The following is a 55,965-nucleotide window of genomic DNA, read 5'->3' on the forward strand; positions in this document are numbered from 1 at the left end:
ATTCGCCGCTCAATGCCGACACCGACCGCGCTTTGCGCCACGCCTTTGCCGGCGTTGCCGAGACCGCCGACGAAGATCCGATAGTCGATATCGAAGCGCGTAAAATAAAGGCCTTGCGCCGCGCCGGCGGGGTGATCTGGTTCGATTTCAGCACCTTGTGCGGCGGCCCGCGTTCGCAAAACGACTATCTCGAAATTGCCAGCCGCTTCCATACGGTGATATTGTCCGGTATCCCGCAGATGTCGGCGGCGATGTCGTCCGAAGCACGCCGGTTTACCTGGCTGATCGATGTGTTCTATGATCACAAGATCAAGCTGATCATGTCGGCCGCGGTGGCGCCGGACCAGTTGTACACGCAGGGCATGCTGGCCAACGAGTTTCACCGCACCGTGTCGCGTATCATGGAGATGCAGTCGCGCGAGTATATGGATAGCGAGCGGCGTTCCGAGGCCGACTCTATTGTGTAAGTACCGCTGTAAAGAAAATAACGTATAGAAATGGATAGGTTTACGTGGAATTTGCCTCTTTGATCCTGGCCCCTTTGTCACCATCGCCAGCAGCAGCGCTGCGGCGCCCGCTCTTGCTGGGCACGGCCGCGCTGCTGCTGGCGCTGTCCGCCGGCGTGCAAGCCGCGGACGCCGCACTGAAGCCGGTTGACCAGCCGGCCGCCGAACTGAGCGCGCGCTACCCGCTGGAAACCCTGACTTCGGTGGAAACCGCGAACAAGGCGCTGACCGATGTCGCCGACGCCAAGGCTGAGGTCGAAGCGCGCGACCTGGAACAGCGGCGCGCCTGCTACCAGAAATTCTTCGTCAACCATTGCCTGGACATCGCCAAGGAACAGCGGCGCCAGGCCATGAAGACCATCCGTCCGGTAGATATCACCGCTAACGCTTTCTTGCGCAAGGACCGCGCCGATGAGCGCGACAAGGCGCTGGAAGTGCACGATGCCGCACAGCCGGCGGAAGCGGCGCAGAAAGCCCAGGACCAGCAGGCGAAAGAGCTGAGCAACGCCGAAAAGGTCAAGCAGGGTACGGCAAAAGAGAAGGAAGTCGCCGCCAATACCCGCAAGCACATGGGCGAGGCCGACAAGCGGGTGGCCGACCACAACGCCAAGTTGCAAAAAGCGCAGCAGGATGAGGCGGCCAAGGCCTCGGAGCGGGCAGCGAATGTGGCCGCTTTCGAAAGAAAAGCCAAGGAATCCGCAGCACGCCAGAAGGAAGTCGCCGACAACAAGGCAGCCAAGGCCAAGGATCTGGCTGCCAAGAAGGCTGCCGCCGCACCTGCGGCGCCGGCAGCGCCAGCAGCATCGACACCGCCGCCGGCTTCCGCGCCGTAAAGGCGGTCAGCCGCGCGGCTTATTACACCGCGCGGCGCATTTTCTTGACGGTATAGTTCTGCGCTTCCTTGGGCAGCGCCACCAGCTTGACGATCGCAAAAGTGCAATTGTCGGCTGCGTGGCCTTCAGCCCGTTTGCGGGTCTTGGTGATCAGCATTTCAGCGGCATCGCGCGGCTTGTTCATGGCGATGGCGGCGCCCAGCTCGTCTTCCGTGAAGTAGTGCCACAGCCCGTCCGAGCACAGCAGGAAAGCGTCGCCGGCCTTGAGGCCGGTATGGCGGCTGATGCTGACCTGGGGCGTATCGGTGCTTGAGCCCAGCGCGTTGAGCAGGATGTTGGAGAGATTGTGCGATTTCGCTTCGCTGCGCGACAGCTTGCCTTCGCTCACCAGTTTCTCGACATAGGAATGATCGATGGTGTGCTCGGCGAAATTGGGGCCGTCGAAGCGGTACAGGCGCGAATCGCCGACATGGCCCCAGGTGGCCGTGCCATCCGGCGACAGCACCAGGATCACCATGGTGGTGTGCGGATCCTTGTCGTTGGAAAAGCCGCTCAGCTTGATGACGGTGTGGGTCTCCAGCGCGATGTTATGCAGCATGGTCTCGACATTGTCGATCAGGGGCGAGAAACCTTCGAATATCTGCTTGGCGGTGCAGATCACCTGCTCGGCAGCCAGCGCGCCGCCGCTGCGGCCGCCCATGCCGTCGGCGAGTACTGCCATCATGTAACCCGGTGCTTTGGGGGCGGTGAATAATGCGGTCCGGTCCTGTTGTTCCTGGCGGTCGCCGATGTGTTGGCCGGTGCCGGCTTCGATCTTGTATTGGCTCATTCGTCTGGGTAGATTAAACTGCATCCTGTTCTAGGTAATTCTGGATCCGGCATTAAATCGCCACTCACTCGCAGCAATGCAGCAAGAAGTTGATGGGAAATATTATACGCAGGAATGATTTTCAACGTGTTTCCGTATGTTAACATTTTCCAACGCAAGAATATGACCATGATCGATCGAGAAGAAATCCTGCGCCGCATTATAGAACTTGAAGTCGAACATCGCGACCTGGATGCCGCCATTCATACCATGACGAATCAGGTCTTGCACGAAGAATTGCAATTGCGCCGCCTGAAAAAGCGCAAATTGCAGCTGAAAGACCAGATCACGCTGTTAAGAATGCAACTAATTCCCGACATCCCTGCCTGATAGCCCACCCCAAGGCTGGTAGGATGGTTATCCAGCCTCTGCTCAGTGTTAACCTCAGTTTTAATTTTAAGTAAGTTACCTTGACCGAAGATACATCCCCCCTTGCTGCCGAAGCTGCCGTTGTTCCCGCTGCAGCCGCCAGTACGCCCGCCGGCGAGCACGACGCCGACATTGATCGCCTGTTTGCCAGCACCGGCCCGCTTGGACAGGCGGTCGGCGGCTTTCGTCCGCGCCAGGCGCAGACCGAGATGGCGAAAGCCATCGCCGACGCCATCGCCCAGCAGCGCACGCTGATTGCCGAAGCCGGCACCGGCACCGGCAAGACTTTCGCTTACCTGGTGCCGGCCCTGTTATGGGGTGGCAAGGTGATCGTTTCGACCGGCACCAAGAACCTGCAGGACCAGTTGTTCCTGCGCGACATCCCTACCGTGCGCAAGGCGCTCAGCGCGCCGGTCTCGGTGGCGCTGCTGAAGGGGCGCGCCAATTACGTTTGCCATTTCCATCTGGAGCGTACGCTGCAGAACGGCCGCATGACTTCGCGCGAGGACGTCGGCTACCTGCGCGAAATTTCCCGTTTCATGAAAACCACCTCGTCCGGCGACAAGGCGGAGCTGTCCAAGGTGCCGGAAACCGCGCCGATCTGGAACCTGGTGACCTCGACCCGAGATACCTGCATGGGGGCCGAGTGCCAGTACTACCAGGATTGCTTCGTGATGAAGGCGCGCAAGGAAGCGCAGCAGGCCGACGTGGTGGTGGTCAACCACCATCTGTTCTTTGCCGACGTCGCCTTGAAGGACACCGGCGTCGCCGAGCTGCTGCCTTCGGCCAACACCATCATCTTCGATGAAGCGCACCAGTTGCCGGAGGTTGCCACTTTATTTTTTGGCAATACGGTCTCCACCTCGCAGATCCTGGAGCTGTGCCGTGATGTACTGGCAGAAGGCCTGTCGCATGCGCGCGACGGCGCCGACTGGGCGCAGGTAGTGCTGCCGGTGGAAAAGGCGGCACGCGACCTGCGCCTGGCTTTTCCGCAGGACGTGGTGCGGCTGGCGGTCAACCAGATCGCGGCGTCGAGCATATTTTTCCCGGCGCTGGAAACCATGCGCGCGCAGCTGCACGGCATGATCGCGGTCCTGGAAAAGCAGGCGGAGCGGGCCGAAACCATCGAGCAGTGCCGGACCCGCGCGGTCGAACTGGGTTACAAGCTGGACGGCTGGAACAGCGCCCCGGCGGCGGCCGGCAAGGCCCCGAAAAAAGCCAAGGCCGCCGCGGTAGCCGACGCGGAGGACGACGAAGGCAGCGTGCTGTGGGTGGAAGCTTTCTCCTCTTCCTTGCAGCTGCACCAGACACCGCTGTCGATCGCGCCGATTTTCAACAAGCAGCGTGAAGGCGTGGCGCGTTCCTGGATCTTCACCTCGGCCACGCTGGCAGTGAAGAACGACTTCCAGCACTACGCCTCGCAAATGGGCCTGTGGGACGAGCCGGCGCAATCCTGGCCCAGCCCCTTCGACTATGGCGAACAAGGCCTGCTATACGTGCCGCAGAACCTGCCGCAACCGAATTCTCCAGACTATACCGACGCCGTCATCGACGCCGCGCTGCCGGTGATCGAAGCCTCGGGCGGCCGCGCATTCCTGCTGTGCACCACAATCCGCGCAGTGAACCGCGCGGCCGAGCGGCTGCGCGCCGAATTCGAAGCGCGCCACCTGGATTTTCCCCTGATGGTGCAGGGCGAAGCCGGGCGCACCGAACTGCTGGACCGTTTCCGCGCCGCCGGCAACGCCGTGCTGGTCGGCAGCCAGAGCTTCTGGGAAGGCGTCGACGTGCGCGGCGAGGCGCTGTCGCTGGTGATCATCGACAAGCTGCCGTTTTCGCCGCCCGACGATCCGGTGCTGGCGGCGCGAATAGACGCGCTGGAATCCAAGGGCATGAACGGTTTCATGCATCACCAGCTGCCGGCGGCTATCATCAATCTGAAGCAGGGCGCCGGCCGCCTGATCCGCGACGAAACCGACCGCGGCGTGCTGATGATCTGCGATCCGCGCCTGATTTCCAAGGGTTACGGCCGCCGTATCTGGCAGAGCCTGCCGCCGTTCAAGCGGACCAGGGAACTGAGCGCGGTGCAGGCATTCTGGAGCGGTGCGGCGGTCGACAGCTAATCGTCTGCACCTGGTCCGCACTTGTGGGAGGATGTGGTCTTCGGCGCGGCGATTTTGGCCTGGCGCGATCAGTTGCGATCGGCTAAGCTGCCCCTGACTGCTTGTCATCAGCATGTAACAATCCGGCTCTATTGTCGCAGTTCGTATTCTCAACCGGCCTGGCCGGTTTTTCTCGAACGCTCGTTTGGATAAAGGTAAGCAATGTTTGCAGCAGTGGATTTGGGGTCTAACAGTTTCCGTTTGCATATAGGCAAATACAATGGCGACGCGATCCGCGTCATCAAGAGTGCGCGCGACCCGATCCGACTGGCTGCCGGCCTTGACGCCAAAGGTTACCTGACCGAACAGGCGATGCAGGTCGCGCTCGACTCGCTGTCGCGCTTCCGCAGCATCCTCGCCGACTACCAGCTGGAAGCAGTGCGGGTGGTGGCTACCAATACCTTGCGCGTGGCCAAGAACGCGGCGGAATTCCTGCCCATCGCCGAACAAGTCATCGGCTATCCGATCGAGATCATTTCGGGCGAAGAAGAAGGCCGCCTGATCTACATGGGCGTCGCCAGCATGCTGCGCCTGCCGAACGAAAAGCGGCTGGTGCTGGACATCGGCGGCGGCTCCACCGAACTGATCCTGGGACGCGGCCAGCAGATCGAACGGGTGGAGTCGTTCGGCATCGGCACCGTCAACCAGAGCCTGGCTTTTTTTGCCGACGGCCAGATCACCGCCGAAGCCTATGACGCCGCGGTACTGTCCGCCCGCAGCCATTTCGAAGACGCGGCGCCGCCGTACCGGCCGCAAAACTGGAGCCATGCTTACGGTTCTTCCGGCACCATCCGCGCCATCGCCGAGACCATCGAGAAAAACAGCCTGGGCGACCATCGCCTCTCATACACTAGCCTGGAAGCCTTGCGCACGCGTTTCGTCGAGTTTGGCCACGTCAGCCGCATCGACCTGCTGGGCATGAAGCCGGAGCGCGCCGCGGTCATGGTCGGCGGCCTGGCGGTATTGATCGGCCTGATGCAGGAACTTGGCATCGAAGTGATCCAGCCGATCGAAGCCGGCCTGCGCATGGGCGTGATGTGGGACCTGCAGCTACGCGGCACGCGCCTGGACCGGCGCGACCAGTCGGTGCACGATTTTTCCCAGCGCTTCCACGTCGACCAGCTGCGCGCCAGCCGGGTGGCCGAAACCGCGACGTCGCTGTTCGAAATGCTCAAACCCAGCAGCGACGGCCTCAGCCAGTATCTGCACTGGAGCGCCTTGCTGCATGAAGTGGGGCTGGTAGTGTCGCAGAGCGGTTATCACAAGCATGCGGCTTACCTGATCGAGAACGCCGACCTGTCGGGCTTTACCACCCGCGAACAGCGCGCCATGAGCATGCTGATCCTGGGCCAGAAGGGTAACCTGCGCAAGATCAGCGATGCGCTGCTGGATCCGGATTTTTCCAAGGCTGTGCTGGCCTTGCGCCTGGCGGTCATGTTCCTGCACTCGCGCATAGAAATCGACCTCGACGAGTTGCGCCTGAAGATGAAGAGCAAGATCGAACTCGACATCAAGCGCGACTGGATTGAAGACCATCCCACCGCGACTTACTGGATGACCAAGGAGCAGGACTGGTGGCGCGAGATCGGCGTCGATTTCGCCATCCGCAGGACCTGATCGTCCGCCCTGGCCTTAGTAGGTCAGCCCGTTGCCCTTGTTGAACAGCGCCATGTCGACATAGCTGGACAAGTGGTTGCTGTCGGCGACGTCGCCCACCGTATAACCGCCGATGTCAAAACCGCCGCCGGGAATGGCGTATTCTGCCTGGCCCGCGGTGCGTTTGCCGGCCGGCAGCAGGCGCAGCCACGATTTTGCCGCAGTAAACCCTTCCAGGGTCAGTGCCGATACCGGCTCATCGCGGTATTTCCGCATCATGTTCAAATGTTCGAGTTGTATCGAAGAGCTGCCGACGTTGGGGTTCGGGACGACCTGCGAAAATACCGTCCATTCCACGGCTTTGCCGCCTGCCAGCTGGCGCAGCGTGGTCAGGTTGGTGAGGGAGGAGCCGGCGACAAAGGTTTGCGGCGCGAGTTTGCGGAATTCCTTCAGGAACACGCCGGCATTCACGGTGTCGGCAATCATGATCACGAAACCCGGCTTGGCGCTAGCCAGCTGCGCCGTCTCGCTGCGCAACTTGGCCAGGTCGCTGCCGAGGTGGACCGTGCCGCTTAGCCTGATGCCGCTTTCCTTCATCTGGTCGGCCAGGCGGCGGTAGGCATCGGCGGTGGCGGCCGATTCCTGGTACACCACGCCGACATCCTTGATGCCCAGTTTGTCGAAATGGGAGAAGATATGGCGGATTTCCTGCTGGTAGCTGGGCCGCCAGAACAGGATTTTGGCGTCTTTCCGGTAATCGGCGCCAGCCAGCGGCGCGTATAGCGTCAGGCCGCTGCGCTTGAATTCGGCTGAATCCAGCACGGCTCGCGTGACGTCGTCGCCGACGCCGCCGAACAGGTAGGAAACACGGGCCTGGGTGATCAGCTCGGCAACCGCCTTGACCGCCAGGTCGGCCTGGCCGCGATCGTCGCGCACCAGATACTGGATGCGGCGGCCGTTGATGCCGCCCTTGGCATTGAGCACATCGAAATAGGTCTTGATGCCAGCCACATAGTCGCGCCCCAGGTCGGCGTTCGGACCCGACAGATCGATGGCCTGGCCGACCACGACAGCATCGGCCGCCGCATGCGCCAGCAGCGGCAGGCACATGGCGAGAGCGGCCAGACACTTGCACAAAAAGCGTTTCAAGTTTAAGTTCATCGGAAAGTCGAAATATGGCGTGGGAGGAGTCGCGATTCTGGTTGCAAATTGTGACGGCTTGATGAATTTGTTGTCTTTGTTGAAGCGATACTTGCTGATTATGGAATAATTGTATATATTATTTATACGATTTAATTTTGGAGAGTTTAATGGTTACCAGTAAAATTGTGAAACCTGTCGTCAAGAAGCCGATTGCAGTGAAAAAAACCGTTGCCAAGGCCAAGCCGGCAGCGCGTCCTGCTGTTAAGCCGGCGGCCAAGCTGGCAGCGAAACCAGCTGCCAAGCCAGCAGCAAAAGCAGCCGCAAAGCCTTTGCCCAAGCCGCTGCCGAAGCCTTTGCTGGTCGCCAAGCCGGCGGCCGCCAAACCGGCGCCAAGCATCAAGTCGCTGCCCGACTTGAAGGCCAAGGTAAAGAAAGCCAAGCTGGTGCGCGACAGTTTCACCATGCCGGCCGACGAATACCAGGTCCTGGGCGACGTCAAGAAGACCTTCTTGAAAGCCGGCCTGGAAGTGAAGAAGAGCGAGCTGCTGCGAGTCGGCGTTGCCTTGATCCGCGAACTGGACCTGGCCAACCTGAAACTGGCCGTGGCCAGCCTGCCGCCGGTGAAAGCGGGCCGTCCGAAGAAAGAGAAATAAGACAGACAGCTTGTACTGCGCAGTGCGCTGAACAGGGTCCGGATCTGTGGGTTGGCGAAAGCCGCCGCACAGATCCGGGCCCTGTTTTTTTGTGCAGGCAGGGGCTCCGGATTATCGGGAAACCGCAGGATTCAGGTTCCTGGAATTATATTTTTGACACTGTTGCTATGTCACAAAACCGAAATAAACTTGTCATTTTCTTGAAGTAATCGGTAGTTAGGCTTGTCATCGTCACAATCAGAAAGGACGATGAATGCAACTGCTAACGAATCCTGGCGAAGCAAGTACTAGTGTTTCCAAGTTGACGGTTAGTCTTGCCAGTACGCCGGAAGAGGTACGTGAAGTGCAGCGTTTGCGCTACAAGGTGTTTATCGAGACGATGGGTCTTTCCGCGCTGGCCAATGCGGACGGCCTGGACAGCGATGAATTCGATTCCTATTGCGATCACCTGATCGTCCGCGACACCAATACCTTGCGCGTGGTCGGCACTTATCGGGTCATGAGCCCGCACGCGGCAAGAAGCATGGGCCGTTATTATTCGGAACAGGAATTCGACCTCGGGCGCCTCGATAACCTGCGCAGCAGCATCGCCGAAGCAGGGCGCGCCTGCATCGATCCCGAATACCGCAGCGGCAGCGTCATCATGCTGCTGTGGGCCGGCCTGGCAGCCTTCATGCGGCGCGAACGCTGCGACTACCTGATGGGCTGCGCCAGCGTCAGCCTGGCCGATGGCGGCCATAACGCCGCGGCCTTGTACCACGGCTTGGACCAGAATAACTTTGCGCCGGCCGAATACCGCGTCACGCCGCATGTGCCGTTTCCGGTGCATGAGCGCGAAACCGGCCATGTGGCGCAGATGCCGCCGCTGCTGAAAGGCTACCTGCGCAGCGGCGCCTGGGTCTGTGGCGATCCGGCCTGGGATCCCGATTTCCACTCCGCCGATTTTTTCCTGCTGCTGCCTCTATCCAAGCTGGACCAGCGCTATGCGCGTCACTATCTTAAAGAAACGAGGACGACATGAAACCAGGCGAACAGTTTCTGGAAGCTGCGTTGTTTGGCGCCAATGCCGGTAACGGCGTCGGCGCCGGGACGAAGCGCGATCCGATCCGCTTCCGCACCATCTGGATTTCCGATGTGCACCTGGGAACCACCGGCTGCCAGGCTGCTCGCCTGCTTGAGTTCTTGCGCGCGACCGAATCGGATACCTTGTACCTGGTCGGCGACATCATCGACGGCTGGCAGCTCAAGCGCCGCTGGTACTGGGACCAGGTCCACAACAATGTAGTGCAAACGGTGCTGAAAAAGGCGCGCAAGGGAACCGAGGTGATTTTTGTGCCCGGCAACCATGACGAGGCTGTGCGCCAATTCATCGATCTGGACTTTGGCGGTATCCGGATCCGCGATGAATTGGTGCATACCACCGCGCAGGGAAAACGCATGCTGGTGCTGCACGGCGACCGTTTCGACGGCGTCATCGCCTGCGCAAAATGGCTGGCGTATGTAGGCGACAGCCTGTACACCGTGATCCTGAAATTCAACCAGTGGTTCAACGGCTGGCGCGCGCGCGCCGGCTTGCCTTACTGGTCGCTCTCGCAGTACCTGAAGCTGAAAGTGAAAAACGCCGTCAACTACATCTCTTCGTTTGAAGATGCGCTGGCGGCGGAAGCGCAGAAAAAGGGCCTGGACGGCGTCATTTGCGGCCATATCCACAAGCCGGAAATCCGCGACATCAACGGCATCAAGTATTGCAACGACGGCGACTGGGTAGAAAGCCTGTCGGCGCTGGTGGAAGAGGCCAGCGGCGAATTGCGCCTGGTGACCTGGCAGGAAATCATGCAGCAAAAGAATGCCGTGTCCGGCAAGAAGGTTGGCGAGTTATGCGCATTGCCATCGTAACTGACGCCGGGCAAACGCTGATCAACGGAGTAGTCAATACCTTGCGCGCCACCAGCGCTTGCCTGCGCCATAACGGCCACGAAGTATTGCTGCTCAGTCCCGACGATTTCCCGACTTTCGCCTGTCCCACTTATCCCGAAATCCGCCTGGCCCACAAGCCTTACGCCAGGATCGCGGCCAGCCTGAAGGCGTTTGCGCCAGACTGCATCCATATCTCGACCGAAGGTCCGATGGGCCTGGCCGCCAGGCGTTTCTGCCTGCGCCAGGGCATAGGTTTCACCAGCGCCTACCACACGCGTTTTCCGGAATACCTGAGCGCACGTTCGATCTTGCCCAAGGCGCTGACTTACCGCTGGCTACGCTGGTTCCACGGCCCCTCGAAAGCGGTGATGGTGCCGACGCCGCACGTGCTCAAGGAGCTGGAGCAGCGCGGCTTCCGCCACCTGGTGTTATGGGGCCGGGGGGTCGATACCGAGCGTTTCAAGCCGGTGGACGAGGATCGTGCTTGCATCGCTCGTCCCTTGTATCTGTATGTCGGCAGGGTGGCGGTGGAAAAGAATATCGAATCCTTCCTGCAGGTCGACCTGCCGGGCAGCAAGTGGGTGATAGGCGACGGCCCGTTGCGGGAAGAGCTGCAGCAGCGTTATCCGGATGTGCAATTCCTGGGCGCCAAACCGCACCATGAGCTCACTTCCTATTACAATTGCGCCGATGTGATGGTGTTCCCCAGCCATACCGATACGTTCGGGCTGGTCATGGTCGAAGCCATGGCTTGCGGGGTGCCGGTCGCCGCTTATCCGGTCGCCGGCCCGCTCGATGTAGTGGCGCAGGGACGCTCAGGGATACTCGACGAGGACCTGTCTTTGGCCTGCCTGCGAGCCCTGGCGCTGGACCGGCGCGAGGTGCGGGCGCATGCGCTGGAATATTCCTGGGAACTGGCTACCCAGCAGTTCCAGCAGCATCTGTTCCCGATCCAGGGCGTGAAAAAACGCCCCGCGAACCTGCTGGCCGGCCGGTCGCGGCCGGCTTCGGGCCTGTAACAGGCCATGACAGGCTATCCGAATCAGAAAGAGTGTTAGTCACCGCACATACATGCCCCGGCTTCGGGGGCATGATTGTTCCACTCATGCTGTTTGCATGAAGACTGCCAGCCGGCAGGCGGCTCGCTGATCAGATTTGCCATGCACTTGCATGCCTCTGCTGGCGGAAGTGTCCCATCCCTTTGATCCAGTCGCCGCTCCCGCATCCATACAGGAGATCACAGTGACTGAGCCACGCAAAGGGCAAGCGCCAGCGGTACTGAAAAGAGATGAATTCCACCTCGAATTCCGACGCTCTTTTATCGACCCCACGTTTGCCGCGGTCGAAGCCGATATCGCCAGGGTGGAGCAGGTCGCCTGGGAAAACTACATCAACGGCAACAAGTCTCCCGTCACGGCAAAAGCCGGGCCGGAGTTCCAGGACCCCGATTACGATCTGTCGACCGAATGGAAAGCTACCCGCGACAGCTTGCTTGCGGCGGAAACGGTCCAGAAAAATCCCGCCACCAAGTCCAGGGTCTTGCTGATCTGCGGCTCCGCCCGCAATGACGGCAGCTGTCCCGGCGAAATGTCCAAGACTTACCGCATGGTCAAGTTTGCTGCGGCAACGCTGGCGGCCAGCGATGTGGAAGTCGATTTGCTGGACCTGAGCCTGCTTACCTCAGGCTACGACCAGCACATCTATCCCTGCAAGGGCTGTGTCTCCACCGCGATGCCGTTATGCCACTGGCCGTGCAGTTGCTACCCCAACCACGGCCAGCGCCAGACCAACGACTGGATGGCGGAAATTTACGAGAAATGGGTGGCCGCCCACGCTGTCATCATCATGACGCCGGTCTACTGGTACCAGACGCCCGGAGTGTTGAAACTGATGATAGATCGGCTGGTGTGCGCCGATGGCGGCAATCCCGATCCGACCAGCACCCATGGCAAGGATGCGGAAAAAGCCAAGCAGCTGGAGTTGCAAGGATGGCCCTATCCCAAGCACCTGGCCGGCCGCGCCTACGGCCTGGTGGTGCATGGCGATGTCGCCGGCGTCGAAGGGGTGCGCAGGGGGCTGTCGGACTGGCTCGACTGGATGGGGCTGGTCGATGCCGGCGCCTTGTCGCGGCTGGACCGCTTCGTCGGTTATTACGAATCGTATGCGGAGAGCCATCTCGCGCTGGACCAGGACCTGGCGCTGCAGCAGGAAGTGCGCAATGTCGCCAGCGCCGTGGTCAATGCCGTGGCCGAGATCCGCGCCGGGAATTTTGCGCCGCCGGATGCCGAGCTGCATCGGCCGCGGCCTAAATAGGCCGTGCGCCGAAATCCCGCCCAACCCTATCGCCAGGAGGAAAACCCATGCTTGAATTTTCAGGGAAAGTGGCCATCGTGACCGGCGCCGGTTCCGGCCTGGGCGAGGCCATCGCCACCATTCTTTACCAGGGCGGCGCCAGCGTCGTCCTCGCCGATATCGACCAGCAGCGCTGCATCGATGTAGCCGGCCGGCTGGACCCCGAAGGCGCGCATACCTTGCCGCTGCAGACCGATGTTTCCGATCATCGCGCGGTGGAAGCGATGGTGGCGGCGACCATGGCGCGCTTCGACGGCCTGCATCTGGCGGTCAACAACGCCGGCATTACCGGACCGCGCGAGACGCCCACGGCCGAATATGACATCGAGACCTGGCAACGGGTGATTGCGACCGATCTCGGCGGCGTGTTTTTTTGCATGAAATACCAGATCCCGGCGCTGCTGGCGAGCGGCGGCGGCGCCATTGTCAACATGTCGTCGGCGGCCGGGATTGTCGCGGTGGCCGGCGAGGCGCCGTATGTGGCGGCCAAACACGGCATCATCGGATTAAGCAAAAGCGTGGCGCTGGAATATGCCGGCCGCAATATCAGGGTTAACGCGGTCGGCCCTGGCTTCATCGACACGCCCGAGATCAGGAAGCTGCCGCAGGAGGAACATGATGCGCTGGCGGCGCTGCATCCGATGGGCCGCCTGGGGCAGGCCGAGGAAGTCGGGCAGCTGGTCGCTTATCTGCTGTCCGAACAGGCTTCCTTCATTACCGGCAGCTTCCATTCGATAGACGGCGGTTACACCGCGCGCTGAAAGCGTTGCCTGAAAATAAAATGCCCCGTATGAAACGGGGCATTATCAGTCAGTGCGGCTTGTCTGTTACCAGAATTTCCACCAAGGCGCTTTGACGACCTTGTTGCTGTCGGTGCCGGTGCCGCCGACATACTTGCTGTTCGGGTAGGTCTTTTTCAGCACGCGCTCAGCGTCGTCGCGCAATTGCGTGAGGCCCAGGGCTTCATACGACTGCACCATGATATGCAGCGCCTCTTCCACCGCAGGCGCATCGCGATATTGCTGGATGGCGCTTTGCGCACGGTCGGCTGCGGCTACATATGCGCCGCGGCGGTAGTAGTAGCTGGCGACGTGGACGTCATACTGCGCCAGCGCATTCACCAGGTATTTCATGCGCGCCAGCGAATCCGGGGCGTAGGTGCTGTCCGGGAAGCGGACTACCACTTGCTTGAAGGCGTCGAATGCATCGCGCGCCGCTTTCGGGTCGCGCTCGGTAGCGTCTTCGCTCGACAGGAAATCGAAAATGCTGATCTTGTCGTTGAAGTTGACCAGGCCGCGCAGGTAGTACATGTAGTCTACGTTAGGGTGGTTCGGATGCAGCTTGATGAAGCGGTCGATCGCCGCCAGCGCCTCGGGCTGCTCGCCTTGCCGGTAATGGGCATAGGCGATATCCATCTGCGCCTGTTGCGCGTAAGTGCCGAACGGATAACGCGATTCCAGCTTTTCAAAGTACTTAATTGCCTTATCGTAGCCGCCGCTGTTCATTTCATCCTTGGCCTCCGAGTATAATCGGGGGGCGGACCAGTTTGCGGTTTCATCGACTTTGTCTGGCAATAAGCCACACGCAGATAAGGATAGAGCGAATGCGACAGCAGCTAGTTTTAAGAGTCTTTTTTGCATAGTGGTTTGCAAGATTGCGCGTGTTTGCGTGTGGTTTGCGTGTATTAACAACGATTGATTATAGCTGATGGGACTTCAAGTGATGTCATTTAACAAGCCAAATTTGGCTGAAAGTCTGCCTGACGCTGATTTAGAGGCCGATATCGACTACGTCGATGACGGCGTCGACGATGGCGACGCGGCTACTGCCAGCGCGCCGATAGTACTGCAATTGACTCCAGATGTCTGCGGTACGCGTCTGGATAAAGTAGTTTCGACCCTGGTGCCGCAATATTCGCGCAGCCGGATCCAGCAGTGGATAGAAGCCGGCCATGTCACCGTCGACGGCAAGCCGGGCACTACCAAAATGACCACCTACGGCGATGAAACCGTGGTGGTGCTGCCGCAGGCAGCGCCCGACGAAAAGGCGTTCACGCCGGAAGACATGGCGCTGGACGTGGTCTACGAAGATGCGGCAATCATTGTCATCAACAAGCCGGCCGGGCTGGTGGTGCATCCCGCCGCCGGCAACTGGTCCGGGACCCTGCTCAACGGCCTGCTGTTCCGCTGGCCGGCATTGGCAGGGGTGCCGCGCGCCGGCATCGTGCATCGCCTGGACAAGGATACCAGCGGCCTGATGGTGGTCGCCAAGACGCTGGAAGCGCAGACCGACCTGGTGCGCCAGCTGCAGGCCCGTACCGTCAAGCGCCAGTACCTGGCGCTGGTGTGGGGCACGCCGCAGCTGAACGGCACCGTCGACAGCCCGATGGCGCGCCATCCGCGCGACCGCATCAAGATGGCGGTATCTGAAAGCCTGATCGCCAAGCCGGCCATCACCCACTACCAGCGGCTGGCGACCGGCTTGCTGGACCGGCGTCCGGTCAGTCTCATGGGTTGCCGCCTGGAAACTGGGCGCACCCACCAGATCCGTGTCCACATGCAGTCGCTCGGCTTTTCGCTGGTGGGCGACGCCTTGTACGGCAAGCAACATCTGATGCCTGCTTTCTCGCGCCAGGCCCTGCAGGCATCGCGCCTGGGCCTGATCCATCCGAGCAGCGGCAAGGCTTGCGAATGGTATGCGCCGCTGCCGGAGGATTTTGCCGCGCTGCTGCTGCGCGCCGGCATGAGTCTGCCGGAATAGGTGTGGCCGACGAGGTGCGGCCGGCTAGGTCCGGCCGGCGTAATCGGGCGGTTTTGTGAGTTAAATGAAAAGAAGGGAAGATTCGGCGCATGCAATTGATTATTCCAGACTGGCCTGGATTGCCGCCCAATATCGGCGCTTTTGCCACCCTGCGCAGCGGCGGCGCCAGCCAGGGGCCGTATGACGATGGCAACGGCGGCGGCGGCCTGAATCTCGGCAGCCACGTCGGCGACCAGTTGGCAGCAGTCGAATCCAACCGTGCGCGGCTGGATATCCTGTTGCCGGCGTCGCCGCTGTGGCTGTCGCAAGTCCATGGCCATCGTGTGGTTGACGCCGGCGCCTCGGTCGTCGGTGTCGAAGCGGATGCCGCCATCGCCACCCGGGCTGGAGTAGTGTGCGCGATCCAGACCGCCGATTGCCTGCCGATCTTGTTTGCCGATGTGAACGGCGCCGTGGTTGGCGCCGCGCATGCCGGCTGGCGCGGCCTGCAGGGCGGAGTGCTGCAAAATACCGTGGCCCGCATGCACGCTGCCGGCGCCGGGCCGATTTCAGCCTGGCTGGGCGCCGCCATCGGCCCCGAAAAATTCGAGGTCGGCGCTGATGTGCTGGCAGCATTCGCCGAGACTGCGGAAGCAGGCCAGCCGAGGCTGGAAACGGCGGCCTGCTTTACGCCGATCGCACAACGGCCCGGTAAGTATCTGGCGGACATTTATCAGCTGGCGCGGCTTGCGCTGCGCCAGGCGGATGTGCAGAATATCCATGGCGGCGGATTATGTACGGTCAGCGACAGGAATTTTTATTCCTATCGCCGCGATCACGTGACTGGCCGCATGGCTTCGCTGATCTGGTTGAAGTAAGCTGGCTGCAATGAGCGATGCTGCTTATTGTTTCTTTGCTTCCGTATTTTCTTGGGAGACGATTGCAGGGACGTCCGAAGCGGCTTTTTGCAGTGCTGCCAGCCTGTCAGAATTTTCAGCACGCTGACGATTTCTCTTGCGCTTCGGCGTGCCCATCAGGTATAAAACAATTGTCAAAGGAAAAACACCGTACAGCAAAAACGTCATCACACCGGCAACTGGAGTAACTTCTGTAATTGCCATCATGAAGACGACGTAAATCCAGGCGATGGCGACGATGTACATTTTGGTTCCTGCTTTAGAGTCAATCCGATAAAAGATACACGAAAATAAGCCAAAACAACGGTCACAGCATGAATTCGCCTAATATCACGCCTAATTTTTCCGTCTTCGATCCTGCCGCATTGTCGCAACTCTCGCAGCAGTTCAGCCAAGCATTCAATCCGCAATTCTTCCAGCAGCTCAGCCATATCGCCGATCCCGGCATGTTCCTGGGTTTCAATCCATCGGCACCAAACCAGAACGGCGCGGCAGGTTTCGGCGAGCTCGGCATTTCGCTGGACCCGGCGGCGCTGGAAAAGCTGCAGGCGGAATACACGCAGCAGTTGTCTGCGCTATGGAAGGACATGCTGGCGGCGCGCATTCCCGCCATCGCCGACCGCCGTTTCAGCGCTGCGGCCTGGCATGGCAATCCGGTGTATGCCTTCAATGCAGCGGCGTATCTGCTGAACGCCCATTTCCTGACGGCGATGGTCGAAGCGCTGGATGCGCCGCCCAAGATCAAGCGCAAGATCGGCTTTACCGTGCAGCAGATGATAGACGCCATGGCGCCGTCCAATTTCCTGGCGACCAATCCGGCGGCGCAGCAGAAAATTGTCGAAACCAATGGCGAAAGCCTGACCAAAGGCATTGCCCAGATGATCGCGGACATGCACAAGGGCCGGGTGTCGCAGACTGACGAGTCGGCGTTCGAGGTCGGCAAGGATGTGGCGACCACCGAAGGCGCCGTGGTGTTCGAGAACGATTTGTTCCAGCTGATCCAGTACGCGCCGCTGACGGCCAAGGTGTACCAGCGGCCGTTGCTGATCGTGCCGCCGTGCATCAACAAATTTTACATCCTTGACCTGCAGCCGCAAAACTCGCTGGTGCGCTACGCAGTGGAGCAGGGACACAGCGTGTTCCTGGTTTCCTGGCGCAACGCCGACGAGTCGATGGCGCAGACTACCTGGGACCAGTACATCGTCGACGGCGCCATCCGGGCGATCCAGGCGGTGCAGGACATATCCGGCCAGGACAAGATCAATACACTGGGTTTCTGCGTCGGCGGCACGATCTTGTCGACCGCCCTGGCGAAGCTGGCGGCGGAAAAGAACAACCCGATCGCCAGCCTGACCCTGCTCACCGCCTTCCTCGATTTCAGCGATACCGGCATCCTCGACGTCTATATCGACGACATGCAGATCCGCATGCGGGAACAAGCCATAGGCCAGGGCGGCCTGATGCCGGGACGTGAATTCGGCTCCGCGTTTTCCAGCTTGCGTCCGAATGACCTGCTGTGGAATTATGTCGAATCGAATTACCTCAAGGGCGAGCAGCCGACGCCTTTCGATCTGTTGTACTGGAATGCCGACAGCACCAACCTGCCGGGCCCGATGTTCTGTTATTACCTGCGCCACATGTACCTGGACAATTCGCTGAAAGAGGCTGGCAAGCTGACGGTAGGCGGGCAAAAAATCGACCTCGGCAAGATCGATGCGCCGACTTTCATTTATGCCTCGCGCGAAGACCACATCGTGCCCTGGGCCTCGGCCTATGCCTCGGTTTCACTGCTGAATCCTGAGAAGCCGAAGCAGAACCGTTTTGTGCTCGGCGCTTCCGGCCACATCGCCGGCGTGATCAATCCGCCGGCAAAGAAGAAACGAAGTTATTGGACGAACAAGACAGCTGCCGCCGATGCCGAAGCCTGGCTGGCGGCGGCGGTTGAGCATCCCGGCAGCTGGTGGACCGAATGGGCGGAATTTTTATCCGGACATGCAGGAAAACAGGTGGCCGCGCCGCGCAAATTAGGAAATACTAAGTACGGCATCATCGAACCGGCGCCGGGCCGGTATGTCAAAGTCAGGGCAGAATAAAACGCAGCGGGAAGACTGTCGGGGAAGCGGTAGCCAGGAAGCAGATGGATTTTTTGAATTGTTTTTTTGAAGGAGACAAGAGATGGCAAAGCGAATCGTTTATGTGACAGGGGGAATGGGCGGCATCGGTACCCCAATTTGTACTCGTCTTTGCACAGATGGCTACACCGTGGTTGCCGGCTGCGGGCCGAATTCCACACGCAAGGATAAATGGCTGGCCGACATGCGCGCCAAGGGTTTCGATATCCACGCTTCGGAAGGCAATGTCTCCAACTGGGAATCGACCAAGGCGGCGTTCGAAAAGGTCAAGGCGGAAGTCGGCGAAGTCGACATCCTGATCAACAACGCCGGCATTACCCGCGACGGCCAGTTCCGCAAGATGTCCAAGGCCGACTGGGATGCTGTCATCGACACCAACCTGAATTCGCTGTTCAACGTCACCAAGCAGGTCATCGACGGCATGGCGGACCGCGGCTGGGGACGGATTGTCAATATTTCATCGGTCAACGGCCAGAAGGGCCAGTTCGGCCAGACCAACTACTCGACGGCAAAAGCGGGGATTCACGGCTTCACGATGGCGCTGGCGCAGGAAGTGGCGACCAAGGGCGTTACCGTCAATACCGTGTCGCCAGGTTATGTCGGCACCGACATGGTGCGTTCGATCCGGCCTGACGTGCTGGAAAAGATCGTCGCCGGGATCCCGGTGAAACGCCTGGGCGAACCGGAAGAAATCGCATCCATCATCTCCTGGATCGTATCGGAAGAGGGCGGCTACGCCACCGGTTCCGACTTCTCGCTGAACGGCGGCCTGCACATGGGCTGATGTCCCTGTTGGTGTCAGCTCCCGCGTGGATTGTCTTGCAATTCACGCGGTTTATTGCGTATGCTTGCTTGTATTGCAATGCAATAAAACTCCCTGCACTGTCTTGGCACGTGCATATAATGGAGATGTACTGTAGCAAATGTCGATTGCTAAAGTAACAAATATAAAATGCGTTATGGGCGCAGCAACCTGGGACTGAAATGACTACACCAAAAAAAATGTCTGAACGTTTGATCAAGAAGTATCCGAATCGTCGCCTGTACGATACGCAAACCAGTTCATACATTACCCTGACCGACGTCAAGCAGCTGGTGCTGGACAACGAAGAGTTCGTTGTGCTGGACGCCAAGACCGAGGACGATCTGACGCGCAGCATCCTGTTGCAGATCATCCTGGAAGAAGAGTCGAATGGCACACCCATGTTTTCCAGCGCGGCGCTGTCGCAAATCATCCGCTACTACGGCCACGCCATGCAGGGGATGATGGGTTCTTACCTGGAAAAGAACATCCAGGCCTTTATCGATATCCAGAACAAGCTCACCGAAAATTCCAAGGGTTTCTACGAGGGCAAGCCCTTCAGCCCGGAAATGTGGGCGCAGTTCATGAATGTCCAGGGGCCGATGATGCAGGGCATGATGAGCAACTACATCGAGCAGAGCAAGGGCTTGTTCATCCAGATGCAGGAGCAGATGCAAAACCAGACCAAGAACATGTTCGGCACTTTCCCGTTTGCCCCGCCGCCGCCGGACAAGACAAAAAAATAATCATCCGCTCACGCCTTGCACGGTTTTTAGAAGACGTACAGGGTAACCATGGCAGTGGAAGGGGTACAATAGCGACTTTGCTTTGACCCCACCTCCCGCCATGTCCAACGTCATTTCCGCAGCGCCTGCCGTACCTGTTGCCGCCCCTAAGGTCGGTTTCGTCTCCCTTGGTTGCCCAAAGGCACTAGTCGACTCCGAACAAATCCTGACCCAGCTGCGCGCGGAAGGTTATGAAACTGCCAAGTCGTACCAGGGCGCGGACCTGGTGATCGTCAATACCTGCGGTTTTATCGACGCTGCGGTGCAAGAGTCGCTGGACGCCATCGGCGAAGCCCTGAGCGAAAACGGCAAGGTCATCGTGACCGGCTGCCTGGGCGCCAAGAAAGACGCCGACGGCGACGATATCATCCAGAAAATCCACCCGAAAGTGCTGGAAGTGACCGGCCCGCATGCGGTCGGCGAAGTCATGTTTGCCGTGCACAAGCACCTGCCCAAGCCGCACGCGCCGTTCTTTGACCTGCTGCCGCCGCAGGGCGTCAAGCTGACGCCCAAGCATTTCGCTTACCTGAAAATTTCGGAAGGCTGTAACCACCGCTGCAGTTTTTGCATCATCCCGTCGATGCGCGGCGACCTGGTGTCGCGCCCGATCGCCGATGTCATGCTGGAAGCCGAAAACCTGTTCAAGGCCGGTGTCAAAGAGTTGCTGGTGATTTCGCAAGACACCAGCGCCTACGGTGTCGACGTCAAATTCCGCATGGGCTTCTGGAACGGCAAGCCGGTCAAGACCCACATGACGCAACTGGTTACGGCGCTGGGCGAACTGGCCGCGCAATACGGCGCCTGGGTGCGCCTGCATTACGTTTATCCGTACCCGCACGTCGACCAGATCATCCCGCTGATGGCTGAAGGCAAGATACTGCCTTACCTCGACGTGCCGCTGCAGCATGCCCATCCCGATGTGCTGAAGCGCATGAAGCGCCCGGCCAGCGGTGAAAAGAATATCGAGCGAATCCAGGCCTGGCGCGCGATGTGCCCGGACCTCACCATCCGCTCCACTTTCATCGCCGGCTTCCCGGGCGAAACCGAGGCCGAATTCGAATACCTGCTGGACTTCCTGAAAGAGGCTGAAATCGACCGCCTCGGCTGCTTCGCCTATTCGCCGGTGGAGGGTGCGACCGCCAACGCCCTGGATAATCCGGTGCCGGAAGAGTTGCGCGAAGAGCGCCGCGGCCGCGTCATGCAGCTGCAGGAAGAAATTTCCAAGAAACGCCTGCAAGCCAAGGTCGGCAAGACCATGCGAGTGCTGATTGACTCCGTCGACCGTAACGGCGGCGTCGGCCGTTCCAGCGCCGATGCGCCGGAAATCGACGGCGTGGTGTACGTCAAGCCGCCATATGAACCGCACAAGAAGCTGGTGGTCGGCGAATTTGTCGACGTCGCCATCACCGCCTCCGATGCACATGACCTGTGGGCTGCTGCATGATGGCAGGGAAGTTTGTCGTGGTACTGACGCTGTTGACCGCTTTTGCCGCTGCACCAGTGTTTGCCGATAATGGGAGTGCCGCGGTTGCGCCTGCAGCGACAGCGGGCGCGCAAGATCTGTTCGCCAGGCCGCTGACCTTGCGCGGCACGCTGGGCGATGCGCAGATCGAAATGCACCTGCAGCTGAAGCCGGATCCGACCGAAGGCATCCAGGGTACTTACGTGATTGTCGGCCAATCCGCCAAAATCCTGCTGGCAGGCGAATCGGACAATGCCGATGTCATCATGGAAGAATCCATCAACGGCAAGGATGTCTCGGGCGAGTGGGCCGGCAAGCTGGTCGGCGATACGTTCAGCGGCACCTGGTCCACTACCGACGATGCGGTGACGAAACCTTTCGCCTTGACTGTCCAGGCCGCCAGATCCGCTCAGTAAAATCCTCTAAAACCATCATTGAACATGGCAAAAAAGAATTCTCAAACCGCATTGATGCACAGCGATTACACCGCGCCGGCAGGTTTTGACGCGTTCCCGGTGGCGATTCACCATGCTTCTACCGTGCTGTTCAAGAATGTGGCGGCAATGCGCGCGCGCGAGTGGCAGGAAAAGAACAGTTATACCTACGGCCTGCACGGCACGCCAACCTCATTCACGCTGGAAGCGCGCCTGGCGGAAATCGAAGGCGGCCAGCACTGCCTGCTGGCGCCCAGCGGCCTGGCCGCGATCACCATGGTTGACCTGGCCCTGCTGAAAAGCGGCGACGACGTGCTGCTGCCGGACAATGTGTACAACCCCAACCGCGAGCTCGGCAACTGGCTGTCCAAGGACTTCGGCATTACCGCGCGCTATTACGATCCTATGGTCGGCGCCGGCATCGCCAGCCTGATCCAGCCGAACACCCGCCTGGTGTGGACCGAGGCGCCGGGTTCGGTATCGATGGAAGTGCCGGACCTGCCGGCCATCTGCGCCGCCGCGCACGCCAAGGGCGTGCTGGTGGCGATAGACAATACCTGGTCGGCCGGCCTGGCTTTGCGCGCTTTCGATCTTGGCGTCGACATCGTGATGCAAGCGTTGACCAAATACCAGTCGGGCGGATCGGACGTGCTGATGGGTGCGGTAATCACCAGGGATCCGGCCCTGAACCAGAAGCTGCAGATGGCGCACATGCGGCTCGGTTTCGGCGTCGGCATGGACGATGCCTACCTGGTGCTGCGCAGCCTGCCGACCATGAAACTGCGCTTCGACGCGCACGATGCCGGCGCTCGCACGGTCGCCGCCTGGCTGCAGCAACAGCCGCAGATCAGCCGGATGCTGCATCCGGCGTTTGCGGATTGCCCCGGACATGAAAACTGGAAGCGTGATTTCACCGGCGCGGGCGGCTTGTTTTCGGTGCTGTTCGATGCGCGCCATAGCGAAGAACAGACCGACCGTTTCGTCGACAGCCTGCAACTGTTCAAGATCGGCTACAGCTGGGGTGGCGCCAACAGCCTCTGCGTACCTTACCGGATCCAGGGCATGCGCAAGAACTGGCAGGACCAGGGCACGCTGGTGCGCTTCAATATCGGGCTGGAAGATCCGCAGGACCTGATTGCCGATATCGAACAGGCTTTTGCCTCCATGTAGAAGGGTAGTTCCGCTTGCAGCCGGTAATGGCCATGGACGAAGTAAAAATGCCGACCCAAGCAGGTCGGCATTTTTGTTTGCATGTCAGCGAGATAGTAAGATTTTTTCTAAAAGATAATAGCCAAATCCCAGCGTTGATCTGCCCGACGCCTGATAGTTGTCATACCAGAGCTGCGCCCGCTCGCCAAAGGCCGCAGCGTCCGGATCTGCCGGATAGGCAGTCACATGGCGCATCATTGTCTGGTAGTACAAACCTTCGTATTGATCCCACTCGTCGTCGCTGCTAATCGTAGATGTCAGCAGCTTGTAGCCGTGCGCCAGCGCACGTTGAGCATTCTGCGAATGGCTGGTGAGTTCGTCCCGCGTTGCGCCGAGAATGGCAAGATACTGGTCCGCAGGCGGCTGTTTCCAATATCCTTCGCCGACCAGCAGCAAGCCTCCCGGCTTGAGCCATTGCATGCAAGTAGAGAGGCAGGGCTCAAAACCGCCGAAGACATGGCTTGAGCCGATGCAGATGATGGCGTCGTAGCCGTCGGTTGGAAGCGGATGAGGTTCAACCTGGCTTTCGACAAGAGTCAGGCGAGGATCGCCTGGATTGCTGGCCGTCCAAGCACTTGCAGCTTCAGCCAGGAACCGCGCATTGATGTCGACGCCGACGCCGCGCGCCGGCATCGACTGCACCAGTTCACGCAGCAGTGCGGCTTTGCCGCATCCGGCATCCAGCACCAAGGCATTTGGAGGCAGATCGAGTGCGGCTATTAATTCGCGGGCCTTGGCTGGCGAAAGGGGGCAGCAGTAGCGATGCTCGCTATGCGAGATAGTGGTGTATTTGAATTGATCTTGGGAAGAAGCGGTCATGCTCATGTATTCCTTTAAAGTGTTTGGTTTTCATTTCACTCATTAAAGAAATACAAGCTTTCATACCCGCCTCCCAATCGTTGTGTGGTTCGAAGTTCATCATAAATCGTCACGCCAGCCGTTGCAACATGTAGACGGCGTCGGCCAGGCCGGCGGGCTGCTGGTAACTGGCCAGGTTTTCCCTGGCTGGAGAATGCAATACTTCCACCGGCGCATAACCCAGCGCGCTCCAGAATGGCTGCGATTGCTGTACCGATACCAGTGCACTCCAGCGCAACCCGTTGGTCCGCGCGTGTTCCAGCGCGGTTGCTACCAGAGTATTGGCTGCGCGCCGGCCGCGCGCAGCCGGCGCAACCGCCAGGTCATGCAGGTACAGGCAGTCAGGGGCCGCCGGGATCTTGAAAGGATGGTCGAGCGCGGTGATGGCATCCTTGCTGGAAGGGTAGCTGAACAGGTAGGCGCCGGCGTCTTCCCCGTGCCCTGACCAGATCCAGCAGGTGGCCGGGGTCAGGGCCAGGCGGGCGCGGAATACGGCTTCCGATTCCAGCATAAGCGGCGGATAGCATTCCGCCTGGATTTGCATGACGGCAGGGATGTCCTTGACGGACATGACCCTGACCGAGTTGCCGTTTGCCGCAGAGGTTTTTTCGATAACCTGGATCAAGCAGGCATTGCCTTATTGTCATTCAAATCCACTATGCCCTTGATCAGGCGATAGCCCTTCCACAGCCAGGCAATGCCCCACACCGCGAAGGCCAGCGGGATGCCGAGCACGGTCAGGAACAGGGCGCCGCCGACGACCATCCACAGCAGATACCACCAGAATGAGCGGATTTGCCAGTTATGGTGGCTGTATACGAAGGTGTCCGCCGCATCCGAGCGTTTGACATAATTGATGATCAGGGGGATCCAGGAGAGCGCCCCCAGGGAAAACAGCAGGCTGGCTGCATGAAACAGGTAGAGCCACCAGGCAAGGTTTTTTTCGGAATGCAGCTTGCTATCGAAGACTAGTTCTTGTGCCATGACTGTCCTTTATATGAAAAGAGGCGCTGGATTCTTCAGGAATTACGCCAATACAGGCAAGATGCCATCCAAACCGACAAAATTCAAGGCCACGCTGGCTTGCGCCCTTACCACCGGCTTGGCGCGGAAGGCTACCGACAGGCCGGCGATCCGCATCATGGCGAGGTCGTTGGCGCCGTCGCCCATGACGATCGCCTGGCTGGGAGCGATATTCAGTCCGGCGCAGACGCGTTCGACCGTCAGCTTTTTCTCCTCGGCATTGACGATACCACCCAGCACTTTGCCGGTCAGCTTGCCGTTGACGATTTCCAGCACGTTGGAATGAGCGTAATCGAGTCCGAGTGTGGCTTTCATGTGGTCGGTAAAAAAAGTGAAGCCGCCCGACACCAGCAAGGTCTTGAGGCCGGCTGCCTTGACCGCCGCCAGCATGTTTTCCGCTCCCGGCGACAATTGCAGCCGTTCGTCCAGCACCCGCTGCAGCGCCGTCGCTTCCAGGCCCTTGAGCAAGGCCACGCGTCGGGTCAGGCTTTCATTGAACTCCAGCTCGCCGCGCATCGCCGCTTCGGTAATTGCCGAGACTTGCGGCTTCAAACCCTGCATGTCGGCAATTTCATCGATGCATTCGATCGTGATCAGGGTCGAGTCCATGTCCATGGCCAGCAATTTGAAATCACCGAGTTTCGGCGCCGCCGGCAGCCAGGCGCAATCGATCCGGGCACCGTAGCAGGCGGCGTCGATCAGCGTTTTCAGGCTTTCCGAATAGTCGACGCCTTCGCAACGCCAGGCATGGCGGCCGCCACTGCTGATGTCGGCAGCGGCGACGCCGGCCAAGTTGGCGATGCGGTCAATGGTGTTGCGTTCCGCGCTCAGGCTTTGCAAGATCAGTTTCATGTGTCTGTGTGGCTCTACAAAAATTCAAATAATTGGAACATCATCCCGCTAAGGCCTTGATGGTCGCCTTGACCTGGGTCAGGCGCGCCGCCAGGTCGGGCATGTTGACGGTGATGCGCAATTTGTCCTGGCCGTTCAGCTTGATATGGCGGTTTTTCTGGATCAGTTCGATGATGCGCATGGCGTCGATCGGCGGATTCGGCACGAATTGCAGCAGGGCGGAATCGGTATGCGCATCGATCTTGACGATGCCTATCGACTTGGCGGCAATTCGCAGGCGATGCGTTTCAATCAAAGCTTTGGCCGGGTCCGGCAGCTTGCCGAAGCGGTCGATCAATTCTTCCTGCAGGTCGTCGATCTTGTCAGAGGCGTTGCAATTGGCCAGGCGCTTGTAGATCGACAGCCTTTCGTGCACATCGCCGCAATAGTCGTTGGGCAGCAGGGCCGGCACGTGCAGGTTGATCTCGGTAGTGGTCGACAGTGGCGCCGCCAGGTCCGGCTCCTTGCCGTTCTTCAGGGAGCGCACGGCTTCGTTGAGCATGTCGGAATACAGCTGGAAACCGATTTCGTGCATTTCGCCCGACTGGTTATCGCCCAGTACTTCGCCGGCGCCGCGGATTTCCAGGTCGTGCATGGCCAGGTAGAAACCGCTGCCGAGTTCTTCCATCTGCTGGATCGCATCCAGCCGGCGCTGCGCCAGCTTGGTCAGGCCCTGGACGTCGTGCACCAGCAGGTAAGCGTAAGCCTGGTGATGGGAACGGCCGACGCGGCCGCGCAGCTGGTGCAACTGCGCCAGGCCGAACTTGTCGGCGCGGTGCATGATGATGGTGTTGGCGGTCGGTACGTCGATGCCGGTTTCGATGATGGTGGTGCACAGCAGGATGTTGAAGCGCTGGGCGACAAAATCGCGCATGACTTTTTCCAGGTCGCGCTCGTGCATCTGGCCATGGGCAATGGCGATGCGCGCTTCCGGCAACAGCGCTTCCAGCATCGCCTTGCGGTTCTGGATGGTTTCCACTTCATTGTGCAGGAAATAGACCTGGCCGCCGCGCTTCAGTTCGCGCAGGCAGGCTTCGCGGATGGTCGATTCGCCTTCGCTGCGCACGAAGGTCTTGATCGCCAGGCGCTTTTGCGGCGCAGTAGCGATGATGGAGAATTCGCGCAGGCCTTCCAGCGCCATGCCCAGGGTACGCGGGATAGGCGTTGCGGTCAGCGTCAGGACGTCGACCTCGGCCCGCAGCGCCTTGAGCGTTTCTTTCTGGCGCACGCCGAAACGGTGTTCTTCGTCGATGATCACCAGTCCCAGTCGCGAGAACTTGATATCGTCGGACAGCAGCTTATGGGTGCCGATCACGATGTCCAGCGTGCCGTCGGCCATGCCCTTGATGGCTTGCGTGACTTCCTTGCCGCTGCGGAAACGCGACAGTTCCGCAATCTTTACCGGCCAGTCGGCGAAGCGGTCGGCAAAGGTTTGCGCGTGCTGTTCCGCCAGCAGCGTGGTCGGCGCCAGGATCGCGACCTGTTTGCCGCCGAGCACGGCGACAAAGGCGGCGCGCAGCGCCACCTCGGTCTTGCCGAAACCGACGTCGCCGCAGATCAGGCGGTCCATCGGCTTGCCGCTGGTCATGTCCTTGATCACGGCATTGATGGCGGCGGCCTGGTCGGCGGTTTCTTCAAAGCCGAAACTCTCGGAGAAAGCTTCGTAATCGTGCGCCGAATATTCGAAAGCGTGGCCCTGGCGCAGGGCGCGCCGGGCATACAGGTTCAGCAGTTCCGCGGCGGTATCGCGCACCTGCTGCGCAGCTTTGCGCTTGGCCTTTTCCCACTGGCCCGAGCCGAGTGCATGCAGCGGCGCATCTTCCGGCGAAGCGCCGGAGTAGCGCGAAATCACATGCAGCTGCGATACCGGTACGTAAAGTTTGGTGTCCTTGGCGTATTCCAGGTGCAGGAATTCGGTTTCGCCTTCGCCCAGGTCCATGCTGAGCAAGCCCATGTAGCGGCCGATGCCGTGGTTGATGTGCACCACCGGATCGCCGATCTTGAGCTCGGACAGGTCGCGCACCATGGATTCGACCTGGGTGACGCCTTCCTGTTTTTTCTTGCCGATGCGGCGGCCCGAGCCTGCATACAGTTCGGTTTCCGTGATGAAAGCGAATTGCGGCAGTTCAAAGCCGGCATGCAAGGGCGCCACGCCCAGCATCAGTTTTTTGTCCGACGTGGTGAAGTCGGCATAACCGTCGCACAGCGCCAGCGGCAAATCGTATTCGTTGAAATACTGCTGCAAGGTTTCGCGGCGGCCGTTCGATTCGGCGCAAATCATCACGCGGCGGTCGCTTTGCAGCAGATAGGCGCGCAGGTTGGTCAGCGGGTCGTCGATGCGGCGGTTGACGGCGATATTCGGGATCGGCGCCGACAGCTCGGAAGCGGCGTCGCCATGCTGGATCACCCAGCGGCCGAACGGCTTGGCCAGGCTGAAGAAATTCTCGCCGGTCAGGAACAGGGCTTCCGGCGCCAGCAACGGGCGCTCGCGGTCCGATTTTAGGAATCTGTAGCGTGACTGGGTATCGTTCCAGAAGCGCTGGATGGCGCTATCGATATCGCCGACCAGGGCAAACATCGCGCTGGCAGGCAGGTATTCGAACAAGGTCGCCGTCTCTTCAAAAAACAGCGGCAGGTAATATTCGATGCCGGCCGAGGCGATGCCGTTGCCGATATCCTTGTAGATCGCCGAGCGCGACGGGTCGCCTTCGAACACTTCGCGCCAGCGGCTGCGGAAGGCCGAGCGCGCCGCTTCGTCCATCGGGAATTCGCGGCCCGGCAGCAGCCGGACTTCTTTCACCGGATACATCGAGCGCTGGGTGTCGGCGTCGAACGTGCGTATGGTTTCGATGGCGTCGCCGAACAGGTCAAGCCGGTACGGCAGCACCGAACCCATCGGGAAAATGTCGATCAGGCCGCCGCGCACCGAATACTCGCCGGGCGACATGACCTGGTTGACATGGCTGTAGCCGGCCAGCGTCAGCTGCGATTTCAGGCGCGCTTCATCCAGCGTCTCGCCCTGTTTGAAAAAGAAAGTGTAGCCGGCCAGGAAGGACGGCGGCGCCATCTTGACCAGGGCAGTGGTGGCAGGCACCAGCAGTACGTCGCATTGGCCGTTCTGCACCTCGTACAAGGTCGCCAGCCGCTCCGAGACCAGGTCCTGGTGCGGCGAGAAGGCGTCGTAGGGCAGGGTTTCCCAGTCCGGCAGCAAATGGCAGCGCAGGCCGTTGGTCTGCTCGGCGCCGGCCTGGAACCAGGGGATTTCGGTGCGCAGCCGCTGGCCGTCGGTGGCGTCGGCCACGATCACCACCAGCATCCTTTGCTGCGGCTTGAGCGCCAGCGCGGCTTGCGCCAATGCAAACGCATCGGCCGAACCATGCAGCGCCGGCAGGACAAAACGGGATGCCGGCTTGGGCAGCAATTTTTCTAGATCAAAGGACATCGGGGCCTATTTTGCAATATCACGCAAGCCTGCAAGGGCGTCAATAGCGGCCAAAAAAAGCCACAATACGCCTGATTTGACAGTTAAAATTCAGAGCCGCATTATAAACCACTCGATTCCCTTGAGATTGTGCATGAATCCATCCCGCTATTTTGCCCTGATTCCCGCTGCCGGCATCGGTGCCCGCGTAGGCGCGGATATCCCCAAGCAATATATGCAGCTGGCCGGCCAGCCGATGCTGATGCATGTCCTCGACACCTTTGCCGCGTCCGGCGCCATCAGCCACGTGTATGTCGTGGTCGGCGCCGATGACGGTTATATCGCCGACCTGATGGCGTCCGCGCCGCATCTGCAGGGACGGGTGACGGTGTTGTTCGATGGCGGTCCCAGCCGCCGGGATTCCGTGCTGAACGGCCTGCAAGCGATTCGCGGGCAGGCTGGCGATGACGACTGGGTGCTGGTGCATGACGCCGCCCGGCCGGGTCTGACAGGCGCCCTGATCGAGCGCCTGATTGACACCCTGCGCAACGATCCGGTCGGCGGCCTGCTGGCATTGCCGGTGGTTGATACCCTCAAGCGCAGTGACAAAAATGCCCAGGATGCGCGCGTAGTGCAAACCGTGGCGCGCACCGAACTGTGGGCCGCGCAGACCCCGCAGATGTTCCGCTATGGCTTGCTGGTGCGCGCACTGACCCTGGCAGCAGCGGTCACCGACGAAGCCAGCGCGGTCGAGCAGCTGGGCCTGCAGCCGCGCCTGGTCGAAGGCAGCCCGCGCAATTTCAAGGTAACCTTGCCGCACGATGTGGCGTTGGCAGAGCTGTTTCTAAAGGAAGAATTTTGAAGTCACTGTATTTAAGGGAGCAAGCATGAGCCAGCAGTTCCGCATCGGCCAGGGTTACGATTGCCACGCCTTGCAGGCTGGCCGGCCGCTGATTATCGGCGGCGTGACGATTCCGCATAAAACCGGCCTGCTGGGCCACTCGGACGCGGATGTGCTGCTGCACGCAATTATCGATGCCTTGTTTGGCGCCGCGGCCCTGGGCGATATCGGCCGTCATTTCTCCGATACCGACGCGCAGTTTGCCGGCGCCGATTCCCGCAAGCTGCTGCGCGAGGCGGTAAGGCTGATCGGCGCTGCCGGCTACACTGTCGGCAATATCGACTCGACCATCATCGCCCAGGCGCCGAAAATGGCGCCGCATATCCCGCAGATGGTGGCGCACATCGCCGCCGATTGCGGGATTGCCGTCAACCAGGTCAACGTCAAGGCCAAGACCAACGAAAAGCTGGGTTATCTGGGCCGGGAGGAAGGGATTGCAGCAGAGGCGGTTGCTCTGCTGCTGGCGCGCTAGGTTTTCAGCTGCAGTTCGATCTGGGTAGCCAGGCCGCCGCCTTCGCGGTTGCTGACGCGCAGCTTGCCGCCGTGCTGCTTGACGATGCGGCTGACGATCGCCAGGCCGAGGCCTGAACCGTTGGCTTGTCCGCGCGCGACATCGAGCCGGGTGAACGGCCGCAGTAAACGGTCTATCTCGTTGTCCGGCACGCCGGCGCCGTGGTCGGCGATGTTCAGGATGACCTTGTCCTGGCGCACTTGGCAGCTGATATCGACTTCGACGCATTCATCGCCTTCTTTCTTGCCGTAGCGGCGCGAATTTTCTATCAGGTTGTTGAATACGCGCGTGAGTTCGGTTTCATTGCCGGAAACGTGGACATTCGGCGTGATGATGGTCTGGATCCGGATGTCGGCATGGCGCGCGGCGGTCTGCACCACACTGTCGATCAGTTCGCTGAGGTTGATTCTCTCGAAGCTGCTGGTGTCCGTCGGTTTTGCGTAATGCAGGAACTGGCCGATGATGCCGTCCATCTGCGCCAGGTCGGATTGCATGCCGGTGCGGGCGTCGTCGGACAAGTTAGCCATTTCCACTTCCAGCAGCATGCGCGCCAGCGGCGTGCGCAAATCGTGGGAAATGCCGGCCAGGATGATGGCCCGGTCCGATTCGATGCGCTGCAGGTCGCTGACCATCTGGTTAAAGCTGCGGTTGGCTTCCTCGATTTCAGTCGGGCCGGTTTCAGGCAGCGGTTCAGGCTGCAAGCCCTTGGCTACCGCGCGGGTGGCGGCGGTCAGGCGCGACAGCGGCTGGTTGATCAGGGTCGAAATGAACATCGCCCCCAGCAGCGACAATACCAGCGCGACGCTGCCCCACTGCAGCCATTGCACGCCGGAGCTGCGCTCGACCCGCTCGCTGTCGAGCATCAGCCAGTATTCGTCGCTGTCGATCTTGAAGCTGATCCAGAAACCGCCGATATCGTTGACCTTGGATGAAAACCGGGTCTGGTTGCCGAGCCTGGCGCGTACTTCGCGTTCCAGGTCGGGCATCAGGGCATTGTCGGGCGGCGGCTCGATCTGGTCGGTATCTTCCAGCGGATAAATCCGGATGCCTTCATTGCTGGCCAGGTCGAACAGCAGTTCGCTGCGCAGGTCCGGCGCCGAATGGGTGAGGGCAGCGCGGGTAATCGTGACGATGGAGATGATCTGCGCGGCGACCTGCTGCGCGCGCGGGCCGCGCTCGACGATCTTGAAGCTGGCGACCCAGGTCACCATGCTGACCGTGATCAGGAACGCGATCATGAAAAAGGTCCGCCACATCAGACCGCTTTTCAGCCAGGCCAGCCGGTGCGGAGTTACCATCTGGCCGGGCGCTGGCGAGGGAAGGACGATGCCGCGCAGGGCATCAGCGCGGCTGGCCTTCGGGAATGAAGACATAACCGAGTCCCCATACAGTCTGGATGTAGAGCGGGCTGGCCGGATCCGGTTCGATCAGCTTGCGCAGGCGCGAAATCTGGACGTCCAGGCTGCGGTCGAATACTTCGTATTCGCGGCCGCGCGCCAGTTCCATCAGCTTTTCGCGCGACAGCGGCTGCCGCGCGTGCCGCGCAAACACCTTGAGCACGGAGAATTCACCGGTGGTGAGCGGGATCGACTCGCCGTTCTTTTTCAGAGTACGGGTGCCGAGGTCGAGGATGAATTCGCCGAACTCGAAAGACTGCGGCGTTTCCGACGGCGCTCCCGGCAGTTCGTCCGGCCCCTTGCGGCGCAGCACGGCGCCGATGCGCGCCACCAGCTCGCGCGGGTTGAACGGTTTGGGCAGGTAATCGTCGGCGCCCATTTCCAGCCCGACGATGCGGTCCACGTCTTCGCCTTTGGCGGTCAGCATGATGATCGGCGTCTGGTCGCCTGCGCCGCGCAGGCGGCGGCAGATCGCCAGGCCGTCTTCGCCCGGCAGCATCAGGTCCAGCACCAGCAGGTCGTAGCGCTCGCGTATCCAGAGCTTGTTCATGGCCTGGGCGTTCTCGGCCGTGACTACCTGGAAGCCTTGTTCCGTCAGGTATCGTCGCAGCAGGTCACGCAAGCGGACGTCGTCGTCGACCACCAGGATTTTATGTTGGTGGGCATTGCTTGTTTGGTTTTGGGTGTTGATCGTATTCATGGTCGTATGGTAACGTCAGAGTGCGCTTCAGAAATACAGTAAAAGCCCATGGATTACAAAGTGTTACACACTTTACCAAAAACATCTTATGCTCATTTATGGGGAAGCTTACACTTAATTTGTGACGATTAAATCTTAACCGTTATCCTGAATTCACAGAAGAAGTCCATATGATGAAGATGTTTCGGAAAATCAGTGTCTGTTTATTGTTGCTGTCGGCAATGATGAGCGCCTCTGCACGTTCCGACCGCATGGCCGACGACCGCGGCGGCGACCGTCGCGCGCCGCCGCCCTCGCAGTACGAACCACGGCGCGGCCAGGCGCCGGATGAGCAATGGCAGAACCGCGGCCGCGGCTCTGACCCTAACGAGGGACGCGGCCGGATGTCGCCGGATGAGCGGCGCGCCTTGCGCCAGCAGATCGACAGGGCTGGTCGGGATATTTATCCGCCGCGGCGCTGATATCGTCAAATAGAACATGCCAGCTGGATGGCGCAGGGAACCGGTGATGAAGATCGCCGGTTTTTTATTGTGCGTTGAATTTTAAAGAAAACGGGCAGGGACAGACATAGCCGTCTTATTCCTGGCGCGCCTTATATGTTTTCTTAAAAAGTCGGAACGAAGCGTTTTAAGCGGTATCCGCTTATGCGGCTCCGCCGTCAGGCAAGCCGGCTTCATGCTATCACCAGCAACTGGCAATTCAGATTAAGCCGCTCCACAAATGCGGGCTGTTGACGTGGGGCGGCTTTTTGCCTTTTGAGGCTATGCCGGTGATATCGGGATGCCACAATCGTTTGCAATTTCATTTGGGCTCGGCATGTAGAATGGTATGTTGATGCAATATGGAAATATTGTTAAATTAATACAAGTCATGATCGCTTCGCTTAAATGTGAAGTCATATTGTTTGTGTGATAACAATGTCTTGTGGCAAAATAAGTCATACCAAACTAGAAATTTCAGGGAGCATGAATGGAAACTGCACAAGCAACGCTTGCTGCAATACAGGCGGGCGTGAGCCAGCAAAACCGCCTGCTCAAACTCGATACGCCGCTCGGCGCCGACGTTCTCCTTCCGCATCGCGTGGTTGCCCATGATCGTTTGGGCCGCGGTTATACCTACACCCTGGATGTGTTGTCCCTGCAGGACAACATCGAACTCAAGCAGCTGATCGCCCAGCCGGTGACGCTATGGATCCAACAGGCGGACAAGCGCAGCTATCTGCCGGTGCATGGCTATGTGCATCAGGTGGGCATGCTCGGCCACGATGGCCAGTTCACGGTCTATCAATTGGCGTTTTCTTCCTGGCTGCATTTCCTGCAATTTCGGCAGGATGCGCGCATCTGGCAAGACAAGACCACCGACGACATCATCAGCGACGTATTCAACCAGCATACTCAGGCACGCGGCCATTTCCGCTTTGACCTGACGCAGGCTGCTCCGTCACGCTCCTATTGCACGCAATACGAGAGCGACTGGAATTTCGTGATGCGCCTGATGGAAGAAGAGGGCTGGTACAGCTATCACGAACAAAAGGAAGACGGCTCCGACCACACGCTGGTGATTACCGATTCCGTCCATCAGTTAAAGCCGCTGGCGCCGGAGGAAGTCCGCTTCCACCGTGCCGGCAGCAACGATGAAGTCGACAAGATCACCCAATGGGGCGGCCAGCGCAAACTGCTGAGCAAGCAGCTGTCGACCGTCACCTACGATTACAAATCGCCTGGCAACAACAAGGCTACCAATACCTATACCCTGGACGGTCATGGCACGGTGCCGAACCAGCTGGAAATCTACGAATACACCGGGCCTTATACCTACCTGGAGCGGGATCGCGGCGACAAGCTGGCCAAGATCAAGATCGAGGCCTGGGAGTCGCAGGCCAAGCGCTATTTCGCCTGGTCGAGTGTGTCCCGGTTGGCCGTTGGGGTCGGCCGCTGGTTCAGCCTGGCGGATCATACAGACCACGATCGCGACAGCGCCGAAGACCGCCAGTTCTTCATCATTGGTCTGCACTGGTATATCGAGAACAACTTGCCGCTATCGACGACTGTCAATCATTTTCCGGGCAGCCTCGAGCAGCAGATTGCTGACGCCAAGAACCAGACCGCCGCCAGCGCCACGTTGACGAACGAACAGAGCGGCTATTGCGTCAACAGCATCGAAGTGCAGCGCCGCGCTGTGGAGTACCGCAGTCCGTTTGAACATCGCAAGCCAGAGATGCATACGCAGATCGCCACTGTGGTGGGACCTGCCAGCGAAGAAATCTATACGGATACATTGAATCGGGTCAAGGTCCTGTTTCCCTGGAACCGCTTGAATCCAGGCGATGAAAAGGCTTCATGCTGGGTGCGGGTCAGTTACCCGAATGCAGGACAAAACTACGGTGCGCTGGCCGTGCCGCGCGTCAAGCAGGAAGTGGTCATTACTTTCCTCGGCGGCGATCCGGATCGCCCGCTGGTTACCGGCCGCGTTTACAACGGTGAGCAGACGCCGGATTGGCACACCGACGGCAAGCTGTCCGGCTATAAATCCAAGGAATACAAGGGCGCCGGTTTTACCCAGCTGGTGATGGACGACAATACGAACCAGAACCGGGTCCAGCTTTATAGCAGCAATACCAATGCGCAGCTGAACCTGGGCTACCTGGTCGGGCAGCAGGGCAATACGCGCCAGGCGTTCTACGGTTCCGGTTTTTCCTTGAATTCAGACGCCTACGGCGCTATTACTACCAACAAGGGACTGTATATCAGCACCTTTGGTCGTCCCGGCGCGCAGGGATCGCAACTCGATGTGCGGGAAGCGCATCAGCAGCTGGAGGCTGGGCAAAATCTCACTAAATCCCTGTCGGATACCAGCAGCAAAGCTAATGCCGAAGCCCTGGATGGCCAGGAATCGCTGAAGAAATTCACGGAAGCGTCGCAAGACAAATATGAGGGTGAAGGCCAGGGACAAGCGAATCGCTTCAAGGAACCTATCCTGTTGGCCGCTTCGCCGGCCGGCATTGGCCTGACCACGCCGAAGAGCACGCACATCCACAGCGGCGAAAACGTCACCTTGTCGTCCGGGACAGACACCAACCTGGCGGTCGGCAAGAGCCTGGTCGCCAGCGTAAAGGAAAAAATCAGCCTATTTGCCTATAACGCCGGCATCAAGCTGTTTGCCGCCAAGGGCAAGGTTGAGATCCAGGCGCAAAGCGATGCCATGGACATCATTGCCGAAAAAGTGTTGCGCCTGATTTCCACCACCGACAACATCGAGATCTGGGCCAAGAACGAAATCACCATCGGCGCCGGCGGGTCAGCGATCAAGATCAATGCATCCGGCATTACCGACCTCACCAACGGCCAGCGGATTATCCACCAAGGCGACTTCAACCTGACCGGACCGAAGACCGTGCCTTTCGCCATGCCGACGCTTCCCAAGGGCATATGCGTGGAATGCCTGATGAAGCGCGCGATGGGCCGTTCTGCCTTTGTGAATAAGGGAACACAGTGATGCCAATGAAAGATTTTTTGCAGCAATGGCAAGCGCTTCCTCAGGCGCCGGAGCTCTATTTCTATGCCATAGTCGATTCAGCACAGGATGCTCGTCTGCTCCCCGCGCTTCGCACCATGGTGCCCGGCATGCAAAGCCAGTGCTTGCTGGTGGACGCTAATGGACCGGAACTGAGCAAGGCCGCACCGCACTTGATGGAGTTGCCGCCGTTCGCGGAAGATTCTGATGCATGGCTATCAGTCTTTCGTAGCGCCGCATCCAATCCCGCCTGCACTACCATCATTGCCAGCCATCGGGAATTTGCCGCGCTGTTCGCGCATTTAGTGTCGTTCACGGACATCGTTCTGCCGGACGGAGATGAAATGATTTTTGCGTTCTGGGATCCGGCTATCCTGGGTACGCTGATGGGGCAGAAAGACGACAGCACTTTGCATGTGCCTGGTCCGGTTCTATCGTCGCGACAACGCAGCAGACTCCTTGCGGGAATTAGTGCCTGGTGGTATTGGGATCGTGAGGGGCAGCAACATCAAATGCGTGACGAGGCTCCCCAGGCCGACGCCGATCAGGTGGGATTACCGCTCAAGCTGACATCGGTCCAGGTCGATATGCTGGTCGAGGCCAGCGTTCCCGATCACCTACTCGGACATATCAAGGATATTCAACCGCAATTGCTGTTCGATCTGCCAGAAATCGAACAATACGCACGTGTCGAGCAGCATCTGCTAGAAGCACGCAAGCTTAATTTGCGCGGGATGCAAGACATCATTCAATATATCTGCGCCGGATTAATCTACGGTACCCAATTGCAGCGCGACAGCATCATGACTGAACTGCTGGATAATGTGAAAACCGGCCAACTCAGCCTATCGGAAGCATTGGAGCAATTCCCATGAACGTCTTTATTCGCCGTCAGATCCTCTGCAGCTTGGCAAGTCTTAGCCTGCTTTATCCACTCGCCGCTTGCGGAGAAGGAACCCACAAAGGGAGTTTATTCATGTCAAAACAGGTGGCGGTAAATGTTGTCGTGTTTAACTATTTAAATCGGCCGATTTACGATGTGTACCTAAACGGTACTATGGTCGGTGGCTCGGCCTCCTTGTCCAACAGCCCTTATGGGCAATTTAGCACTGTCGCTGGCGTGACCGTTCCTCTTGGGCCACAAACTCTGACTTGGAAATTGGGTGGGCCACGTGGTATGGCGCGTAATGGCGAAACAGATACAGCGAAAAATTCCTTGGTTATCGCTCCAGAACAAATTCCGGCTGATGCCAGCTCCCTGGGTGTCCATATCTATCCAGATAACACGGCAGAATTGATTTTCTCGAAAGACGTTTTGGAGCAAAGCGCTCGTGGTTTAGGCTACGCGAAGGAGTTTCAAAAACATGGCAAATGAACAGTTACAGGCAGCAGTGGCGGCTAGCCGTGATGTGCCATCGGACGAACCAAGTGCGAAGCAAGATTGTTCCGATGTGGTCAACATCAGTGTGTTTTTTGACGGCACAGGCAACAACAAAGACGTGGACGATAAAGACCAGAAATGGAGCAATCCAGCGCGGCTATGGTTTTCAGCGTTTAACCGTCCGAATCCAAATCAAAATAACTATCCAATCTATATCTCTGGTGTTGGCACACCTTTTAATAACACGGCTGTTAAGGGGTGGGAAAAAAAGTTAGTCAATATAGAAGATGGTTTACCCGGAAATGTCGGAGGGGCAGGTGGCACCCGCCGTTTGGACTTCGGTCAAGACAATGTCAATAAGGCGTTGCGCCAAGCGTTGTTCAATAGTGCTAAAAAATTGAACGCCACAGCGAAGGCGTATTCGGAAAAAGGAAAAGACCAAAGCTTGGCAGAACTGGGCCAAGCTTTGGCTGCGCACCGTCTGATTAAGGTAATTAATCTGTCGGTCTTTGGTTTTTCTCGTGGAGCTGCGCTGGCACGGGCATTTAGCAATAATTTTATTAAAAGCTGCAAAGCAGATAAATCAGGTGATCTGTTCTATCAGGACAATGGCCATTCAGTTCCGATTCCCATTCGCGTGCACTTTTTGGGGTTGTTTGATACGGTAGCGTCATTTGGTATTCCTGCAGCCAATTTGGATTGGCCTTGGACAGAAAAGGATCTCAAGATTGCTGGGCCGGTGGAACGCTGCGTTCATTATGTAGCGGCACATGAACTGCGCTATTCTTTCCCTTCGGATTTAATACGCGAGCATGGCCGCTTGATGCCCAATTGGACAGAAACGGTCTATCCCGGTGTGCATTCTGACGTAGGTGGCGGATATCTGCCATTGAATAAGGAAACCAGTAAAAATCCCGATACCCAAGGCCTTTCCAATAATTATGCCCGTATTCCAATGCGCGACATGATGAGCGAAGCTGTGAAGGCAGGGGTACGAATGCTAGGGTATCGTGATATCGAAAAATTTAATGCTCCGTTATTTGACGCACGTTACGCTATCGACCCTAAGGCGGAAGAACACTACAGGCACTACATGGCAGCCGTGCCAGCAGGTAAAACGACTGAGGAAACGGTTACAGCGCACATGAAGGCTCTGTATTCTGCCTACGGCACAATGACCCGTAAAGGATTGAAGACACCCGATCAGGTGCAGTGGAAAGGCGACACGACTCATGCCTTGATTGGACACGTCAGCATGGCGCGCGAAGCCGAAGCATTGCTGCATCCGGACAAGGCAAAAAAGTTGATGAATGAACAGGCCGCTAAATCGTCTGCGATGGGATTTGTGACGCCGCTTGCAGCGGTACCGCAGGCAATGCAATATGCCGGCACCGCTTACATACAGACAGTACGGCCTGAATCCTGGCGCTTGGAGGCGTGGAGTAGCAACGCTAACGACGCGATAGTGACCTTTGTCCAGAACTGGGTGCACGATTCTAAAGCTGGTTTCATTAATGGTGTTGAACCGTTCAGTTACTTCCGGCCACGAGGCATGACTGAGTCAAGCCGTAATGTGCTTGCCAAGGGCTTGCAATGGTTAGATGAAAATGTGGATGCAGCTACAAATGGTGTGATCAAGATATATCACAATGCAGAAGGGGTTGTTGTGGAAACCTGGAAGCAAGGTGTGCTGACGGCTACCCACACCTACAAAGTAGGTGAAAAATTTACAATCGATACTATAAACGCTGGAGAAAAATACGCCGTTGAGGTGTACAACACCAGCAAGCAGGTAGTGATCTCGACCGTAGATGCCGGTCAGAAAATGATCGTCAACTCATACAATACCGCACAGAAGAAAGCGAATGAACTGGCCGACGCCACTCAGAAAAAGGCAGCTGAGCTATCTGACGCCGCTCAGAAAAAAGCTACCGAGGTAGGACAAGAAATCAAGCAAGGCGCGACGAAACTTTCAAACGAAGCCGGCGAAGCCTACGATGCAGCGAAAAAAACCGCGTCCGATATGGCGACCAAGGCTGGACAAGGCGCCAAGCAGGTGTCTGATGCTGTCGGCAACAAAGTCGATGCAGGCATGAAAGTGGTCGAAGATGGCTGGAAGGCTACCAAGAGCCTCTTGGGATTTTAATGCACATGATTTTCAATCGAAGGAGACTCAGCTAATGGCTCTTTCCATCATTCGCCTCGGCGATAAAACCACGCACGGCGGCGTCGTCATCAGTGCATCGCCGATCCATCTCATCCACGGCCTGGGCATAGCTCGCGTGGGAGATATGGTGACCTGCCCGCAAACCGGACACGGCACCAACCCCATCATCGAAGGCTCGCCGACATTCACTATCGACGGCCGCCAGGTAGCATTGCACGGGCATCACACCGCTTGCGGCTGCGCCTTGATCTCAAGCCTCCCGACTGCTTCAAAAGGGTGATGCATTGAAACTGACCGGATTTTTTACCTCTCCCAGCGTTGCCGTCCGCAGCGTCACCTGGTTTGCCGCGTTTTTGCTGCTGACGATTCTCTGGATAGTGTTGTTGCCGTTGCTTTCGCTCGACGGCCTGTTTCAACATTTCGGCAATATCGGCATGACTGGCAGCCAAAGCATCGCGGCAATCACACTGGCGCCGCCGTTGGTGCTGTCAATATTGAGCTGGGTCGGTGTACAAGTGCTTGCCGCTCTCGCAGCACCGGCGATAACACCGCCTGACGCAGCACCCGCGCAAGCTGTACCAGTTGCGGCTGCTACACCGCTGGCCGAAATGCTGCGGGTTGCTGCATGGAATGTGGTGACGCCATTTGGCGATGCAAGTGCGACAACGGCAAGCAGCCAGGAGAAAGAAAAAGTCTTCCGTCCCGACAGTATCATTCGCAATGCAGAAGGCCATCCGGTCCATGCCGGGGTCGTTGAAGGCTTGCCCCTGGAAATACTCGACTACCCGGCCGAGACCCGTTCTCGCACCATGCGCATGTCGGCGATGCTGGTGACTGTGTTGAATGCTTTGTACCATCAGCAACTAGACTTGGCTCGTTCCACCGCCGCGCCGGTCCCGGTCTATTGGCTGGTCCCGGAGGCGCTGCCTCTGGACAATGAAACGCGCCTCGGCTTCTCGATAGCCTGGGGACAGTCATCCTGGCGTAACGTCGAATATGATTTGCATTTGTTGCCTGCGGCAACAGAGAGCGCTTACGGCGCCGTGAACGCCCTGCAGCGGCACATGAGTGCAAGCAAAATGCCTTACGTTTTGCTGCTGGCAGCAGACAGCCTGGTGAATCCTGATGACTTGCTTGCCCCGCTGGCCCTGGACCGGGTGTTTTCCAACAAGGTGCCGGACGGTTTTGTGCCTGCCGAAGGCGCTGCCGGCGTGTTGCTTGTCGACGCCGCTTACGCCGCGGCTTCGGAGCTTGTCGGCCTTTGCACGCTTGGCACAGTGCACCGAGGGCAGCGCACCGAAGATCGAGGCGCCAAAGGAAAAATTGATTCCAGCACGCTGGTTGCCTGCATCACCGAAGCAATGGCCGCTGCACAAACCACGGCAGACAAGATAGGCATGGTCATCAGCGATACTGACCACCGCATGCCGCGCAGCCAGGAAGTGATACATGCCATGGAAAAGACATTGCCTGAACTGGACCCGCTGTCCCAGCGGATCGCACCGATGGCGTTGACCGGATCCTTTGGCGCGGCTTCGGATCTCATCCATATGGCGCTGGCTGCCGAGATGGCTGCGAGTACTGAGCAAGCCACTTTGGTCGTCAGTGTCGCCAATCCACGGCAAACCGCGGCGGCGGTGATTTTTCCAGATCAAGGCTGATACGTCATTGCAATAACGTGTTCTCGTCTCTTTTTTCGACGCAGGGGAGGAGGGCGCAGTTCGAGATGTCGCTGATTGTTTGTTTCTCGCCATCCATTTGGCACAATCAGCACAGTCAGCGATGATGGTCGCGATATGAGGACGTAAACCAGAAAGGGGTTGCAAGATTTCTCTTGCAACCCCTCGAATTACTGGTGCGGCTGGCAGGAATCGAACCCACGACCCCTTGGTTCGTAGGAGCGCCTACTAACAGGGAAGTCATATAAATCAATGCCTTGCGCAACTCGCAAATTGCTGAAACAAGGTTAATCAAGACTAATTCAAGCTCTTTCTCGCCCACTCAAGTTGTAATATGGCTGTATGTGTTGCCTCGCATTCGGCCTCCCATGGTTCCCGAGGCCGGAATCTGAAATAGAATATTTACCCAATTTATTTGTCATTGTGTAAATTTTGTGTGCATGAGCGTTGGAAGTATCCAATTCTAACTAGCGCTCGTAACCAGTATTTACATCCAAACTGCTTGATTAACTACCGCCCGGATGCGTTGAACGGTTTTTACTCCAATGCCGTCGATCTCATAAAGTTGCTCGTCTGTTGCATCAGCAACGGCACCGATAGTTTGGTATCCGGCACCTTTAAGTATTTCCATCTTGCCACCTGTCAGGCCGTAGGGATATGCGTTTGATTTGGGAAGGGAATCAACAAGCAGTTTGAAGACTGACAAATCAGCTTCCACATTGAATTCGGGTAACCACCTAAACCTATATAAATCAGAGGCTTACAGAAGAAAAATAGGCGAGGTTACCAAGGTTACCTTTTCCCCGAGGTCAAACCTAAAATCAGTTTTTCATCGCATACGCCAAAGACTCAGTTTTATCCCTCAAGGTGCGTCATTTTGCGTCGCTTTTTTTCGACGCAATCCGGCCCTCAGACGGTAGGTTTCCCCTATGTGCGTCACTTCCAGAAATTTGAGTCGAAACCGACCAATTTAACGGGCAGGCGTGGCGGGGGGATGACTGCGCCCCGGGCCTTGCAACCGAGATCTTTCGGGCCCAAGAGTCCCAATGCCGACGACGCAATATTAAAGGCTCTTTCTGCTTGCTGCTAAAGAGCGTTCTCATGCGTTGTTGTGGCTCTCCGCCTCTTAAGTCCATAGATCCCGAGTCTCTCGATGCCATGCATACCTGAACTGCGCCAAGGAAATCTGGATTGAAAAAGTCCGGCTACACCATCTTCAGACTGCACGGTATATTGTGAAAAATATCTTTTTTGCTCAGATAAAACAATAAAACGACAAAAAAGTATCAGTTAATGCTGGGGAAAGTAGTAGCGAATCAGGTGGAGGAGCTTCTACTATTAGCGCAAACAGAAGGTCAGTCGGTAAAAACCTTGGAGACAACACGCGTATATCAGGCAAGACCTGGAGGTCGCGTAAGGAGAAGTACAGATGAAACCGGATCTCGAAGTCGTTCAGATAGGCAGCGCCCAGTCTTTCAAGGCGTGGGAACACGGCTATCCTTTTCACACCGTGCGCTGGCATTTCCATCCTGAATGCGAACTGCATCAAGTCGTCGCCACCACCGGGCGCTATTTCGTTGGCGACTTCATCGGCGATTTTGCTCCAGGCAATCTGGTACTGACCGGTCCCAATCTTCCGCACAACTGGGTTAGCGATGTGGCGCCGGGCGGATCGGTTCCGCTACGCAGCCGGGTGCTGCAATTCGGCGAGCAATTCATCCATGACGCGACCGGACTGTTGCCCGAGCTGTCGGCGTTTTTGCCGACACTCGAACTGAGCCGGCGCGGCGTGCTATTTTCTGCCGACACGGCGGCCCGCGTCGGACCGATGATCAAGGAACTGGTCAGCGCCAGCGAGATTCGCCGTATTGAACTGTTCGTCTCCATCCTCGGCGCGCTGAGCCGCGACCAGGACAGCCGCGCCATGTCCAGTAGCGCCTATCATCCCGATCCGTCGGGGTTCATGGCAACCGGCATCAACAAATCGCTCGACTACGTCCGCAACCATTTGACCGAATCGTTCGGCGAGAAGGAACTGGCGGAAATCTCACGACTGAGCACCGGCGCGTTCTCACGCAGCTTCCGGCGTCATACCGGCATGCCCCTCAACGGCTACGTCAACCGGCTTCGCATCAACCTCGCGATTCAGTTGTTGATGAGCGAAGAAGACTTGTCGATCACCGATATCTGCTTTGCATCGGGCTTCAAGAATATCTCCAACTTCAACCGGCAGTTCCTTCGGCAAAAGGGGCTTTCACCTTCGCGCTTCCGCGGCTTACTGGCGGAAAACGCGGGGGCAATCGATTTTGCAAATGTCGTAGAAATTGCAGAAATCGTCTGAGAAAGGATTTTCCACTTCAACCACCGGCGCCCGTCCTCCCGCCTCATGCCAGGGATTGTGGGCGCAAGCAGTTCAGTAGCAAGCAAGTGAAAATGAAGTACCTCTCGGCAGCCGTGTAGTGCAAGCCGCTGAGCATCCATAAAAAACAGGAGACAAGCATGGCTAAATTTTCTACCCCCGCGATTTCCAATCGTTTTCTGGCGACCAATTCATTCAAGGTCAATCTAATGGCGCTGGGCCTTGCCGCAAGCACATCGGTATTCGCGGCACCTTCCGGCACCGTCGCCTTTCTGATGCCCGATCAGGCTTCCACCCGTTACGAGCAACACGACTTCCCCGGCTTCAAGGCCGAAATGGGCAAGCTGTGCACCGACTGCGAGGTGCTTTACCAAAACGCCAACGGCGACGTCGCGCAACAGCAGCAACAGTTCAACTCGGCGATTTCGCAAGGCGCCAAGGTGATCGTGCTGGACCCGGTCGATTCGACTTCCGCAGCCTCATTGGTCAAGATGGCGCAGAGCAAGGGCGTCAAGGTCATCGCCTATGATCGTCCGATTCCATCGACGCCAGCGAACTACTACGTGTCTTTCGACAATGAAGGCATAGGCAAGGCCATCGCCGAGTCGCTGGTGCAGCATCTGAAAGAGAATAAGGTGCCGACTGACAAGGGGGGCCTGCTCCAAGTGAACGGCTCGCCGACCGACGCCGCTGCCGGACTAATCAAGAAAGGTATCCACACCGGCCTGGCAGCAAGCGGCTACAAGACGCTGGCAGAATTCGACACGCCTGAATGGGCTCCACCGAAAGCGCAGCAATGGGTCAGCGGCCAGATCACCCGTTTCCGTACCCAGATCGTCGGCGTCGTGGCTGCCAACGATGGCACCGGCGGCGGCACGATCGCTGCGTTCAAGGCTGCCGGCGTCAACCCGTTGCCGCCAGTGACCGGCAATGACGCTACGCTCGCCGCGCTGCAATTGATCGTCTCCGGCGATCAGTACAACACCATTTCCAAGCCGAGCGAAATCGTCGCCGCCGCTGCTGCCCGCGTCGCCGTCGGCTTTTTATCAGGCCAGCCGCAGAAGGCTGAGATCACGCTCTACAACACGCCATCGCAATTGTTCGTGCCGGCCGTGGTGACCGCCAAAAATCTCAAGGCAGAGATCATCGACAAGAAAATCGTCAGCGCCAAAGACCTGTGCTCCGGCCGCTATGCAGACGGTTGCAAGAAGCTAGGCATTTCCTATTGATTGGATTGATGTCCTGGGACAGGGGGCGGGTAGTTGACCACCTCTGTCTTGCAACAGCAATATTCAAGGTTCCAAATCGATGACTAACTCCAATCAAACTCCGCATTCCGCCGGCGAGCTGGTCTTAGGCCTGCGCAATATTTCGAAACGTTTTGGTGCGGTTTCCGCACTGACGGACATTGATCTCGACGTGCATGCCGGCGAAGTGGTCGCGTTGGTAGGCGACAACGGTGCCGGTAAATCCACACTAGTGAAAGTGCTGGCCGGCGTGCATCAGCCGACCAGCGGTACGATCACTTTCGGTGGCAACCCGGTGACGCTGGACAGTCCCGGCGCGGCGCTCGATCTGGGCATAGCGACTGTGTTCCAGGACCTGGCCCTGTGTGAAAACCTCGATGTCGTCGCCAATATTTTTCTAGGCCGGGAACGCAATTCTCTGTGCCTGGACGAAGTGGAGATGGAGGTCAAAACCTGGACCTTGCTCAATGAACTCGCCGCCCGCATTCCGAACGTGCGCGATGTCGTTGCGTCGTTGTCGGGCGGTCAGCGCCAGACCGTGGCCATCGCGCGCTCGTTATTGCTGGCCCCCAAGCTGATCATGCTCGACGAGCCGACCGCCGCACTGGGCGTGGCGCAGACCGCAGAAGTGCTGAACCTGATCGAGCGCGTGCGTGACCGCGGTCACGCAGTCATCATCATCAGTCACAACATGGAAGACGTGCGCGCGGTTGCCGATCGCATCGTCGTCTTGCGGTTAGGCCGCAACAACGGCGTGTTCTATCCCGACTCATCCAATCAGGAACTTGTGGCAGCGATTACCGGTGCGACGGAAAACTCGGTCTCGCGTCGCGCCACCCGCCGCCAGTCGCAACAAGAGAAGGCCGCATCATGAGCATCAACGAAAAAACTTCAGCCTCTTCTACCCCGTCTCAATTGCTCGACCGCAACGACGTGCGCGTCAAACATGCTGACAGCGTATCGGCAAGCATCTCCGCATTCGTCGGGCGCGTGCGCTCTGGCGATCTGGGCTCTCTGCCGGTGGTCGTCGGGCTTCTCATCATCTGGTCGGTATTCGGCTACCTGAACCCGGTATTTTTCTCGGCCGACAATCTGGTCAACCTGCTGTTCGATTGCTCCACCACTGGCGTCATCGCACTGGGCATCGTGTGCGTGTTGATGGTCGGGCAGATCGATCTTTCCGTCGGTTCCATCAGCGGATTTTCCTCGGCGGTGGTCGGTATGCTCTGGGTCAATCAGGGCTGGCCGGTGGCGCTCGCCATCGCTGTTGCATTGCTGGCCGGCTGCCTGATCGGCGTGGTGTATGCGCTGCTGTTCAATCGGCTCGGCATGCCCAGCTTTGTCGCCACGCTGGCCGGCTTGCTGGCAATTCTAGGAATGCAGCTTTACGTACTCGGCCCTAGCGGTTCGATCAATTTGCCTTACGGTTCGAACGTAGTCGACTTCGGGCAGTCGATGGTGATCCCGCCGATGGTGTCGCATTTGTTGGCGCTGCTTCCCGGCATCGCGATTGTGATCTTCGGCATGCGCACGCGTGAACGTCGGCAGGCGGTCAATCTTTCTGTCACATCTGCAAGCGCATTGGCATTGCGCGCCATCGCCGTGACGGTTTTGCTGGAAATTGTCATTGCGTATCTGAACTATGCGCGTGGCGTGCCCCTGATGTTCGGCTTGTTTGTTGCGTTGGCGGTGGCGATGGACTACGCCTTCAAACGCACGCGCTGGGGCCGCTCGATGCAAGCGGTCGGCGGCAACCGTGAAGCTGCTCGCCGCGCCGGCATAAACGTCAACATGATCTTTACCAGCGCCTTTGTCATGTGTGCCAGTCTGGCTGCGCTGGGCGGCGTGCTTACGGCAGCACGGCTTGCCGCCGCCAGCCAACAGGCAGGTACCGGCGACGTCAATCTGAATGCTATCGCAGCCGCCGTGATCGGCGGCACCAGCCTGTTCGGCGGCCGCGGTAGCGCGTATTCAGCGGTGCTGGGCATCCTCGTGATCCAGTCGATCGCCAGCGGTTTGACGTTACTCAATCTATCGTCCTCGCTGCGTTTCATGATCACCGGCGCGGTACTTGCCATCGCCGTGATTGTCGATTCGCTGGCGCGGCAGTCGCGCGTCTCCCATGGCCGCGCCTAGTTTAGATTACCCCCTACCAGTTAATCAGGAGAATCACAGCATGACTCAATCCCTCAAAGGTCGAATCGCGGCCATCACCGGCGCGGCCTCTGGCATCGGCCTCGAATGCACGCGCGCACTGATTGAGGCCGACGCCAAGGTCGTCCTCATCGACCGCGATGGCGACAAGCTGGAGCAAGTGTGCAGAGACTTCGGATCGAATGCGTTTGCGTTACAGATCGATTTACTCAAGCCGGAGGAGAATTCCGCCATACTGCCGAAAATTCTCGCGCTGGCTGGTGGTCTCAACATCTTTCACGCTAACGCTGGCGCCTATGTCGGCGGCGAAGTGGTTGACGGCAATCCAGACGAATGGGACCGCGTGCTCAACCTCAACGTGAATGCCGCATTCCGTTCAGTACACGCCGTGCTGCCGCATCTGGTGAAACAGAAATCTGGCGACATCATCTTCACCAGTTCGATTGCGGGCATCGTCCCGGTCGCGTGGGAGCCGATTTATACGGCATCCAAGTTTGCGGTGCAGGCCTTCGTGCATACCACGCGTCGCCAGCTTTCCAAGCATGGTGTGCGCGTCGGCGCCGTGGCGCCCGGGCCGGTGGTGACGGCCCTGCTCGATGACTGGCCGAAAGCCAAGCTGGAGGATGCCCTCGCATCCGGCAGCCTGATGCAGCCGAAAGAGGTTGCCGATTGCGTCATGTTCATGCTGACTCGGCCTGCAAATGTCACCATCCGTGACATCGTCGTGCTACCTAATAGCGTCGATCTCTAATGAATACCGAGACAAATTACATGCAAAAAAACTACGTCATCGGCGTGGATGTCGGCACCGGCAGTGCACGCGCCGGCGTATTTGATCTGAGCGGACACATGCTGGCGTCGGCCAAGAAAGACATTAGTCTATTCCATCTACACGGCTCCATCGTTGAGCAGTCGAGCAACGAAATCTGGGAAGCAGTATGCGCCTCTGTGCGACAAGCGCTCTCGTTATCGGGCATTGGTGCAGATCAGGTAGTCGGCATCGGCTTCGACGCCACTTGTTCGCTGGTGGTGCTCGGCGAAGGTGGTAAGCCTTTGTCGGTCAGCTCTAGCAATGATTCTGAACGTAACATTATCGTCTGGATGGATCATCGCGCCGTCGAGCAGGCGGATCGCATCAACGCCATCGGGCACGATGTGCTGAAGTACGTCGGCGGCCGCATCTCTCCCGAGATGGAAACGCCGAAATTGCTGTGGCTGCTGGAGAACAAGCGTGATGTCTTCGATCAAGCCTGGCAGTTCATGGACCTGACGGATTTTCTGACATGGCGGGCGAGTGGCGATTTGTCCAGATCGACTTGCACCGTCACCTGCAAGTGGACTTATCTCGCGCATGAGCGGCGCTGGGATGATAGCTATTTTCGTGCCATCGGTCTCGACGCTCTGGCCGACGAAGCATTCGAGCGAATCGGCCAAAACATCGTTGCGCCCGGCACTTCGTTGGGCCAAGGACTCACGCCGCTAGCGGCTGCCCAATTGGGTTTGCGGGAAGGAACGGCGGTCGCCACCGGCGTCATTGATGCACATGCCGGGGGTATCGGCACCGTTGGCGTGGACGGTGATCCATTTACTGCGCTGGCATATGTTTTCGGCACCTCGTCCTGCACGATGAGCAGCACGCGCGAGCCAGTGTTTGTTCCCGGCGTGTGGGGACCCTATTTTTCGGCGATGGTGCCCGATACGTGGCTGGTCGAAGGCGGCCAATCTGCCGCGGGCGCTGCGATCGAACAACTGCTGTCGCTGCATCCGCTGGCGGTAGAAGTAGGACGGCAGGCGCAGGAAAAAAACTTGTCGTTGCCGGCTATGCTGGCAAAGATCGTTGAGCAGCAAGCGGGCGACCTTTCCAACACGGCGAAGCTGGCGAAGGGGCTGCACGTGGTGCCGGAATTTCTCGGCAATCGTGCGCCACTGGCAGACCCGCATGCGCGCGCGGTGATTGTCGGACTCGGCATGGACAACGACATGGAAAGCCTGATTGCGCTGTACATTGCCGGCATGTGCGGAATCGCTTACGGCTTAAGGCAAATCATCGATGCACAGGCAGCCGCCGGTGCAGGCATTGAATGTATCATGATCAGCGGCGGAGCCGGCCGGCCCGATCTCGTGCGTCAACTGCTCGCGGACGCGACCGGCAAACCCGTGCTGGCCGCCGATGCCGAAGAGTCGGTACTGCTGGGCGCAGCGATGCTCGGCAGCGTGGCGGCCGGCGCTTATGGTGACGTCGGCGCGGCGATGGCGGGCATGTCCAGGATCGGCAGACGCTTCGAGCCGCAAGGCGGCGCCATCGCCGAACTGCATGACAAGCGTTTTGTTGCCTTTGAAAAATTGCAAAACCTCGCGAGGGATTTACGACAAGAAATCCCTAATTAGCGAAACCTATCCCGGTAGCTGCTCGCGCTGCAAACCGTCCTCGGCTTGCAGCGGCAGAACAGCTTTATGCTCTCGCCTTTTGTATGTCTTGTTCAATGCGCCAACTACCTGGTTGCGCTGGGTGACGCATCGCGCAGGCGACGCCCGTACCTGGTGGTCGCCATCGGTCGGGGAGCAGGTTGTCCTCTTGTTGCCTGGTGGCGATCTGACCGCCGGCGTCATTCTGCAGGCGGTCTATTCCGACGCGTTCCCGAGATGGTGCTGTCGTTCAATACGATTTTCAGGCGCACAGCTGATCATCTGGCGCAATGGGTACAGTCAGTTAGCAATGACGGCTGTAATTTGGCTGTGTAGTAGGGTGCTGTAAACCAGAAAGGGGTTGCAAGATTTCTCTTGCAACCCCTCGTAATACTGGTGCGGCTGGCAGGAATCGAACCCACGACCCCTTGGTTCGTAGGAGCGCCTACAAACAGGGAGTTCATATAAATCAATGCCTTACGCAACTCGCAAATTGTATAAACAGGGCTAATTAGTTTCAATTCAAGCCCAACCGTGGTAATTCCAGCTGCAATTTGGCTGTATTTTATTCGAAGGGCTTGCTGACCAAACTGGTCTAGCGGTCCTTCTAAAGAGATTGAATTCTATCTTTACGCTCCCCATCTGGCAGCCGCTGCGTTCACTGCGGCGATTGCCTTACGAAAGGCATCGAGCGTACCTGCAGCGAGATCCGTCGCTTGCTTGGTACCTAAATCCTTCATGATGCGCTTAGCCACACGTCCTTTATTGAAGGGGACGCCAAGCCCGTTAAAGTGTGCCGCCAGTCTATCGACAATTGAATTCGTTGGCGGCGACGACAGCTTTAGGGCCTTTCCTCCTAGCTCTTTGGTATACGCCGCAGAGACATGCTTCAAATAGTATGTTTGGTCAAAAAGGTCCTCGATTGCGCAAGTACCTTCAATACCGACAACAGTGCCAAGCATAAGAACATCGCTGTCAGAAAGCAGCCAATTGTGAACTAACTGTTTCTGCGCCTTCAATCCCTCTTCGTCAGAGTCAAGAAGAGCCACAACTTTCAGCTCTTGGCCAGACAATAACGTTGCCAGATACGCGACTTTTGATGCCCCTCCAGCTGGCGTTATGACGAGGTCGTCGTCTAGTCCGGATTCGCCCGCATCTATTAGTAGTGTGGACATGGTACTCAGGAACCAGTAATCGGTTACTCCTTCGACGACTACATTCTTTTGTCCAATGAAGAGAGACTGTGCCCAAGAAAGACCGAGTGCAGCTTGAAGGGTAAAGCGCGCATCTTTATCCGCTGCTGCCCATTCATCGTGAACTTTGGTACCTTCACCAGGCCGGTCCTCTGCTACCCATATATTATTGAGCCGATTCATGTCAATCATGAATGGCAAATGAGTAGTATAGATAAGCTGATTGTGCACTGCATAGGCCTCCAACCGCGCAAGCAAGTCGCGTTGCGCTGCCGCATGGAGATGTAGTCCGGGTTCGTCGAGCAAAATGACCGCATTTTCGAAATCACCATCGGTCTCGTACATGAATTTCATGTCAAAAGAGAAGAACCATTGGAATCCCTTAGAGCGCTCTTCCAGCGGTACAAGTGCCTTTGCAGTCTCGTCTTTCACGAAAGTTACGAAGTGATGCCCGTCAGCATTGAATTGCACTTCATATTTCTTCTGTGACCAGCGCTGGGCAATCGCATTTGTGAGAGTTTGGCTCGCATCGTTCATGTCGAGCATCCGTTGTTCCCGGTCACTCTGTGCACCTTTTGCTACTTCTTCGTCAAGGTCGAGTCCTGCCATCTCCATAATTGCGATGATAGTGCGATCGTCGTCTTGAAGCTGACTTGCATCCTTACGTTGCTTTATTTGGTCTAAATAGGCGGTACCTTTGAACGCAAGCCAGTCATCCATGTAAATAAAAGTGGGGATCCATGAGCGCACCAAGTTCCACGCCTCGTTCCAGGGTGAACCGGACATCTTCGCCAAGATGTCATCGCAGGCTGTGGCAATTAACTGAGCAAGAGTTTCATCTCCCGTGAGTGTCGCGGCCTCAGTCAGTTGACCTTTCAGCTCTGGCATCAGAGCTTTGGCTGCAGCTCCATTAGCTATGTTCAACTTTGCCCAAGCGTTAGCTAGGATATCCGTTATTGCCTTGGAGACATCGAATGGTTTGTCGACCAAAAGTTTGAAAACGGAAGTATCTAGCAAATATTTGGCCGAAGGGCCGTTTCGGTCACCGGGAACATTGTGAGGTTCCCACTTCAATGTGAATTTTCCTTCGTACGTTTTGCCAATTTGGACACTTTGCAAGTCGTCGCATCGAGGGTCAATAGATGCCAACTGTGCCTTCTCGGAGTCTGAGAATGTAAAAATTGTGGTGATGACTTCGAAGGTGGGAGAGCGGTCTTTCCGCTTACCGCGGGCCATTCTCGATCTAGACTGTATGGCTCAGCCTTGAACGGATTGAATTTTAGTAGTGCTTTCAGCAACGAAGTCTTACCAGACTCGTTCTTCCCGACGATGACCGCGATGTCGTCGATGCTCACCCATCCGGAATCAATAATGCTCCGGTAATTCTGAACGCGAAATGCGGCTAGCTTCATTTTCTCCCCCCATTCTATTTAGTTGTTGTTTTATACCTGATGCGAGTCTTCACCAGAGCGCCTCACGTTCTTCAGGTAAAGTTGTTGCATGGAATGCAACCGCACAAGCTCGCTAATAGTCATGCTTGATGACAACTTTACCATGTGATTACCCTGGATTTTTTCAAAATAAAGTACCTCTCGGGAAAACGGTAATATTAGTAACCTTTTTTAGGAATCGGCCGAAAAGCATTGCTACATAAGGTTTTACAGATTTTGATAAAAGGTAACTACTGGGTAACTTTAGGGTAACTTGGTTACCTTAGTAGAAGGTAATATAGTAAAAAAATAATAACTATATATATCAATGACTTAGAATTAAGTTACCTTTAGGGTTACCGAAAATTACCTTTTAAAGGTAACTACTTAACCCTATACAAATCAAGTACTTAGAACTGAAAAATAGGGTTGGTTACCAAGGTTACCTTTTTCCCTAGGTCAATCTTAAAATTAGCCATTTCATAGCAAACACTTTGATTGAATCTTGTTAAGCATTGCGACTAGGCATCATCGGAATAGATATAGAATTCTCGTGCCGAACAATAAACGCGAGATTGCATATGATCGATGACCCTAGAACCAAGCCATTGCAAGATTGGAATCGACTTAGTCGGGAGAACGCCGAAAACGCGATTATTTCGTCAATGCTTGAGGTTATGCCCAATGCCAGCGAGCCGCTCGATAGCTTTTCAACTTGGCTTTTGGTGGCAGCCGCGGCAGTCGGGTCATTTCTTATTACGAATGCCGACAAACTATTGCCGATGATTCAGCACGTGGGGTTCTTGACCTGTGGTGCTTTTCTTTGTTGTTCCTGTTTTTTTGGACTTTTGTCGAAAATGGCTGCTGTCAAATGCAAGATTGGTAAAGATCTTGGTAATACAGTACGCACGAAATTCGCTGAGCATTTTGCGCGATTTCGAGAGGAAGAGAAGAAGATAAAAGAGGGGGCAGAGTTTTGGGGAATCACTTTGGAAACTGGCATCAGGCTGGAACGTATCATGAAGGAATTCTTCTCGGCGCTGCCTGCTTGGGCGAGTTGGCTTGCTAATCGACAGTTAAAAAAATACGAGGGAAATCCTCAAGTAGGTTATCTGATCCAAGTCAAAAATTTTCAATGGCAAGGGGCATGGGCTTTGTTGCAAGCACTTTCTTTTTTGGGTTTTCTGGCGTCTGGCTTCTATTTTGCCGCCGCAGCGTAACCAGCGTATCAAACTACCACCTGGAGCACTCCAGGTGCGTCATTTCGCGTCACTGTTTTACCACGTGTTATAGCCCTTCGTAGGCAGGTTTCCCCTATGTGCGTCACTTTTGCAAATTTGAGTCTAAACCGACCAATTTAGCGGGCAGGCGTGGCGGGGGGATGACTGCGCGCCGGCTCAAAGTTTCGTGAGTAACCACAGTCAATGGCGGTTCTATGTGCTTATGTTGCCGCTTGGCACCAAACTATGTTAGTTTGCTTTCGTAGAGATATCTCGTCCTCGTGCGCAATGAGTAGCCATGACGTGTATAGTGAAAATGTGCTAGTTACTCAAGGTGTATAATCCTGCGGCTCCTCTTAACGAGATTTTGAAATGTCAAAAGCGCAACACAGGGTGGATGTTGGTCGAAACGTCGTAAGAAGCGGCGAAGGCACTCTTATAAGTGCCGTACATGATCACATCGTAGGAACTGATGGTCAGACTGTGGCAGTGCTTGGCTTTAATCTGCAAGATGCTCCAGTTCCCGACCGACGATACGCGGCTGATTTTGTTTCTGTGCTTTACAAGCGGGACGTTATAAAGTTGATCTTTGGTCAGGAAAAACTTGGGGTTAACTCTATTCGTTCGCTGGTTGTAATTGCTATGCATACGGGAGATACGCGCAACTTTGTAACTTCTTTGGCGACAATACAAAATCCAAACTTTGATGAAATTGTTCGGCAGGCTGGAATTGTTACGATTCCGTCCTTAAGAATAATTGAAGAGGAACCAGAGCAAACTATTGCTCTCACAGCGAATTTTGTTGCCACGGCAATGGCTGGCCGCGCTGCTTGCATGGATTTTTACAGTGCATCAGCGTTTGCTATGGCAGAAATGGCTAAATTGCAAAAATTGGCAGTTGATCCCGTAGTTCGCATTGATTTGTCCATAGCCAATCTTGCGGCCTTACGCGATGAGCTTATTAAATTAATTCCAAGTTTCCCACTCGATACCCCTGGAGTTGCAGCATGATTGGTTTCGAAAATTTTTCTGTCTCGTCGTGGTTTGACAGTAATGTGTTGACTAGGCATATCGCTGTCGAAAAGAAAGAGAAGTCCATATCTAGCCAGAAATGGAAGGGGGCTGTTATGGCCTCTTCACTGGTATTAGGACTAAATTTTTTGACTACTGTAGCGGTAGCAGAACCTGCGCCGATATTTTTGATAAAGCAGTCGCGCGGTAGTGACTCCCGATTACATCCAAAGCTAGGAGAGCTCGTGCCGGACGGGTACTGGTCAAAACTCCTTGTTGAAATGAAATCCTGGGAAAAACTGCCGGAGCCAAACATCATTTACCCAGACGAAGATTGACGTAAAGAATGTCGACTAACGACTGGTGGTTACCGGCATTGAGATCTGAAATCGAGCAGGGCGATCTTATTAAAACCAAGTTACAGTTTCAGCCGGTTGTGCCAATAAAATTTTTGGCACGGGGAGCGACGTCAAAGAATCAAAAAAATAATTGGGAAGAAGCCGACGCACCCAAAACGTATGCCGAGGCCGAGCTGCCACGGATACTTGCTACCGTCATAGATAGCTATGGCCTTGTACTTTCGTACGGATGTGAGCTGGAAAATATGAAACCCAATGCGGCAGTGTTGATTGCTCCAGTTACTGCGCTGTCAAAGTTGGATAACTCACTTCATGAAAAAATCCTGAACCAAGAAGTTTTTCGATATTTACCTGTAATTGACATACCGGGAATTGGAAATGGTTATGCGCATTTAGGGAAAACATACGCGCTTCCAAGCCGTCTTATTTTATCAGGGGACCGGATAAAGTCTATGACTGACGAGGGAATTGAGCGCGTTCAGGCGCAGCTCGTAGGGTATTACACGCGAAAAAAACTCACTAAAAACTAGCCGTTTTCTAGTTCGATAGAGTTAGAACAGAACTCCATTGGAGTCGGCTTTCTTTTCTTTCGATGGTTTCGGTGCTGGCCGCGCGATCATCAATTCAGGAGGAAAGAGTTGCAGGTATGACCTAGCGCGGTCTGGATCTCGGCATTCAAGCCAGTCCTCGTACTCAGACGGTGGGACAATCACCAGCGACCGCTTTTCATCATCAGGTTTGTGGAATCGCTTCATCAGCGGATGGTGATCGGCATTGACCGTAATTTGCGTGAATGAGTGAGCCGTCGACCCGTCAGGCTCGCGCCAAGCGCGCTACAGTCCAGCCACTGCAAACGATGCCTGATCGGCCATTCCAATGCTCCAACGTACTGCTGGGCCGGTCTCATAGCAAGGTTCGTAGAACGATTCCATTGGCACTAAACATAGCTGACCGTCACGCCATGGCTTGGAGTAACTACGCTTTTCGCCGATTGTCTCAGCGCGGGCGTTCATCGTTGAGAATTTTTTGACTCCGGGCGGAATGTGCCGCTTTGGCACCATTGCGTAGCTGGCCAAGATGACCTCTGGACCATCCTCGCCTATTCGGATGATTGGTGCGGAGTAATCGTTATATATTTCATGCGGCCAGTCCGGTGATGGCGGGCGCATGGCCGAGACTATCGACGGTAGCCTATCTCGCGGCGTCGCATTGTAATTTATACACATAAATCGGGCCTCGCTAGAGCGTTCCCGATCTAGTCTACCCGT

The 55,965-nt window shown here is 57.3% G+C and carries 55 protein-coding genes (3 of these 55 only partly in view); 39 read left to right on the forward strand and 16 right to left on the reverse strand.

What is annotated here, in order from left to right; all coding sequences use genetic code 11:
• Together zapE and CFter6_RS10085 are read left to right on the forward strand one after the other, a co-directional pair.
• Positions 1 to 467, forward strand: partial view of a cell division protein ZapE gene (zapE, locus tag CFter6_RS10080; protein ID WP_061539811.1) — the final stretch only. The gene continues 631 nt to the left of window position 1, outside the view; 467 of the gene's 1,098 nt are visible here — the last part of the coding sequence; its start codon lies beyond the left edge, outside the window; it ends in the stop codon at positions 465 to 467.
• 44 nt (positions 468 to 511) lie between these two features.
• Entirely contained in the window at positions 512 to 1,339 is an 828-nt protein-coding gene (locus CFter6_RS10085) for a hypothetical protein (protein ID WP_061539812.1), read from the forward strand.
• Between the two features lie 22 nt (positions 1,340 to 1,361).
• On the opposite strand, the gene CFter6_RS10090 is transcribed toward CFter6_RS10085, so the two are convergent.
• Complete coding sequence (locus CFter6_RS10090; RefSeq protein WP_061539813.1) at positions 1,362 to 2,168, reverse strand: PP2C family protein-serine/threonine phosphatase; 807 nt, start codon at positions 2,166 to 2,168, stop codon at positions 1,362 to 1,364.
• 162 nt (positions 2,169 to 2,330) lie between these two features.
• On the opposite strand from CFter6_RS10090, the gene CFter6_RS10095 reads away from it, so the two are divergent.
• From CFter6_RS10095 to CFter6_RS10105, 3 genes are all read left to right on the forward strand, one after another.
• On the forward strand, positions 2,331 to 2,537 hold the full coding sequence (locus CFter6_RS10095) for a YdcH family protein (protein WP_170850937.1): 207 nt from the start codon (positions 2,331 to 2,333) through the stop codon (positions 2,535 to 2,537).
• An 80-nt stretch (positions 2,538 to 2,617) separates the two neighbouring features.
• Entirely contained in the window at positions 2,618 to 4,696 is a 2,079-nt protein-coding gene (locus CFter6_RS10100) for a DNA repair helicase YoaA (protein WP_061539814.1), read from the forward strand.
• A 201-nt stretch (positions 4,697 to 4,897) separates the two neighbouring features.
• Positions 4,898 to 6,352: a Ppx/GppA phosphatase family protein gene (locus CFter6_RS10105; protein ID WP_061539815.1), complete on the forward strand. Its 1,455-nt coding sequence runs from the start codon at positions 4,898 to 4,900 to the stop codon at positions 6,350 to 6,352.
• A gap of 15 nt (positions 6,353 to 6,367) precedes the next feature.
• Here CFter6_RS10105 and CFter6_RS10110 read toward each other — a convergent pair whose 3' ends face one another.
• On the reverse strand, positions 6,368 to 7,480 hold the full coding sequence (locus CFter6_RS10110; RefSeq protein ID WP_236904599.1) for an ABC transporter substrate-binding protein: 1,113 nt from the start codon (positions 7,478 to 7,480) through the stop codon (positions 6,368 to 6,370).
• Between the two features lie 161 nt (positions 7,481 to 7,641).
• On the opposite strand from CFter6_RS10110, the gene CFter6_RS25980 reads away from it, so the two are divergent.
• The 6 genes from CFter6_RS25980 to CFter6_RS10140 all read left to right on the forward strand — a co-directional run bounded on the left by CFter6_RS25980 (position 7,642) and on the right by CFter6_RS10140 (position 13,157).
• Complete coding sequence (locus tag CFter6_RS25980; protein WP_061539817.1) at positions 7,642 to 8,127, forward strand: hypothetical protein; 486 nt, start codon at positions 7,642 to 7,644, stop codon at positions 8,125 to 8,127.
• A 253-nt stretch (positions 8,128 to 8,380) separates the two neighbouring features.
• Positions 8,381 to 9,148, forward strand: a complete 768-nt coding sequence (locus tag CFter6_RS10120) for a GNAT family N-acetyltransferase (protein ID WP_014005752.1) — start codon at positions 8,381 to 8,383, stop codon at positions 9,146 to 9,148.
• Positions 9,145 to 10,023: a UDP-2,3-diacylglucosamine diphosphatase gene (locus CFter6_RS10125; RefSeq protein ID WP_014005753.1), complete on the forward strand. Its 879-nt coding sequence runs from the start codon at positions 9,145 to 9,147 to the stop codon at positions 10,021 to 10,023. The genes CFter6_RS10120 and CFter6_RS10125 overlap by 4 nt, the downstream gene beginning before the upstream one ends.
• Complete coding sequence (locus CFter6_RS10130; protein WP_061539818.1) at positions 10,005 to 11,063, forward strand: glycosyltransferase family 4 protein; 1,059 nt, start codon at positions 10,005 to 10,007, stop codon at positions 11,061 to 11,063. The genes CFter6_RS10125 and CFter6_RS10130 overlap by 19 nt, the downstream gene beginning before the upstream one ends.
• Positions 11,064 to 11,286: 223 nt before the next feature.
• The gene (locus tag CFter6_RS10135) at positions 11,287 to 12,357 is read left to right on the forward strand and encodes a flavodoxin family protein (protein ID WP_061542298.1); all 1,071 of its coding nucleotides are present in this window, start codon (positions 11,287 to 11,289) and stop codon (positions 12,355 to 12,357) included.
• A gap of 47 nt (positions 12,358 to 12,404) precedes the next feature.
• Positions 12,405 to 13,157: an SDR family NAD(P)-dependent oxidoreductase gene (locus CFter6_RS10140; protein ID WP_014005756.1), complete on the forward strand. Its 753-nt coding sequence runs from the start codon at positions 12,405 to 12,407 to the stop codon at positions 13,155 to 13,157.
• 66 nt (positions 13,158 to 13,223) lie between these two features.
• Here CFter6_RS10140 and CFter6_RS10145 read toward each other — a convergent pair whose 3' ends face one another.
• A complete protein-coding gene (locus CFter6_RS10145) occupies positions 13,224 to 14,036 on the reverse strand; it encodes an outer membrane protein assembly factor BamD (protein WP_061539819.1) in 813 nt (270 codons plus the stop codon).
• Between the two features lie 67 nt (positions 14,037 to 14,103).
• Here CFter6_RS10145 and CFter6_RS10150 point away from each other — a divergent pair, with 67 nt between their 5' ends.
• Entirely contained in the window at positions 14,104 to 15,156 is a 1,053-nt protein-coding gene (locus tag CFter6_RS10150; protein WP_061539820.1) for an RluA family pseudouridine synthase, read from the forward strand.
• Between the two features lie 89 nt (positions 15,157 to 15,245).
• Positions 15,246 to 16,013, forward strand: a complete 768-nt coding sequence (gene pgeF, locus CFter6_RS10155; protein ID WP_061539821.1) for a peptidoglycan editing factor PgeF — start codon at positions 15,246 to 15,248, stop codon at positions 16,011 to 16,013.
• A 24-nt stretch (positions 16,014 to 16,037) separates the two neighbouring features.
• On the opposite strand, the gene CFter6_RS10160 is transcribed toward pgeF, so the two are convergent.
• The gene (locus tag CFter6_RS10160; protein ID WP_061539822.1) at positions 16,038 to 16,298 is read right to left on the reverse strand and encodes a hypothetical protein; all 261 of its coding nucleotides are present in this window, start codon (positions 16,296 to 16,298) and stop codon (positions 16,038 to 16,040) included.
• A gap of 68 nt (positions 16,299 to 16,366) precedes the next feature.
• Between CFter6_RS10160 and phaC the strand changes: the two genes are divergently transcribed.
• From phaC to CFter6_RS10190, 6 genes are all read left to right on the forward strand, one after another.
• Positions 16,367 to 18,145 (forward strand): class I poly(R)-hydroxyalkanoic acid synthase, encoded by a 1,779-nt coding sequence (gene phaC, locus CFter6_RS10165; RefSeq protein WP_061539823.1) that lies wholly within the window; start codon positions 16,367 to 16,369, stop codon positions 18,143 to 18,145.
• Between the two features lie 82 nt (positions 18,146 to 18,227).
• Positions 18,228 to 18,968, forward strand: coding sequence for a 3-ketoacyl-ACP reductase (locus CFter6_RS10170; protein ID WP_014005762.1), 741 nt, complete (start codon positions 18,228 to 18,230; stop codon positions 18,966 to 18,968).
• A 200-nt stretch (positions 18,969 to 19,168) separates the two neighbouring features.
• Positions 19,169 to 19,732 (forward strand): polyhydroxyalkanoate synthesis repressor PhaR, encoded by a 564-nt coding sequence (phaR, locus tag CFter6_RS10175; RefSeq protein ID WP_014005763.1) that lies wholly within the window; start codon positions 19,169 to 19,171, stop codon positions 19,730 to 19,732.
• 100 nt (positions 19,733 to 19,832) lie between these two features.
• Positions 19,833 to 21,215, forward strand: coding sequence for a 30S ribosomal protein S12 methylthiotransferase RimO (gene rimO / locus CFter6_RS10180; protein WP_061539824.1), 1,383 nt, complete (start codon positions 19,833 to 19,835; stop codon positions 21,213 to 21,215).
• Entirely contained in the window at positions 21,212 to 21,649 is a 438-nt protein-coding gene (locus CFter6_RS10185) for a hypothetical protein (RefSeq protein WP_150118697.1), read from the forward strand. Before rimO ends, CFter6_RS10185 begins: the two co-directional genes overlap by 4 nt.
• A gap of 24 nt (positions 21,650 to 21,673) precedes the next feature.
• On the forward strand, positions 21,674 to 22,837 hold the full coding sequence (locus CFter6_RS10190; protein ID WP_061539826.1) for a cystathionine beta-lyase: 1,164 nt from the start codon (positions 21,674 to 21,676) through the stop codon (positions 22,835 to 22,837).
• An 84-nt stretch (positions 22,838 to 22,921) separates the two neighbouring features.
• Here the strand turns inward: CFter6_RS10190 and CFter6_RS10195 are convergent, their stop codons facing one another.
• The 5 genes from CFter6_RS10195 to mfd all read right to left on the reverse strand — a co-directional run bounded on the left by CFter6_RS10195 (position 22,922) and on the right by mfd (position 29,090).
• On the reverse strand, positions 22,922 to 23,695 hold the full coding sequence (locus CFter6_RS10195; RefSeq protein WP_061542299.1) for a class I SAM-dependent methyltransferase: 774 nt from the start codon (positions 23,693 to 23,695) through the stop codon (positions 22,922 to 22,924).
• 109 nt (positions 23,696 to 23,804) lie between these two features.
• A complete protein-coding gene (locus tag CFter6_RS10200) occupies positions 23,805 to 24,359 on the reverse strand; it encodes a GNAT family N-acetyltransferase (protein ID WP_205631462.1) in 555 nt (184 codons plus the stop codon).
• Complete coding sequence (locus CFter6_RS10205; RefSeq protein ID WP_061539827.1) at positions 24,356 to 24,718, reverse strand: DUF4870 family protein; 363 nt, start codon at positions 24,716 to 24,718, stop codon at positions 24,356 to 24,358. The genes CFter6_RS10200 and CFter6_RS10205 overlap by 4 nt, the downstream gene beginning before the upstream one ends.
• Before the next feature lie 42 nt (positions 24,719 to 24,760).
• Positions 24,761 to 25,609 carry a phosphoserine phosphatase SerB gene (serB, locus tag CFter6_RS10210; RefSeq protein WP_061539828.1) on the reverse strand — a complete coding sequence of 283 codons (849 nt, stop codon included), beginning with the start codon at positions 25,607 to 25,609 and terminating at the stop codon, positions 24,761 to 24,763.
• Positions 25,610 to 25,649: 40 nt separating this feature from the next.
• Positions 25,650 to 29,090: a transcription-repair coupling factor gene (gene mfd, locus CFter6_RS10215; RefSeq protein ID WP_061539829.1), complete on the reverse strand. Its 3,441-nt coding sequence runs from the start codon at positions 29,088 to 29,090 to the stop codon at positions 25,650 to 25,652.
• A 133-nt stretch (positions 29,091 to 29,223) separates the two neighbouring features.
• On the opposite strand from mfd, the gene ispD reads away from it, so the two are divergent.
• Together ispD and ispF are read left to right on the forward strand one after the other, a co-directional pair.
• Positions 29,224 to 29,931, forward strand: coding sequence for a 2-C-methyl-D-erythritol 4-phosphate cytidylyltransferase (gene ispD / locus CFter6_RS10220; RefSeq protein ID WP_061539830.1), 708 nt, complete (start codon positions 29,224 to 29,226; stop codon positions 29,929 to 29,931).
• 25 nt (positions 29,932 to 29,956) lie between these two features.
• Positions 29,957 to 30,442 (forward strand): 2-C-methyl-D-erythritol 2,4-cyclodiphosphate synthase, encoded by a 486-nt coding sequence (gene ispF, locus CFter6_RS10225; protein ID WP_061539831.1) that lies wholly within the window; start codon positions 29,957 to 29,959, stop codon positions 30,440 to 30,442.
• On the opposite strand, the gene CFter6_RS10230 is transcribed toward ispF, so the two are convergent.
• Positions 30,439 to 31,779, reverse strand: coding sequence for a sensor histidine kinase (locus CFter6_RS10230; RefSeq protein ID WP_061542301.1), 1,341 nt, complete (start codon positions 31,777 to 31,779; stop codon positions 30,439 to 30,441). The two genes, ispF and CFter6_RS10230, sit on opposite strands and share 4 nt — an antisense overlap.
• Before the next feature lie 43 nt (positions 31,780 to 31,822).
• Positions 31,823 to 32,578, reverse strand: a complete 756-nt coding sequence (gene ompR / locus CFter6_RS10235) for an osmolarity response regulator transcription factor OmpR (protein ID WP_014005780.1) — start codon at positions 32,576 to 32,578, stop codon at positions 31,823 to 31,825.
• A 170-nt stretch (positions 32,579 to 32,748) separates the two neighbouring features.
• Between ompR and CFter6_RS10240 the strand changes: the two genes are divergently transcribed.
• The 7 genes from CFter6_RS10240 to CFter6_RS25985 all read left to right on the forward strand — a co-directional run bounded on the left by CFter6_RS10240 (position 32,749) and on the right by CFter6_RS25985 (position 41,300).
• Complete coding sequence (locus tag CFter6_RS10240; protein WP_061539832.1) at positions 32,749 to 33,039, forward strand: hypothetical protein; 291 nt, start codon at positions 32,749 to 32,751, stop codon at positions 33,037 to 33,039.
• Between the two features lie 508 nt (positions 33,040 to 33,547).
• A complete protein-coding gene (locus tag CFter6_RS10245) occupies positions 33,548 to 36,073 on the forward strand; it encodes a type VI secretion system Vgr family protein (protein WP_082814687.1) in 2,526 nt (841 codons plus the stop codon).
• Entirely contained in the window at positions 36,073 to 36,966 is an 894-nt protein-coding gene (locus CFter6_RS10250; RefSeq protein WP_061539833.1) for a DUF4123 domain-containing protein, read from the forward strand. Before CFter6_RS10245 ends, CFter6_RS10250 begins: the two co-directional genes overlap by 1 nt.
• A complete protein-coding gene (locus CFter6_RS10255) occupies positions 36,963 to 37,466 on the forward strand; it encodes a hypothetical protein (RefSeq protein ID WP_061539834.1) in 504 nt (167 codons plus the stop codon). The genes CFter6_RS10250 and CFter6_RS10255 overlap by 4 nt, the downstream gene beginning before the upstream one ends.
• Positions 37,456 to 39,618: a phospholipase effector Tle1 domain-containing protein gene (locus tag CFter6_RS10260; RefSeq protein WP_061539835.1), complete on the forward strand. Its 2,163-nt coding sequence runs from the start codon at positions 37,456 to 37,458 to the stop codon at positions 39,616 to 39,618. The genes CFter6_RS10255 and CFter6_RS10260 overlap by 11 nt, the downstream gene beginning before the upstream one ends.
• Before the next feature lie 34 nt (positions 39,619 to 39,652).
• Positions 39,653 to 39,919, forward strand: coding sequence for a PAAR domain-containing protein (locus CFter6_RS10265; RefSeq protein ID WP_061539836.1), 267 nt, complete (start codon positions 39,653 to 39,655; stop codon positions 39,917 to 39,919).
• 4 nt (positions 39,920 to 39,923) lie between these two features.
• On the forward strand, positions 39,924 to 41,300 hold the full coding sequence (locus CFter6_RS25985) for a hypothetical protein (protein ID WP_061539837.1): 1,377 nt from the start codon (positions 39,924 to 39,926) through the stop codon (positions 41,298 to 41,300).
• A 505-nt stretch (positions 41,301 to 41,805) separates the two neighbouring features.
• Here CFter6_RS25985 and CFter6_RS10275 read toward each other — a convergent pair.
• Entirely contained in the window at positions 41,806 to 42,024 is a 219-nt protein-coding gene (locus tag CFter6_RS10275) for a helix-hairpin-helix domain-containing protein (protein WP_061539838.1), read from the reverse strand.
• A 723-nt stretch (positions 42,025 to 42,747) separates the two neighbouring features.
• On the opposite strand from CFter6_RS10275, the gene CFter6_RS10280 reads away from it, so the two are divergent.
• The 7 genes from CFter6_RS10280 (at position 42,748) to CFter6_RS26935 (ending at position 49,833) form a co-directional block, all read left to right on the forward strand.
• A complete protein-coding gene (locus tag CFter6_RS10280) occupies positions 42,748 to 43,659 on the forward strand; it encodes a helix-turn-helix domain-containing protein (protein ID WP_061539839.1) in 912 nt (303 codons plus the stop codon).
• 158 nt (positions 43,660 to 43,817) lie between these two features.
• A complete protein-coding gene (locus CFter6_RS10285; RefSeq protein ID WP_082814688.1) occupies positions 43,818 to 44,906 on the forward strand; it encodes an ABC transporter substrate-binding protein in 1,089 nt (362 codons plus the stop codon).
• A 79-nt stretch (positions 44,907 to 44,985) separates the two neighbouring features.
• Complete coding sequence (locus tag CFter6_RS10290) at positions 44,986 to 45,798, forward strand: ATP-binding cassette domain-containing protein (protein WP_061539840.1); 813 nt, start codon at positions 44,986 to 44,988, stop codon at positions 45,796 to 45,798.
• Positions 45,795 to 47,060: a sugar ABC transporter permease gene (locus CFter6_RS10295; RefSeq protein ID WP_061539841.1), complete on the forward strand. Its 1,266-nt coding sequence runs from the start codon at positions 45,795 to 45,797 to the stop codon at positions 47,058 to 47,060. Before CFter6_RS10290 ends, CFter6_RS10295 begins: the two co-directional genes overlap by 4 nt.
• 40 nt (positions 47,061 to 47,100) lie before the next feature.
• Positions 47,101 to 47,829: an SDR family oxidoreductase gene (locus CFter6_RS10300; RefSeq protein ID WP_061539842.1), complete on the forward strand. Its 729-nt coding sequence runs from the start codon at positions 47,101 to 47,103 to the stop codon at positions 47,827 to 47,829.
• Complete coding sequence (locus CFter6_RS10305) at positions 47,829 to 49,466, forward strand: FGGY-family carbohydrate kinase (protein WP_061539843.1); 1,638 nt, start codon at positions 47,829 to 47,831, stop codon at positions 49,464 to 49,466. The genes CFter6_RS10300 and CFter6_RS10305 overlap by 1 nt, the downstream gene beginning before the upstream one ends.
• Entirely contained in the window at positions 49,393 to 49,833 is a 441-nt protein-coding gene (locus tag CFter6_RS26935) for a phage baseplate assembly protein V (RefSeq protein ID WP_082814689.1), read from the forward strand. Before CFter6_RS10305 ends, CFter6_RS26935 begins: the two co-directional genes overlap by 74 nt.
• A gap of 280 nt (positions 49,834 to 50,113) precedes the next feature.
• Here the strand turns inward: CFter6_RS26935 and CFter6_RS10310 are convergent, their stop codons facing one another.
• Positions 50,114 to 51,826, reverse strand: coding sequence for an ATP-dependent nuclease (locus CFter6_RS10310; protein ID WP_236904600.1), 1,713 nt, complete (start codon positions 51,824 to 51,826; stop codon positions 50,114 to 50,116).
• Entirely contained in the window at positions 51,748 to 52,089 is a 342-nt protein-coding gene (locus tag CFter6_RS25040; protein ID WP_082814691.1) for an AAA family ATPase, read from the reverse strand. Before CFter6_RS25040 ends, CFter6_RS10310 begins: the two co-directional genes overlap by 79 nt.
• Positions 52,090 to 52,688: 599 nt before the next feature.
• On the opposite strand from CFter6_RS25040, the gene CFter6_RS10315 reads away from it, so the two are divergent.
• From CFter6_RS10315 to CFter6_RS10330, 4 genes are all read left to right on the forward strand, one after another.
• Positions 52,689 to 53,327 (forward strand): hypothetical protein, encoded by a 639-nt coding sequence (locus CFter6_RS10315; RefSeq protein ID WP_061539845.1) that lies wholly within the window; start codon positions 52,689 to 52,691, stop codon positions 53,325 to 53,327.
• A 372-nt stretch (positions 53,328 to 53,699) separates the two neighbouring features.
• Complete coding sequence (locus tag CFter6_RS10320) at positions 53,700 to 54,338, forward strand: hypothetical protein (RefSeq protein ID WP_150118700.1); 639 nt, start codon at positions 53,700 to 53,702, stop codon at positions 54,336 to 54,338.
• Positions 54,335 to 54,676 (forward strand): hypothetical protein, encoded by a 342-nt coding sequence (locus tag CFter6_RS10325; RefSeq protein ID WP_061539847.1) that lies wholly within the window; start codon positions 54,335 to 54,337, stop codon positions 54,674 to 54,676. Before CFter6_RS10320 ends, CFter6_RS10325 begins: the two co-directional genes overlap by 4 nt.
• 8 nt (positions 54,677 to 54,684) lie before the next feature.
• On the forward strand, positions 54,685 to 55,227 hold the full coding sequence (locus tag CFter6_RS10330) for a hypothetical protein (RefSeq protein ID WP_061539848.1): 543 nt from the start codon (positions 54,685 to 54,687) through the stop codon (positions 55,225 to 55,227).
• Positions 55,228 to 55,530: 303 nt separating this feature from the next.
• Here the strand turns inward: CFter6_RS10330 and CFter6_RS26785 are convergent, their stop codons facing one another.
• Positions 55,531 to 55,965: the 3' portion of an SOS response-associated peptidase family protein gene (locus CFter6_RS26785; protein WP_335340320.1), read on the reverse strand. Its footprint extends 48 nt past the window's final position; the window shows 435 of its 483 coding nt (coding positions 49–483); its start codon lies off the right edge, out of view; the stop codon is at positions 55,531 to 55,533.
• Positions 55,953 to 55,965, reverse strand: partial view of a hypothetical protein gene (locus CFter6_RS10335; RefSeq protein ID WP_061539849.1) — the 3' end only. Its footprint extends 329 nt past the window's final position; only the last 13 of its 342 coding nucleotides appear in the window; its start codon lies beyond the right edge, outside the window — the gene reads right to left on this strand; its stop codon occupies positions 55,953 to 55,955. The genes CFter6_RS26785 and CFter6_RS10335 overlap by 61 nt, the downstream gene beginning before the upstream one ends.

Source organism: Collimonas fungivorans, from assembly GCF_001584145.1.
GTDB lineage: Bacteria > Pseudomonadota > Gammaproteobacteria > Burkholderiales > Burkholderiaceae_D > Collimonas > Collimonas fungivorans.

What these genes read in the sequence shown, in the direction of transcription:
- CFter6_RS10090 (WP_061539813.1), bottom strand. Translation starts at nt 2,168, where the DNA reads ATGAGCCAATACAAGATCGAAGCCGGCACCGGCCAACACATCGGCGAC.
- CFter6_RS10095 (WP_170850937.1), top strand. Translation starts at nt 2,331, where the DNA reads ATGACCATGATCGATCGAGAAGAAATCCTGCGCCGCATTATAGAACTT.
- CFter6_RS10105 (WP_061539815.1), top strand. Translation starts at nt 4,898, where the DNA reads ATGTTTGCAGCAGTGGATTTGGGGTCTAACAGTTTCCGTTTGCATATA.
- CFter6_RS25980 (WP_061539817.1), top strand. Translation starts at nt 7,642, where the DNA reads ATGGTTACCAGTAAAATTGTGAAACCTGTCGTCAAGAAGCCGATTGCA.
- CFter6_RS10120 (WP_014005752.1), top strand. Translation starts at nt 8,381, where the DNA reads ATGCAACTGCTAACGAATCCTGGCGAAGCAAGTACTAGTGTTTCCAAG.
- CFter6_RS10125 (WP_014005753.1), top strand. Translation starts at nt 9,145, where the DNA reads ATGAAACCAGGCGAACAGTTTCTGGAAGCTGCGTTGTTTGGCGCCAAT.
- CFter6_RS10130 (WP_061539818.1), top strand. Translation starts at nt 10,005, where the DNA reads ATGCGCATTGCCATCGTAACTGACGCCGGGCAAACGCTGATCAACGGA.
- CFter6_RS10140 (WP_014005756.1), top strand. Translation starts at nt 12,405, where the DNA reads ATGCTTGAATTTTCAGGGAAAGTGGCCATCGTGACCGGCGCCGGTTCC.
- CFter6_RS10145 (WP_061539819.1), bottom strand. Translation starts at nt 14,036, where the DNA reads ATGCAAAAAAGACTCTTAAAACTAGCTGCTGTCGCATTCGCTCTATCC.
- CFter6_RS10150 (WP_061539820.1), top strand. Translation starts at nt 14,104, where the DNA reads ATGGGACTTCAAGTGATGTCATTTAACAAGCCAAATTTGGCTGAAAGT.
- pgeF (WP_061539821.1), top strand. Translation starts at nt 15,246, where the DNA reads ATGCAATTGATTATTCCAGACTGGCCTGGATTGCCGCCCAATATCGGC.
- CFter6_RS10160 (WP_061539822.1), bottom strand. Translation starts at nt 16,298, where the DNA reads ATGTACATCGTCGCCATCGCCTGGATTTACGTCGTCTTCATGATGGCA.
- phaC (WP_061539823.1), top strand. Translation starts at nt 16,367, where the DNA reads ATGAATTCGCCTAATATCACGCCTAATTTTTCCGTCTTCGATCCTGCC.
- CFter6_RS10170 (WP_014005762.1), top strand. Translation starts at nt 18,228, where the DNA reads ATGGCAAAGCGAATCGTTTATGTGACAGGGGGAATGGGCGGCATCGGT.
- phaR (WP_014005763.1), top strand. Translation starts at nt 19,169, where the DNA reads ATGACTACACCAAAAAAAATGTCTGAACGTTTGATCAAGAAGTATCCG.
- rimO (WP_061539824.1), top strand. Translation starts at nt 19,833, where the DNA reads ATGTCCAACGTCATTTCCGCAGCGCCTGCCGTACCTGTTGCCGCCCCT.
- CFter6_RS10185 (WP_150118697.1), top strand. Translation starts at nt 21,212, where the DNA reads ATGATGGCAGGGAAGTTTGTCGTGGTACTGACGCTGTTGACCGCTTTT.
- CFter6_RS10190 (WP_061539826.1), top strand. Translation starts at nt 21,674, where the DNA reads ATGGCAAAAAAGAATTCTCAAACCGCATTGATGCACAGCGATTACACC.
- CFter6_RS10195 (WP_061542299.1), bottom strand. Translation starts at nt 23,695, where the DNA reads ATGACCGCTTCTTCCCAAGATCAATTCAAATACACCACTATCTCGCAT.
- CFter6_RS10205 (WP_061539827.1), bottom strand. Translation starts at nt 24,718, where the DNA reads ATGGCACAAGAACTAGTCTTCGATAGCAAGCTGCATTCCGAAAAAAAC.
- serB (WP_061539828.1), bottom strand. Translation starts at nt 25,609, where the DNA reads ATGAAACTGATCTTGCAAAGCCTGAGCGCGGAACGCAACACCATTGAC.
- mfd (WP_061539829.1), bottom strand. Translation starts at nt 29,090, where the DNA reads ATGTCCTTTGATCTAGAAAAATTGCTGCCCAAGCCGGCATCCCGTTTT.
- ispD (WP_061539830.1), top strand. Translation starts at nt 29,224, where the DNA reads ATGAATCCATCCCGCTATTTTGCCCTGATTCCCGCTGCCGGCATCGGT.
- ispF (WP_061539831.1), top strand. Translation starts at nt 29,957, where the DNA reads ATGAGCCAGCAGTTCCGCATCGGCCAGGGTTACGATTGCCACGCCTTG.
- CFter6_RS10230 (WP_061542301.1), bottom strand. Translation starts at nt 31,779, where the DNA reads ATGGTAACTCCGCACCGGCTGGCCTGGCTGAAAAGCGGTCTGATGTGG.
- ompR (WP_014005780.1), bottom strand. Translation starts at nt 32,578, where the DNA reads ATGAATACGATCAACACCCAAAACCAAACAAGCAATGCCCACCAACAT.
- CFter6_RS10240 (WP_061539832.1), top strand. Translation starts at nt 32,749, where the DNA reads ATGATGAAGATGTTTCGGAAAATCAGTGTCTGTTTATTGTTGCTGTCG.
- CFter6_RS10245 (WP_082814687.1), top strand. Translation starts at nt 33,548, where the DNA reads ATGGAAACTGCACAAGCAACGCTTGCTGCAATACAGGCGGGCGTGAGC.
- CFter6_RS10250 (WP_061539833.1), top strand. Translation starts at nt 36,073, where the DNA reads ATGCCAATGAAAGATTTTTTGCAGCAATGGCAAGCGCTTCCTCAGGCG.
- CFter6_RS10255 (WP_061539834.1), top strand. Translation starts at nt 36,963, where the DNA reads ATGAACGTCTTTATTCGCCGTCAGATCCTCTGCAGCTTGGCAAGTCTT.
- CFter6_RS10260 (WP_061539835.1), top strand. Translation starts at nt 37,456, where the DNA reads ATGGCAAATGAACAGTTACAGGCAGCAGTGGCGGCTAGCCGTGATGTG.
- CFter6_RS10265 (WP_061539836.1), top strand. Translation starts at nt 39,653, where the DNA reads ATGGCTCTTTCCATCATTCGCCTCGGCGATAAAACCACGCACGGCGGC.
- CFter6_RS10280 (WP_061539839.1), top strand. Translation starts at nt 42,748, where the DNA reads ATGAAACCGGATCTCGAAGTCGTTCAGATAGGCAGCGCCCAGTCTTTC.
- CFter6_RS10285 (WP_082814688.1), top strand. Translation starts at nt 43,818, where the DNA reads ATGGCTAAATTTTCTACCCCCGCGATTTCCAATCGTTTTCTGGCGACC.
- CFter6_RS10290 (WP_061539840.1), top strand. Translation starts at nt 44,986, where the DNA reads ATGACTAACTCCAATCAAACTCCGCATTCCGCCGGCGAGCTGGTCTTA.
- CFter6_RS10295 (WP_061539841.1), top strand. Translation starts at nt 45,795, where the DNA reads ATGAGCATCAACGAAAAAACTTCAGCCTCTTCTACCCCGTCTCAATTG.
- CFter6_RS10300 (WP_061539842.1), top strand. Translation starts at nt 47,101, where the DNA reads ATGACTCAATCCCTCAAAGGTCGAATCGCGGCCATCACCGGCGCGGCC.
- CFter6_RS10305 (WP_061539843.1), top strand. Translation starts at nt 47,829, where the DNA reads ATGAATACCGAGACAAATTACATGCAAAAAAACTACGTCATCGGCGTG.
- CFter6_RS26935 (WP_082814689.1), top strand. Translation starts at nt 49,393, where the DNA reads ATGACAAGCGTTTTGTTGCCTTTGAAAAATTGCAAAACCTCGCGAGGG.
- CFter6_RS25040 (WP_082814691.1), bottom strand. Translation starts at nt 52,089, where the DNA reads ATGAAGCTAGCCGCATTTCGCGTTCAGAATTACCGGAGCATTATTGAT.
- CFter6_RS10315 (WP_061539845.1), top strand. Translation starts at nt 52,689, where the DNA reads ATGATCGATGACCCTAGAACCAAGCCATTGCAAGATTGGAATCGACTT.
- CFter6_RS10320 (WP_150118700.1), top strand. Translation starts at nt 53,700, where the DNA reads ATGTCAAAAGCGCAACACAGGGTGGATGTTGGTCGAAACGTCGTAAGA.
- CFter6_RS10325 (WP_061539847.1), top strand. Translation starts at nt 54,335, where the DNA reads ATGATTGGTTTCGAAAATTTTTCTGTCTCGTCGTGGTTTGACAGTAAT.
- CFter6_RS10330 (WP_061539848.1), top strand. Translation starts at nt 54,685, where the DNA reads ATGTCGACTAACGACTGGTGGTTACCGGCATTGAGATCTGAAATCGAG.